Raw genomic sequence first — 55031 nt, forward strand, 5'->3', positions numbered from 1 at the left:
GCCGCGGCGTTGTCGCCGTCCACCGGCATGGTGTCGGGCGAGAGCGCGTCGAGCAGATCGTCCAGGCTGTGCGCGTCGGAGGTGAGCGGCGCCACCACGAAGGCCTCGCCGGCATAGGCCACCAGCGCGTTGAGGCCGTTGCGGTTGGCCTCGAACAGCGCGCGCGCCTTGTAGCGGGCGCGCTCCAGGCGGCTGGGCGCCTGGTCGCGCGCGAGCATGTGCTGGGACAGCGAAACCGCCACCACCTGCGCGGCGCGGTCCGCGTAGAGCGGCTGCTCGACGCGGCTCCAGGTCGGGCCGGCCAGCGCCAGCGTGGCGAGCGTCCAGCCGAGCCCGAGCAGCAGCGGCGGCGCGCGGCGGCCGCCGGCCGCGCCATGCAGCAGGTGCGGCAGCAGTTCGGCGTCGGCCAGCCGGGCCAGCGCGCGCCGCGTGGCGCCGCCCCGGCGCAGCAGCCAGCCCACCAGCAGCGGCAAGGCGAGCAGCGCCAGCAGCCACCACGGGCGCAGGAAGTGGAAGGCCTGCAGCGCGCTCATGCCGCCGGCTCCGCGCGCAGGCCGCGCCGCGGCCACAGCGCGGGCAGCATCAGCAGGAACGCCGCCAGCAGCGGCCAGCGGAACAGCTCGTGCCGCGGGCGCAGCTGCGGGCCCTGCTGCGGCATCGGTTCCAGCGCGTCGATGGTGCGGTAGGCCGCGGCCAGTTCCTCGGTATCGGTGGCGCGGAAGAAGCGTCCGCCGGTCTGCTGCGCGATCTCGGTCAGCATGTCCTCGTCCAGCTCGGCCGAGGGGTTCACCACGCGGCTGCCGAAGAAATCCGGCACGCGCATGCGGGTGGCGCCGATGCCGATGGTGTAGAGCCGCACGCCCGCCGCCTTCGCCGCCGCAGCGGCATCGCGCGGGGTGATGCTGCCGGCGTTGTTGACGCCGTCGGTAAGCAGCACCAGCACGCGCGCCGGCTCCGGCAGACCGGCCAGGCGCTTGACCGACACCGCGATGGCGTCGCCGATGGCCGTCTCGGTGCCGGCCAGGCCCACGGCGGCGCCCTTGAGCTGCGCGCTCACCGCGTCGAGGTCGTAGGTCAGCGGGGTGACCAGGAAGGCGCGACTGCCGAACAGCACCAGGCCGAGCTCGTCGCCGGCGCGGCGCGCGACGAAGTCGCCGGCGATCGCCTCCACCGCCTCGAAGCGGCTCACCGGCTGGCCGGCGAGCTGCATGTCCTCGGTGCGCATGCTGCCGGAGAGATCCAGCGCCAGCATCATCGCGCGGCCGCTGCGCTGTTCGGCCTGCGGCGGCCCCAGCCACTGCGGCCGCGCCGCCGCGCCGAGCAGGCACAGCCAGGCCAGCGACAACCACAGCCAGCGGCCGCGCGAGGCGCGACGCTCGACCTGCGCCAGTTGCAGGCCGGCATACGGCAGGTACAGCGCCTCGCCGGGCGCCGCGGGCGGCAGCCAGCGCCGCAGCAACCAGGGCAGCGGCAGCAGCACCCACAGCCAGGGCCAGGCGAACTCAGGCATGTGGCCCTCCCGCCATGGCGCGACGCACCGGCTTCAGGCGCAGCGCCGCCGCCAGCCACGCGCGCACCGCCGCCAGCATGGCCGCGCGGTCGAAACGCTGCGGCCGGTACAACGCCTGCTCCAGCAGGGCGAGCTGCTCCAGCGTGGCGGCATCGACCGGCACGCGCGCCAGCGCCTCGCGCCACGCCTCGCCGTGGGCGCGCACGGCCGACGGCGCGTAGCGCAGCACCATCCGGCGCAGCAGCTGGTGCAGCGAGGCGGCGAGCAGGCCGTCGTCGCCCTCGTGGCCGGCCGCGAGCGCATCCAGCTCGGCCAGCACGCGGGTGCGCAGCCGCCGCTGGCCGCGTGCACGCCGCCAGCGCCAAGCACCGACCAGGGCGAGGACGAGCAGCAGGGCCAGCAGCGCCCACCAGCCGGGCGCCGGCGGCCACCACGGTGGCGCCGGCGGCAGGTGGATGTCGCGCAGGAGCGGCCCCTGCGCCGCGGCGTGCGGATCGGCCAGGTTCATCGCAGCCCCCGCGCATCGAGCAGCGCGAGCACGTCATCCAGCGGGTCCGCCGCCGTGTCGAGGCGCCGCCAGCGCAGGCCCAGGCCCTGTGCGAGGTCGGCCAGGCGCTGCTGGCCGGCGCCCAGCGCCTGCCGGAAGCTTTCGCGCTGGCGATCGCCGTACAGCGCGACCTCGCGGCGCTGGCCGGCATGCTCCAGCGCATAACGGCCCGGCGGCGGCGGCGCCAGTTCCAGCGCATCGGCGACCACCAGCACGCCGAGGCGGGCATGGCGGCGCAGGCCGAGCAGGCGCCGGCGCGCCTCCGCATCGCAGCTCTGGCCGTCGCTGATCAGCAGCACCCGGCTGGCGCCGCGCGCCAGGTGGTCGGCGCGGGCCAGCGCCTCGGACAGCGGCTCGACGGCCACCGCGTCCGGCGCGGCCGCATCCCACTCCGCCAGCGCGCCGCAGACGGCGAGCGCGCCGCGCGGCCCCGCCTGCGGGCGCAGCAGCTGCCGCTGCGCGCCGAAAGCCATCGCGCCGATCCGCTCGCCCGCACGCAGCGCATACCAGGCGGCCAGCGCCGCCGCGCGCGCCGCCTGCACCGACTTGAAGCGCACCCGCGTGCCGAAGCGCATGCAGGGGTGCGTATCCACCAGCACCAGCAGCTGCGCCTCGCGCTCTTCCTGGAACAGCTTGGTGTGCAGCCGCCCGCTGCGCGCGGTGAGCCGCCAGTCGAGCCGGCGCACGTCGTCGCCGGGCTGGTAGGCTCGCGATTCGGCGTAATCCATGCCGCGGCCGTATAGACGGCTGGACTGCTGGCCGGCCCGCGCGGCGCGGCTTTCCACGCGCGCCGGCGCGGCCTTGCCGAGCCGCGCGCGCAGCGCGATCAGCTCGGCCAGCGAGACGCCGGTGCGGCCGTCGCCATCGATGCGCTCCTGCCTCACCAGCATCACGGCAGCGGCACGAGGTCCAGCAGGCGGTCGACGACCTGGTCGCTGCGCACGCCCTCGGCTTCCGCCTCGTAGCTCAGCAGCACGCGGTGGCGCAGCACCTCGTGCGCGATCGCGTGCACGTCCTCCGGCAGCGCGTAGTCGCGGCCGGCGAGCCACGCCTGCGCGCGGGCGCAGCGGTCGAGTGCGATGGTGGCGCGGGGGCTCGCGCCCCAGGCGATCCAGCGCTTGAGCTCGGGCCCGTAGCGGCCGGCGTCGCGGCTCGCCAGCACCAGCTGCGCGAGGTATTCCTCCAGCGCCGGCGCCACGTGCACCGCCAGCACCGCGTCGCGCGCGGCGAACACCTCGGCGGGCTTGAGCAGCGTGGGCGGCGGCGCGGAAGGATGCAGCGTGCGGCGCGCCTGCTCGCGGGCCAGGCGCAGGATGGAAAGCTCCGCCTCGGCGTCGGGATAGCCGATGGTCACGTGCATCAGGAAGCGGTCGAGCTGCGCCTCGGGCAGCGCGAAGGTGCCCTCCTGCTCGATCGGGTTCTGCGTCGCCATCACCAGGAACAGTTCGGGCAGCCGCCAGGTGCTGCGGCCCACCGTGATCTGCCGCTCCGCCATCGCCTCCAGCAGCGCCGACTGCACCTTGGCCGGCGCGCGGTTGATCTCGTCCGCCAGCACGATGTTGTGGAACAGCGGCCCGCGCTCGAACTCGAAGCTGCCCGATTGCGGCCGGAACACGTCGGTGCCGGTGAGGTCCGCCGGCAGCAGGTCCGGCGTGAACTGTACGCGATGGAAATCCGCCTCGATGCGCGCGGCCAGTGCCTTCACCGCGGTGGTCTTGGCCAGCCCCGGCGCCCCCTCCACCAGCAGGTGGCCGTCGGCCAGCAGCGCGACCAGCAGGCAGTCGATCAGCCGCGGCTGGCCGATGATCTCGCGCTGCAGTTCCTCACGCAGTTGCAGGAACGCCTGCTGCAGGCGGTTGGGCGAAACGCTGTCGGGCATGTCCATCGGGATTCCGGTACGAAACGTAAGGTCTGACCACGACCCTACCCGGAAGTTTAATCACATGCATCCGCAGCGCCGCCCTTCGCACGGCTCATGAAGACGGAAGGCGGCCGAGGCCGCCTTCCTGAGTGCACGATGGCGAAAGCCGTTATTGCAGCGTCTCGCTCAGGATGCGCGGCGTGACGAAGATCAGGAGCTCGGCCTTGTCGTTCTGGCGCGAGGTCTTGCGGAAGAGCACGCCGATACCGGGGATGTCGCCCAGACCGGGCACCTTGGTGATGGTGTTTTGCTTGGTGACCTCGTAGATGCCGCCGAGCACCACGGTCTGGCCATTGTCCACCAGCACCGAGGTATTGATCGAGCGGGTGTCGATGGTCGGCACCTGACCGCTACCCGGCACGGTGACGTAGCCAGCCAGCGCGTCCTTGGTCACGTTGATCTGCAGGTAGACGCGCCCGTCGGCGGTGATCGTCGGCGTCACCTTGAGCTCCAGCACCGCGTCCTTGAAGGCCACCGTGGCCGTGCCGCTGCCGGCGGAGCCGGTGGCGCTGTTCTGGTAGGTGACGTAGCCGATCTCCTGGCCCTGGCGGATCACCGCCTCCTGCTGGTTGGCCGTGATCACGCGCGGGCTGGACACTACCTCGCTGCGCCCCTCGGTCTGCGCCGCCGACAGCTCCAGGTCGACCAGGTAGTTCTTGCCCAGGATGGCCAGACCCAGCTGACCGGCCGGCGTCGTCGCGGGCAGGTTCACGTTGAAGGCGCCGTCACCGCTGGTCTGGTAGGTGACCGTGCCGGGCCGCGGCAGGGTGCTCGGCGTCTGCCCGTTGGCCACTTGCTGGTTGTAGTTGGCCACGTCGTAGGCGTACTGGCTCTGCACGTTGCTGGTGTTGATGCCCAGGCCCGCTGAGTTGGTCGCGGTGGGGCTGGTGCTGATGACGTTGCCGCCGGGCGTGGTGTGGGTGGCCTGCACGCCCCAGCGCACGCCCAGCTCGCGGGTGAAGTCATCGGTCGCCACCACGATGCGCGATTCGATCAGCACCTGCTGCACCGGCTTGTCGAGCACGGCGATCAGGTCACGCAGCTCCTTGATCTTCTGCGGCGTGTCGTTGATCAGCAGGGTGTTGGTGCGCTCGTCGAAGGACACGCTGCCGCGCTGGGAGAGGAAGCCGCGACTGTTGTTACTGCCACTACCACCGGAGCCGCCGCTGCCCTGCATGCTGCCCTGGGTGAGCAGCTTGGCGATGTCCTGCGCCTTGCCGTAGCTGATCGGCACGTAGTCGGTGACCAGCTCGGCGTTGTCCTCGGCCTTGAGCCGTGCGGTGGCCACGTTCTGCTCGTAGTCGGCCAGCTCCTTCTGCGGCGCGATCCAGATCACATTGCCGTTGCGGCGCTTGTCCAGGCTCTTGGCCCGCAGAACCACGTCGAGGGCCTGGTCCCAGGGCACGTTGACCAGGCGCAGGGTCACGCTGCCACCCACGGTGTCCGAGGCCACCAGGTTGAGCCCGGAGATGTCGGCCAGGAGCTGCAGCGCGGAGCGCACCGGGATGTCCTGGAAGTTGAAGGTGACGCGGTTACCCGAGTAGACCGGCTCCTGCCCGCGGGTCAGGCGCGGGTCGGTGAGCGCGGCCTTCTTGGGCGCCACCTCGACCACGTACTGGTCGGCGGTCTGGTAGGCGGAGGTCTCGACGTTGCCCTTGATCGCGATGTCCAGCGTCGCGCCGCTGCCGGTGGCGCGCGTGCTGATGGACTGCACCGGCGTGGCGAAGTCGAGCACGTCGAGGCGCTGCGCGAGGTTGGCCGGCAGGTTCACGTGGCTCAGGTTGACCAGCAGGTGATCGCTCTTGCGCTGCATGTCGGCGTTGGCGCCGGCGCCGTTGAAGCTCACCAGCACGCGACCCTCGCCGTTCGGGCCGCGGCGGAAGTCGATGTTGGAGACGGCCGGGCCGCTGATGGCCGTGGGCAGCGCCTTGGAGGGGTCGGTGTTCGACACCGTGGGCGCGGACTGCGACTCGGCACCGTTGCCCACTGTCAGCACCAGGCTGTTGCCGTCCACCCGGGTGCGGTAGGGCGACTCGCGCAGCAGCTCCACCACCACCCGCGTGCGCCCGCCCGCCGACACCGCCGAGACGCCGGCGGTGGAGCCGCTGCCGATGTCGATGTGGCGCGCCGCGGCGTTGTCGGTGTCGGGCAGGTCGACGGCGATGCGCGGCGGATTGCCGGTGGTGAAGATCTTCGGTTGCGGCACCGGTCCCTTGTCGAAGTTCAGGCGCAACTCGACGCGACCACCGGGCAGCTTGTCGTAGCCGATGTTCTTGAGCGTGGTGGCCGCCAGGGCGTCGCCCGCCCAGACCAGGCCGAAGATCAGCAGCCCGGCCGTCAGGCAGCGGCTCGCGCGACGCACATGGCCACGGACGGATTTCATTTGGTTGCTCATTGCGTCAGCCCCTGAATTCATTTCTCGCCGAGCGCGATGCTGGCGGAACGCTCCATCCAGCCACCGTTGCCGTTGGAAACCAGCTCGACCAGGTCGATGTGGTCATCGGCGATGGCGACGACGCGACCGTAGTTCTGCCCCATGTATTCGTTGCGATGAACGCGGTGGATCACGCTGCCGGGATCCTTGACCAGCACTTCCATGCCGCCGCCGGCACCCACGGTGCCCACCATCTTCAGGCTGTCCAGCGCGAACATCTCCAGCGGCTGCTTGGGACGGTTCTCGTCCGGGCGCGGGCCGCTGGCGTTGCTGGGCTGCAGCTCGGCCGTGCTGGGGCTGAACGGGTCGCGCTGTTCCTGATCCTTGTACTCGAACGTCTCGAAGGTCTTGATCACCGGCAGCGGGGGGATCGGCGCGCCCTTCTTGGCGTGCTCCTGGGCGACCCAGTCGCGCAAGTCGGAGGTGCCGCGGGTGCAGCCGCCCAGCAGAACGAGCGCCCCCAGCAGCAACAGCGCACGGCCGCGGCGGGCGGAGGTGGCAGCAAACTGGCTCATTTCGCCCTCCCCTTGGCGGCCGGCTTGCCGCCGGCGCCCGGCCCCTTGGCGTCCGCGCTTTCGTCGTCTTCCAGGTAGCGGTAGGTCTTCACCGTGCCCTGCAGCACCAGCTGCCCGTTGCCGACCGGCGCGCCCTTGGCGGCGTTGCCGGCGGCGAGCGGCGTCAGCGAGACGTCGTGCAGGGTGAGGATCACCACCCGCGGCAGCGACGCCACGCCGCTGATGAAGGTGCCGAACTGGTGGTAGGTGCCGACCATGCGCAGCTGGATCGGCCTCTCGGCGTAGAAGTCCTTGGCCGTCTCCGCGCCGGGCTGGAACAGCTCGGTCTCCAGGCCCGCCGACAGCGCCGTCTGCGAGATGTCCACCAACAGCTCCGGCATCTCGGTCTTGCTGGGCAGCTGGCGCAGCAGCTGGCGCAGCATGTCCTGCATCTCGTCGAGCTGCTGCTGCAAGGCGTTGAGATTGACCGCCTTGGCCTGCTTCTGGGAGAACTCCTGCTTGAGCTGGTCCTCCTTCCTGGCCAGGGTCTCCAGTTCGTCCTGCTGGTCGCTGACGTAGAGGTACCAGCCGAAGAACGCGATCACCACGAACACCAGCGCGGTGAAGAAGACCTTCACCGACTTCGGCCAGCCGCCGATATTGTTGCGGTCGAGGTTGCGCAGGTCGTCGAGGAACTTCATGGCTTGGCTCCCCCGGTCGGTGCCGCGGGCGTGGCGGGCGCGGCCTTGCCTGGCGCCGCCTGCATCGCGGCGGACGGCGCCGGCGCGGCGTGCTCGTCGGACTTGGGCCGGCTGAGCGCCACGTCCAGCCCGAAGGCGTAGGGCATGCGGCCGTCGCGGTGGGTGTTTTCGGTCTTGCGCAGGTCGGCGTGACCCATCCAGGGCGAGGCCTCGATGTTGCGCATGTACTCGGCCACGCTGGCGTTGGACTGCGCCACGCCGTCCAGCGACAGCGAATCGCCGTTCTGCTTGAGGCCGCCCAGGCGCGCGCTGGCGGGGATCGTCCTCACCAGCTCGTCGAACAGGTGGACCATCTGCGAGCGGTTGGCCTGCAGCTGCTCGATGATGTCCTTGCGGGCGAGCAGGCGCTGGCGCACCCGGTCGAGATCCTTGATCTTGTTGATCTTCTCGTCGAGCTGCTTGATCTCGCCCTGCAGGTAGGCGTTGCGCTCGTTCTGGTTGTCGATGCGCGCGTTCATCCAGAACACCCACAGCAGCAGGAACACCACCGCCGCCGCGAAGGCGGCGCCGAGCTGCATGAAGAATTCGCGCTCGCGCTGCTTGCGCCGCTCGGCGCGCCAGGGAAGCAGGTTGATGTGTGCCATCAGTCGAAGCTCCTCAGCGCAAGCCCGACCGCGATCATCAGCGCCGGCGCGTCCTGGGCGAGCGACTGCGCCTGCACCTTGGGCGACAGCGCCATGCGCGCGAGCGGGTTGGCCACCAGGCAGGAGATGCCCAGCTGCTCCTCCAGCATCGGCGCCAGCCCCTCGATCGAGGCGCAGCCGCCGGCCAGCACCACCTGGTCGACCTTGCTGTATTCGCTGCCGGCGAAGAAGAACTGCAGCAGGCGGCTGATCTGCTGCACCAGCGATTCCTTGAACGGCTCCAGCACCTCGGCCTCGTAGGACTCCGGCAGGCCGCCCTTGCGCTTGGCGCGGCCGGCCTCCTCGTAGGAGAGGCCGTAGCGGCGCATGATCTCGTCGGTGAGCTGCTTGCCGCCGAACACCTGCTCGCGCGAGTAGATGGTGCGCTGGCTGCGCAGCACCGACAGCGTGGTCATGGTGGCGCCGATGTCGAACACCGCCACCAGCGCGTCACGGCCCACGCTCAGCTGGTCGGCGAGCAGGCCGAAGGCGTTCTCCAGCGCGAAGGCCTCCACGTCCACCACCTTGGCGGCGAGGCCACCCAGGTCGAGCGCGGCCACCCGCATGTCCACGTTCTCGGTGCGCGAGGCGGCCAGCAGCACGTTGTTCATGTCGGGGTTGTCGCGCACCGGGCCGAGCACCTCGAAGTCGAGGCTGACCTCCTCGATCGGGTACGGGATGTACTGGTTGGCCTCGACCTGGATCTGGCCTTCGAGGTCATCCTCGGAGAGATCCGCCGACATCGGCACGATGCGGGTGATCACCGCCGAGCCGGCTACCGCCGCCGCGGCGTGCTTGAGCTTGGAGCCCGAGCGCGCCAGCGCGCGCCGGACCGCCTCGCCGACCGCCTCGACCTCGACGATGTTCTTCTCGACCACGGCGTTGGGGGGCAGCGGCTCGACGGCGTAGTGTTCCACGCGGTAGCGGCCACCGGCCTGGCTGAGCTGCAGCAGCTTGACGGCCGTCGAACTGATATCGACGCCGACCAGCGACGGCTTCTTGGGTGTGAAAAGCCCCACGATTTTCCCCCTTGCCCCTGTCGCCCGGAGCTGGTCCAGACCGATGCGCGGAGGCATTAGATCCAAAATTTAACGTAATAGCAACGGCCTACGCGGACTTGCTCGAGTGTTTCGCGTGATCCCCTGCACATTGCGGACCGGCATAGTGGCGGCTTTTTGCTCTGCTCGAGGCCGGCTCATGGCGCCCATGGTGCAACATCTATACTCTGGCGTGCTTTGACTTAAGTCTCGCTACCTTCATCGACATGCCAATTCTGAAGCGTCTGCTGCGCTGGGTACTGGTCCTGGCTTTCACCGGTTTGTTGCTCGCGGTGCTGGCCGTCGGCGTGGCCTACTGGCTGGTTGCGCCCCGCCTGCCGTCGGTGGCGGTGCTCAAGGACTACCACATGCAGGTGCCGCTCAAGGTGCTGAGCGCCGACGGCAAGCTGATCGCCAGCTTCGGCGAGACCCGGCGCATCCCGGTGGGCATTGCCCAGGTGCCCGACCGGCTCAAGCACGCGGTGCTGTCGGCGGAGGACGCGGACTTCTACCACCACCCCGGCGTGGACTGGCACGGCATCGCCCGCGCCGGCTGGCACGTGCTGATCTCCGGCGGCGACAAGGGGCCGGGCGGCTCCACCATCACCCAGCAGGTGGCGCGCAACGTCTTCCTGAGCCCCGAGAAGCTCTACTCGCGCAAGCTGATCGAGATCTTCATCGCCCTGCGCATGGAGAACGAGCTGAGCAAGGACCAGATCCTCGAGCTCTACCTCAACAAGATGTTCCTGGGCCACCGCGCCTACGGCGTGGCGGCGGCGGCGTCCTACTACTACGGCAAGACGCTGGACCAGCTGAGCGTGGCCGAGTCGGCCATGCTCGCCTCCACCTTCCAGCTGCCCTCGGTGGTCAACCCGCTCAACAACCCCAAGCGCGCGCTGGCGCGGCGCAACTGGGTGCTGGGCCAGATGCTGGGCAACCGCTACATCAGCCGCGACGAATACGACCAGGCGATCGCCGAGCCGAACAACGCCTACCCGCACGAGCCGCCGATCGAGCTGGACGCGCCCTACATCGCCGAGATGGTGCGCCTGCAGGCGCTGGACCGGCTCGGCAACGACGCGCTCACCGAAGGCTACGTGGTCAAGACCACCTTGCAGAGCGGCCGCCAGCAGGCCGCGGTGGAGGCCCTGCGCAAGGGCCTGGTGGAATACGACCACCGGCACGGCTGGCGCGGCCCCGAGGCGCACCAGGAGCTGGCCGCCGACGCCGGCCCCGAGGACTACAACCGCCTGCTCTCCAGCTACACCGACATCGCCGGCATGCAGCCCGCGCTGGTCACCGCCAGCGCCGCCGGCCAGGCCACGCTGTACCTGGCGGCCCGCGAGACCGTCACGCTCGACCACGCGGCCGTCGCCTGGGCCCGCCCGCACCTCGGCGACAGCCGCGTGGGCGCGGCGCCGAAGGCGGTCGATGCCGTGCTCAAGCGCGGCGACATCGTGCGCGTGGCGCGCAACGACAAGGGCGAATGGGCGCTGGCCCAGCTGCCGGCGGCCCAGTCCGCGCTGGTTTCGATCACCCCCGAGGACGGCGCCATCCAGGCCCTGGTCGGCGGCTTCAACTTCCAGCGCAGCAAGTTCAACCGCGCGGTGATGGCGGCGCGCCAGCCGGGTTCGAGCTTCAAGCCCTACATCTACTCCGCGGCGTTCGAGCGCGGCTTCACCCCGGCCTCGATCGTCAACGACGCGCCGCTGGCCCTGCCCGACCCGTCCAAGCCCGACGGCCTGTGGACGCCGTCCAACGACGACGACAAGTTCGACGGCCCGATCCGCCTGCGCGAGGCGCTGGTGCAGTCGAAGAACCTGGTCTCGGTGCGCCTGCTCGACGCCATCGGCGTGCGCTTCACCCGCGACTACCTCACCCGCTTCGGCTTCTCGCCCGACGCCCTGCCCGGCAACCTCTCGCTGGCCCTGGGCACCGCCTCGGTGTCGCCGCTCACCATGGCGCGCGGCTACGCCGTGTTCGCCAACGGCGGCTACCTGGTCACGCCCTACTTCATCACCGAGATCGACGACCGCAGCGGCAAGCCCGTCTACACCGCCAACCCGGCCCGCGCCTGCCGTACCTGCCAGGAACGCCTGCTCGACAACAGCCCGCCCGGCCCGCCGCCGGCCGACGCGCCCAAGCCGCCGGGCGCCACCGTGGCCGCCGCCAGCAGCGCGCCCGCGCCGGGCAGCAGCACGGCGAAGATCGGCGACGCCGTGCTGCCGGCCGACGCGCACGGCGAAGGCGCGCATCCGCCGGTGCTGGCGCCGCGCGTGATCGACGTGCGCAACGACTACCTGGTCACCTCGCTGATGAAGGACGTGATCCTGCGCGGCACCGGCTCCGCCGCGCGCGCGCTGGGCCGCGACGACCTGGCCGGCAAGACCGGCTCCACCAACGACCATCGCGACGCCTGGTTCGTCGGCTTCAACGGCGACCTCTCCACCGCGGTGTGGGTGGGCTTCGACGACTTCGGCTCGCTGGGCCGCGGCGAATTCGGCGCCAAGGCCGCCCTGCCGATCTGGATGGACTACATCACCCAGGCGCTCAAGGGCCAGCCCTCCAGCACGCTGCCTATGCCGCCGGGCATCAGCACGGTGCAGATCGACCGCGCCAGCGGCCTGCCCGCCTCCGCCGGCGACCCGAACGTCATCAACGAACTGTTCAAGGTCGAGGACGTGGACCGCCTGCGCACGCAGGCGACCCAGCAGCAGCAGGAAGATCCGCAGCAGCACGCCTACGACATCTTCTGATCCGGGCCATCGCGGCACGCCTGCGCGGCGCGGACGCAAGACATTGCGCCGCAGCGCGGGCTTGCCGTTCGCCGCCGGCGATGGTGTAGCCTAGGGATCAGGCAGGCCACGCAGGAGTCAGCTTATGGCGCGCGGCGAGCATCACCGCATCCATGCCCAGGACCGCATGCAGCGCAATCGCATGCGGGTCGCCCAGGAGGCGGCCCGACTGATGAGCGAGCACGGCATCCGCGACTTCCACCACGCCAAGATCAAGGCGTCCGAACGGCTCGGCATCCACGACGCGCAGGCCCTGCCGCGCAACCACGAGATCGAGCAGGCGCTGCGCGAGCACCAGCGCATCTTCCACGGCGAACGCCAGCCGCAGCTCTTGCAGGAGCGCCGCGAGGCGGCGGTGGAGGCGATGCGCTTCCTGCACCGCTTCGAGCCGCGCCTGGTCGGCGCCGTGCTCGAGGGCACCGCCGACGCGCACTCGGCCGTGTGCCTGCACGTGTTCAGCGACGATCCCGACGCGGTGACGCTGTTCCTCGGCGAGCACGGCGTGCCGGTGGAGACGCAGACGCGGCGGCTGCGCGTCAGCCGCGACGAGCAGGTCGAGTACCCGGTGCTGCTGTTCGCCGCCGACAACCTGCCCTTCGACCTCACCGTACTGCCCCGCGACGCGCTGCGCCAGGCACCACTCGACCGCATCGCCGAGCGGCCAATGCGCCGCGCCGCCCTGCCGGCGGTGGAGGAACTGCTGGCCGAGGGCGAGGAAAGCGACGACTTCGAGCGCATGCTCGCCACGGCCCTGCGCTGACGCGCCGCCAAAACGAAACGCCCGGCGCATGGCCGGGCGTTTCGTTGCGCGAGGCGGGCCGGATCAGCGCTTGCCGGCCGGCACGTAGTCCCGCACGGGCGAACCCACGTAGAGCTGGCGCGGACGACCGATGCGCGAGCCGGGCGTTTCGTGCTGCTCGATCCAGTGCGCGATCCAGCCGGCGGTGCGCGCGATGGCGAACATCACGGTGAACATCTCGGTGGGGATGCCCAGCGCCTTGTAGATGATGCCCGAGTAGAAGTCCACGTTCGGGTACAGCTTGCGCTCGACGAAGTACTCGTCCTTCAGCGCCGCCTCTTCCAGCTTCACCGCCACGTCGAGCAGCGGGTCGTTGACGCCGAGCTCGTTGAGCACCTTGTGCGTCATCTCGCGGATGATCTTCGCGCGCGGGTCGAAGTTCTTGTACACGCGGTGGCCGAAGCCCATCAGGCGGAAGCTGTCGTTCTTGTCCTTGGCGCGCCTGACCGCGCTCTCCACCTTGTCCGGCGTGCCGATCTCCTCGAGCATCTTCAGCACCGCCTCGTTGGCGCCGCCGTGTGCGGGCCCCCACAGCGCGGTGATGCCGGCGGCGATCGAGGCGTAGGGGTTGGCGCCGGTCGAGCCGACCAGCCGCACGGTGGAGGTGGAGGCGTTCTGCTCGTGGTCGGCGTGCAGGATGAACAGCAGGTCCAGCGCCTTGGCCGCCACGGGGCTCAGTTCCAGCGGCTCGCTCGGCACCTCGAACATCATGTGCAGGAAGCGGTTGACGTAGTCGAGGTTGTTGCGCGGATAGCGGAACGGCCAGCCGATCGAATAGCGGTAGCAGGCGGCGGCGATGGTCGGCATCTTGGCGATCAGGCGCACCGCGGCCATCTTGCGGTCGACCGGGTTATCCACGTCGATGTCGTCGTGGTAGAAGGCCGACAGCGAGGCCACCGAGGCGGCCAGCATGGCCATCGGGTGGGCGTCGTGGTGGAAGCCTTTGAAGAAGTCCTTCTGCGCCTCGTGCATCATCGTGTGATGCGCGATCTGGTGGTCGAAGTCCGCCAGTTCCTTCGGCGAGGGCAGCTCGCCGTTGAGCAACAGGTAGGCCACCTCGAGGAAGCTGGACTGCTCCGCCAGCTGCTCGATCGGATAGCCGCGGTAGAGCAGCACGCCCTGGTCGCCGTCGATGTAGGTGATCGCGCTCTTGGTGCTCGCGGTGCTGCCGTAGCCGGGGTCGAAGGTGAAGTGGCCGGTGTCCTTGTACAACGTGGCGATGTCGATGCACGCCGGCCCCAGCGTGGGCTCGAGCAGCGGCAGTTCGCTGCTGCGTTGGTTCGACTCATCGACCAGCTTGACGATCTTCGGCTCGGACACGGAAAACCTCCTAACGTAAGTCACCACCGGTGGTGACATCGGTATGGCACGCCGGCGGGGGAAAGGGCATCGCCCGTGGGGAAAGCGGGCGAGACAACTGCGACATTATCGCACACCCCCTGTCGCACATGCGCTAGCGGATGGTCGAAACGGAGCCGGAAACGGGCGCAAAAAAACGCGGGACAGGCCAGGGCCCGTCCCGCGTTTTCGAGATCATCCCATCACCCGGAGGCGACGGCGCAGATCACTTCTGCGCGTAGCGCCGGCGGAACTTGTCCACGCGACCGCCGGTGTCGATGGTCTTCTGCTTGCCGGTGTAGAACGGATGGGAATGGCTGGAGATATCCACCTTGACCAGTGGGTACTCGTTGCCGTCCTCCCACTTGACGGTTTCCTTGGAGGAGATCGTCGAACGCGTCAGGAACGCGAACTCCGACGACAGGTCCTGGAACACCACCTGGCGATAGTTCGGATGGATATCGGGCTTCATGACGGACTCAAAGCGGTAGGCGAAAGAGCGGCAGTATAGGCGACCCGGCAAGACACGGTCAACCAGTCGCCACCCTCGCAACGGACAACAGGCGGCTGGCCTTAGCGATGCAGGGACGCGCGTGCGCGCGACAAGCCCACGCAGCGGTGACGCCGTAACGCTGCGGGCGCGCTCCTGCACGAGTGACTCACCCGGCGCCCAGCGCGCGCCGCACCATCGCCGCGAAGCGCGGCTGGTCCAGTTCCAGCACCACGTTCGCGTTGGCCGGCTGGCCCAATCGGCCGGCCCAGTCCACCACGGTGGCGCCGCGGGTCAGGCGGCCGTCCAGCTCCACCGCCGCGTGCCGGCGCTCGCTGCGCAGGACCACGGCGGGGTCGATCGCCACCGCCATCGCCAGCGCGTCGGCGGCGATGATGCCGCGGCGGTCGCTGCGGCGGTTGTAGTCGCGCGCCACCCGGCCGACCTGCCCGTAGAACTGCGCGCGCCGGTCGCCGGTCGCGAGCCAGGCGTCGAACTCGTCCTCGTCGAAGGCATGGCGCAGGGTCAGTTCCCAATCGACCAGGTCGAAATCCGGGAAGGCCTCGAACACCACGTGCGCCGCCTCGGGGTCGAAGCCCACGTTGAACTCGGCCGGCACCTTGCCGGTGTTGCCGTGGCCGGTCACCGCCCCGCCCATCACCACCAGCCGCTTGACCCGCTGCGGCAGGGTCGGGTCCAAGCGCAGCGCCAGCGCCACGTTGGTGAGCGGCGCCAGCGCCACCAGGGTCAGCTCGCCGGGGCGTTCGCGGGTCAGGCGCAGCAGCGCGAGCGCGGCGTGCTCCGCCGCCGCCGCGGTGCGCGGCTCGTCGAAGCCGACGTCGCCCAGGCCGTCGTGGCCGTGCACGAAGGCGGCATCTTCTTCCGGCAGGCGCACCAGCGGAGTCGGGCAGCCGGCGAACACCGGCGTCGCCGCCCCGGCCAGGTCGACCAGGGTGCGTGCGTTGCGCACGGTGTGCTCGAGCCCGACGTTGCCGGCGGCGATGCTCAGGCCCGCCACGTCGGCATGCGCATAGGCCATCAGGATCGCCAGCGCGTCGTCCACGCCGGGGTCGGTGTCGATCAGGAGTTGCGGACGGATCATCGGGACGCTCGCTGGAGAATGGCCTAGCGTATAGCGGAAGCGAGAGTTTGGGATGCACCCGAGGCACGCGCGCGGGCGCGAGGAACGGGCATCGTGCCCCGTTCGCGGCGCCCGGCTTTCATGACGCGCCACCCCGTGCGCGCCGCCGGAGCCCCTCGCCCCTCACGCATGCACGTACCGCGCGGCGCCCCCGACCCAGCGCTCGATCAACCGCTCCGCCTCGCGCGGATGCCGCGCCAGCATCACCTCGCCCACCGCCTGCACCGCCGGCAGCAGCGCGGCGTCGCGGGCGAGGTCGGCGATGCGGAAGGCGAGCTGGCCGGTCTGGCGCGTGCCGAGCACTTCGCCGGGGCCGCGCAGTTCGAGATCCTTCTCGGCGATGCGGAAGCCGTCGTTGGTCTCGCGCATCACTTGCAGGCGCTCGCGCGCGAGCTGGCCGAGCGGCGGCTGGTAGAGCAGCACGCAGCTCGACGCCACCGCGCCCCGCCCTACCCGGCCGCGCAGCTGGTGCAGCTGGGCAAGGCCCAGGCGCTCGCTGTTCTCGATCACCATCAGGCTGGCGTTGGGCACGTCCACGCCCACCTCGATCACCGTGGTGGCGACCAGCACGGCCAGCTCGCCGGCCTTGAAGGCGTCCATTACCGCCTGCTTTTCCTTCGGCTTCATGCGTCCGTGCACCAGGCCCACGCGGCAGCCCACCAGCGCATGCGTGAGCTCGGCGAACGCCGCCTCCGCCGCCTGCGCGCGCAGCTGCTCGGATTCCTCGATCAGCGTGCAGACCCAATACGCCTGCCGCCCCTCGGCGCAGGCGGCATGGATGCGCTCGATCACTTCCGCGCGGCGGGCATTGGAGACGGCGATGGTCTGCACCGGCGTGCGGCCGGGCGGCAGTTCGTCGATGGCGGAGACGTCCAAGTCGGCATAGGCGCTCATCGCCAGCGTGCGCGGGATCGGCGTGGCGGTGAGCACCAGCTGGTGCGGCACGCGCTCGCCGTCGCGCCCCTTGTCGCGCAGGGTCAGGCGCTGCTGCACGCCGAAGCGGTGCTGCTCGTCGACGATCACCAGGCCCAGGCGGCCGAACGCCACGCCCTCCTGCATCAGCGCATGCGTGCCCACCGCGATCGGCGCGCCGCCCTCGGCCACGCGCTGCATCGCCGCGCGGCGCGCCTTGCCCTGCTGCTTGCCGGCCAGCCACTCCACCTCGACGCCGAGCGGCTGCAGCCAGTGGCGGAAGTTGCGCAGGTGCTGCTCGGCCAGGAGTTCCGTCGGCGCCATCAGCGCCACCTGGTAGCCCGCCTCCACCGCGGCCAGCGCCGCATGGCAGGCCACGGCCGTCTTGCCCGAGCCGACGTCGCCCTGCACCAGCCGCAGCATCGGCTTGGCCGCCGCCATGTCGGTAAGCACCTCGCGCGCCACGCGCTGCTGCGCGCCGGTGAGGCGGAACGGCAGGCCCTCCAGCCAGCGGCGGCGCAGGCCGCCGTCGCCTTCCAGCGAGGGCGCGCGGCGGCGGCGCACGGCGGCACGCAGGCGCTTGAGGCTCAGGTGCTGGGTGAGCAATTCCTCGAAGGCCAGCCGCTGCTGCGCGGGGTGACGGCCGAGCGCCAGCTCGGCCTGCCGCGCGTCGGGCGGCGGCCGGTGCACGTAGAGCAGCGCCTCGCGCAGCGAGGACAAGCCATGCCGCGCGCACAGCGCCGGCGCAATCAGTTCCAGTTCCGCCTCGGGCGGCAGCAGGGCGAGCGCCTTGGCGACCACGCCGGCGATGCGCTTCTGCCCCAGCCCCTCGGTAGTGGGGTAGACCGGCGTGAGCCGGTCCTCCAGCGCCACCGGCTCCTCGCCCTCCAGGCGCCGGTATTGCGGATGCACCATCTCCAGCCCCTGCGCCGCCTGCCGCACCTCGCCGTAGCAGAGCAGGCGCATGCCGGGCTGGAACTGCTCGGCCTGGGAGCGGCGGAAATGGAAGAAGCGCAGCAGCAGGGTCTGGTTCGGCCCGTCGCCCACCGCCACCTTGAGCTGCGGCCGGTAGCGGAAGCCGCGCTCGACCGCCTCGACGGTCGCCACCACCTGCGCCCGCTCGCCCGGGCGCAAGTCGGCGATCGCGCTGACCCGGGTGCGGTCCTCGTAGCGCAGCGGCAGGTGGAACCACAGGTCCTGCACGCGCTCCAGGCCCAGCCGCGCCAGCGCCTCGACCAGCGCGGGCCCGACGCCGGGCAGGCTGGCTACCGACCGGGCGCCAGGATCGGGGGGCGCAGCGGGTATGCGCGAATCAGGAACGGCCATGGCCACAGCCTAACGAAACGGCCTGCGGCACGGCGACCGCGCACCGGCTCGCACCGGCGCCGGGCCATGCCGCACGCGACGGTCAGGCGAGCACCATGGTCGCTTCGACTTCCACCTGCGCGCCCTTGGGCAGCGCCGAGACCTCGATGGTGGAGCGCGCGGGATACGGCGCCTCGAAGTACTCCGACATCACCTTGTTCACGGTGGCGAAGTTGCCCAGGTCGGTGACGAAGATGCCCACGCGCACGATCTGCGCCAGCGAACCTTCGGCAGCGAGCGCCACCGCGGCGAGGTTCTCGAACACCTGGCGCGCCTGCGCCTCCACGTCGCCCTCGATCAGCGCGCCGGTGGCGGGGTCGAGCGGGATCTGGCCGGAGAAATACACGGTGTTGCCGGCGCGCACGGCCTGCGAATACGGGCCGATCGCGGCCGGGGCCTGGTCGGTGTTGATGATGTGCTTGGACATGGAAGAAGCCTCGGTCTCGCGGAAAAGGCTTTAAGTGTAAAGGGGCGCAACATCGGGAGCGCGCCCTGCGCGCGAACGCCTCACGCAGCGGTCGCTGCCACGCTGGGCCGCGCGCCAGCACGCCCCTACATCGGATGCCGGTACGCGCCGCTCACCACGCCGGTGCGGCGCACGCGGCGGATCACTTCGGCCAGGTGCTTGCGGCTGCGCACCTCGATGGCGAACAGCAGCGTGGCGGCGGAGGCGTCGCGCTCGACGTATTCGACGTTCTCGATGTTGGAATCCGCCGCCGCGATCGCCGCGGCGATGGTGGCCAGCACGCCCGGGCGGTTGATCACCTCGATGCGCAGCTCGGCGCGGAAATCGCCCTGCACGCTGCGGTCCCACTCGATCGCCACGCGCCGTTCCGGCGACTTGCGCAGCTCGGCCACGTTCGGGCATTCCTCGCGGTGCACCACGATGCCCTTGCCGGGCGAGAGGTAGCCCACGATGTCGTCGCCCGGCAGCGGGTGACAGCAGTTGGCGAAGCTGAGCACGCCGCGCTCGGCGCCGGTGATGCGGATCTTCTCGCTCGCGTGCGGCGGCAGCGCCGGCTTGCCCTCGCCCTTGCGCACGCCGCGCGAGGCCAGCAGCTTGGCCGCCACCTGGTCGGGCATGCGGTTGCCGAGCGCGATGTCGGCCAGGAGTTCCTCCAGCCGGCGCAGCTTGGATTCTTCCAGGTAGCGGTCGAGCACCGCCGGCGGCACCATGTCGAGGCTGCTGCCCAGCGCGTCGAGCGCGCGGTCGAGCATGCGGTGGCCGAAGTCCACCGCGTCCTCGTGCTGCAGGTGCTTCAGGTACTGGCGGATCGCGGTGCGCGCCTTGCCGGTGACCACGAATTCCAGCCACGCCGGGTTCGGCACCGCCGAGGGCGCGGTGATGATCTCCACCAGCTGCCCCGATTCCAGCCGCGTGCGCAGCGGCACCAGCTTCTTGTCCACGCGCGCGGCCACCGCGTGGTCGCCCACGTCGGTGTGCACGGCATAGGCGAAGTCGAGCGCGGTGGCGTTGCGCGGCAGCGAGAGGATGTCGCCGCGCGGGGTGAACAGGTAGACCTCGTCCGGGAACAGGTCGATCTTGACGTTCTCGATGAACTCGGTCGAGGACGGCGTGTTGACCTGGCTGTCGGCCAACGCGGAGATCCACTCGCGCGCCCGCGCCTGGGCGCTGTTGGCCGGCGCGCTGTCGGTCTTGTAGGCCCAGTGGGCGGCCACGCCGCGCTCGGCCACCTCGTCCATTTCCTCGGTACGGATCTGCACCTCGATCGGCGCGCCGAACGGCCCCAGCAGCACGGTGTGCAGCGACTGGTAGCCGTTGGCCTTGGGAATGGCGATGAAGTCCTTGAAGCGCCGGTCCACCGGCTTGTACAGCGCGTGCGCCACGCCGAGCGCCATGTAGCAGCGCATGGCCGAACTCACCACCACGCGGAAGCCATAGACGTCCATCAGCTGGGCGAAGCTCTTGTGGTCGCCGCGCATCTTCGAATAGATGCTCCACGGCGACTTGATCCGCCCGATCACGCGGGCCGGCAGCTGCTCGGCCTCCAGCCGCGCCGCCAGGGCGGACTCGATCTTGGCCATCACCTCGCGGCGGTTGCCGAGCGCGGCGCGGATGCGCCCCTCGATCACGCGGTAGCGGTCCGGATGCAGGGCGCGGAAGCCCAGGTCCTGCAGCTCGGCCTTGAACTTGTTCATGCCCAGGCGCTGGGCGATGGGCGCGTAGATCTCCAGCGTCTCGCGCGCGATGCGGCGGCGCGAGGGGGCGTCCTTGGCACCCAGCGTGCGCATGTTGTGCAGGCGGTCGGCCAGCTTGATCAGGATCACGCGCAGGTCGCGCGCCATCGCCAGCAGCATCTTGCGGAAGCTCTCCGCGTCGGCTTCCTGACGGCTGGAGAACTGCATCTTGTCCAGCTTGGTGACGCCGTCGACCAGTTCGGCCACGGTCTCGCCGAACTCGCCGGCGAGCTCGGCGCGGCTGAGCTCGGTGTCTTCCAGCGTGTCGTGCAGGATCGCCGCGATGATGGTCTCGGCGTCCAGCCGCAGCTCGGCCAGGATGCCGGCCACCGCCACCGGATGGGTGATGTAGGGCTCGCCGCTCTTGCGCGCCTGCCCCGCATGCGCGCGCGCGCCCACCACGTAGGCGCGCAGGACGCGCTCGACCTGCCGCTCGGGCAGGTAGGCCACGCGGTCCTTCAGTTCCAGCACATAGGGAGGCAGCACGGCCGGGTCCGCCGGGGCGACGGCGGCCGTGGGCATGGGAATGCGTTGCCCGCTCAGGCGATCACCTCGCGCCGGGCCGGACGGGATGCCGCCTCGGGGCGGCAATGGGCGGCGCCGGACGTGCCGGCACGGCGACTGCGGGGTCTACAACAGCCGCCGGCGTCCATCAGTCGTCTCCGCCCTTGGAGAGGTCGTCGTCCACTTCGGCGGCGGCCCACTCCAGCGCCTCGCGCTCGGCGCGCTCGCGCTCCAGGCGGTCGATCTCGTCGATGGTCGCCTCGTCGATGCGGCGGTCGGCGATCTCGCGCAGGGCGAGCACGGTGGGCTTGTCGTTGTCGGGGTAGACCGCCGGATCGGCCCCCTTGGCGAGCTGGCGGGCACGCTTGGTCGCCATCAGCACCAGTTCGAATCGGTTGTCGACCACCTGGAGGCAGTCTTCCACGGTAATGCGGGCCATTTGGGAAATCCTTAAGCGATAAAGCGACTTATGGGGTTTGACAGTGTATCCAGCCGCCGCTTGGCTGGCAATGCGGCAGGCGCGTATCATGCACGGTTTGCCGTCGCCACCGGCAAGCCGGCAGGCGCAGAGCCTGTACACAATACAAAACCAAACGGTACAATTTTAGGACCCTCCCCAGTGTCCATCTCGATGACGTCCCTACCGTCCCGCTACTCCCTGCTCGGCCGAGGCTTGGCGCTGGCTGCCGTGATTCTGCTGGCCGGTTGCACCATCGCCAAGCCGCGCACCGACGACCCGCTGCAGAAGTTCAACCGCAAGGTGTACGCCTTCAACGACACCATGGACAAGGCGGTGATCCGCCCGGTGGCGGTGGGCTATCGCAAGGTGACCAACCCGCCGGTGCGCCGCGCGGTGAGCGACTTCTTCACCAACATCCGCATGCCGATCACGGTGGCCAACGACCTGCTGCAGGCGCGCCCCAAGCAGGCGCTGCAGGGCACCGGCCGCTTCCTGGTCAACCTCACGCTCGGCGTGGGCGGCTTCTTCGACCCGGCCAGCCAGCTCGGCATCCCGCTGCAGGAGACCGACTTCGGCATCACCCTGGCGCGCTGGGGCGTGCCCGAGGGCGACTTCCTGATGCTGCCCTTCGTCGGCCCCACCACCGTGCGCGACGTATGGCGCCTGCCGGTGGACAGCTACTTCTTCGATCCGTTGAGCTACTACGCGCGCAACCACGACTTCAAGTACGACCAGCAATACCTGCCCTCGCTGATCTACCTGGTGACGCTCCGCGCGCGCGCCATCGACGCCGAGAGCTTCCTGGCCTCCGCCTACGACCCCTATGTGTTCATCCGCGACGCCTACCGCCAGCGCCGGCTGTACCAGATCTACGACGGCAACCCGCCAGCCTCGGCGATCCAGCAGATGCAGGGGCTGGACAACCCCAACTTCGACCCCGACGAGTTGCTCGACGAGCAGCATCAGTGGGAGCACAAGCAGGAGCCCGCGTCGAAGCAGTAGGCATACGGTGCGAATACCGGAGGCGCCGCCGCGCATCCGGCACGAAAGGGGCCTCGCGGCCCCTTTTTCGTATCCGCCATCCGGCGAACCCGATGGTTACCGACGACTGCCCGGCCCGGGCTCAGCCAGCGCCGGCCAGCTCGTCCACCTCGCATACCTGCGCCAGCGCGCGCATGCCCGCCGGCACGTTGTCGAGCGTGAGCGCCCGCCCCTGCCGGGCCGACTGCGCCTGCGCCGCCAGCACGCAGGCCAGGCCGGCGCTGTCGCTGCGCACCACGCCGCCGAGGTCGAGCCGCCCGACCGGCGGCTGCGCGGCCAGCGCGTCCAGGATCGCCTGCAGCGCGGCCGCGGCGGTGGCGAAGGTCAGTTCGCCGCCCACCGCGAGCGTGCCGTCGACGCCGCGCTCCAGCGTGAAGCCGGCGTCGCTCATGGCGAGGCCTTGCTGTCCTTCTCCAGCGTCTCCAGCGCCTTCTCGCCCTGGTTCTCCAGGTTGGCGATCAGCTTCTCGATGCCCACCTTGCGGATTTCCGCATCCACCTGGTTGCGGTAGTTGGTGACGTAGGAGATGCCCTCGATGATCACGTCGTAGGCCTTCCAGTCGCCGCCGCGGCCCTTGCGGAAGGCGTAGTCCACGGCCACCGTCTTGCCGTCGTCGAGCACCACCTGGGTGCGCACCACGCTGCGCTTGTCGTTGAGGTCGCCGCTGAAGGGCAGCACCTTGACGCGGCCGCGGGTGTAGTTGAGCAGGCCTTCGGCGTAGCGATGGGTGAGCGAGTTGTAGAACGCCTTGGCGAAGCGCTCGCGCTGCTCGGGCGTGGCCTCGCGGGCGTGCTGGCCGAGCACCAGGATGGAGGCGTAGTCGATGTCGAAGTGCGGCAGGAACACATCGTCGATGGTCGCGATGAGCTTTTCCTGATCCTTGCGCAGCTCGTCGCGGTGGCCGGTGACGGTGGTGTCGAGCTGGTGCACGATCTCGTCGACCACCTGCACCGGGGTCGGCTGGGCGGACGCGGCCGGGGCGTCCTGGGCAAAGGCGGGGGCGGCGATCACGCCCGTGAAAGCGATCGCGGTGGCGAGTGCCAGACTGCGCAACATGGTCAACTCCTAGAGGGGATGGCCGGCGGCATCACTGCTTGCCGGCGGGGGATGCGTTCGACGGGGCGCCGTCGGCCTTCTTGTCGCCGGACGAGGAGCCGTTCACCAGGAATTTGCCGATCAGGTCTTCCAGCTGCATGGCCGACTGGGTCAGCACCAGCTCGTCGCCGTTCTTGAGCATGTCCGGCGAGCCGCCGGGCTGGATCGCAACGTACTGCGTGCCGATCAAACCGCTGGTGAACACCGCGGCGGCGGAATCGTCCGGAATCTGGCTGTAGCGCTTGTCGATCGCCAGGGTCACGTAGGCGTCCAGCTTGACCGGGTCGGCCTGCACCGATTGCACGCTGCCGATGGCCACGCCGGCCATCTTCACCGGCGCCCCCACCGAGAGCGCGCCGACGTTGGTGAAGCGCGCCTTCACCGTGTAGGTGCCGCCGAGGTTGTCGGCCGCGCCGCCGGCGCCGAAGAACTTGCCCAGCATCTCCTCCAGCTGCTGCGCCGGGCGCGTCAGCGCCAGCGAGCCGCCGTCGGCCACCGCCTTCTTGGAGCTGCCGAACTGGATGCCCACGTACTGGTCGCCGAGCAGGCCGCTGGTGAAGATGGTCGCCACCGAGTCGTCGGGGATGGCGTCGTAGTGCTGGTCGATGGCCAGCTTGACGTCGGCCACCTCCTTGCCCGGCTCCAGGGCGATCGACTTCACCTGGCCGATGCGCACGCCGGCCACCTTCACCGGCGCGCGCTCCTTGAGCTGGCCGATGTTGGCGAACTGCGCGTCCACCGTGTAAGTGGCGCCCAGGCGCACGTTGGCCACCGAGGTGGTCTGGGTGGCGAGGTAGGCCAGCGTGGCGAAGCCGAGCACGATGAACAGGCCGGTGCCGACGGCATAGGAACGTCTCTGGGTCACGGCACGATCCTCGGTGGAGTGCGAAGGGTCAGAAGAAAGGAAGGCATGGCGCTCACATCAGGAAGGCGGTGAGCATGAAATCCAACGCCAGGATGGCGATGGACGAGGCGACCACGGTGCGGGTGGTGGCATAGGCCACGCCCTCGCTGGTCGGCGGCGTGGTGTAGCCCTGGAACACCGCGATCAGCGACACCATCGCGCCGAACACCACGCTCTTCCACAGGATGCCGTCGACCACGTCGGTGCGCAGGTCCACCGCGGTGATCATGTTCGACCAGAAGGTGCCGTTGTCGACGCCCAGCCAGTGCACGCCGACCAGGTGGCTGCCCAGCAGGGTCGCGGCGCAGAACACGCAGGTCAGCAGCGGCATCGCGATCAGCCCGGCCAGGAAGCGCGGCGCGGCCACGTAGGCGAGCGGGTCCACCGCCATCATCTCCATCGCGGCGATCTGGTCGGTGGCACGCATCAGGCCGATCTCGGCGGTGATCGAGGTGCCGGCGCGGCCGGCGAACAGCAGCGCGGTGAGCACGGGGCCGAGCTCGCGGTAGACCGACAGCGCCACCACCTCGCCGGTGGCCGCGGTGCCGCCGAAGATCGACAGCACGTGATAGAGCTGCAGCGCCAGCACCATGCCCACGAACAGGCCGCAGACCATGATGATGGTGAGGCTGAGCGCGCCGATGAACCAGATCTGCCGCACCGTCTCGCGCGCATGCTGCAGACTGCGCGGGATGGCCTTGAGCACGGCCACCAGGAACAGGCCGCAGTCGCCGATCTGCGCCAGCGAGCGCAGCACGATGTTGTCGGGGCTCATGCGCCTCATGCGCCGCTCCGCGGGAAGCCCAGCGCCTGGGCGTAGTCGCCGGCCGGGTACTGGAACGGCACCGGGCCGTCGGCCTCGCCGCCGAAGAACTGCCGCGTCCACGGCGAGCCGTCCCCGGCGATGGTCCTGGGGTCGCCGTGCGCCACCACCTTGCCGTTGGCGATCAGGTAGATGTGGTCGGCCACCTGCTGGATCACCGCCAGCTCGTGCGCCACCAGCACGCTGGTGATGCCGAGCGTCTGGTTGAGCGTGCGGATCAGCTTGAGCACCTGGTTGAGCGCGATCGGGTCCAGGCCCACGAAGGGCTCGTCGTAGAGGATCAGCATCGGATCGAACACGATCGCCCGCGCCAGCGCCACGCGCCGCGCCATGCCACCGGAAAGCTCGTTCGGCATCAGCCCCGCCGCGCCGCGCAGCCCCACCGCCTGCAGCTTGGTCAGCACGATGTTGCGGATCAGCACCTCGGGCAGACTGGTGTGCTGGCGCAACGGGAAGGCCACGTTCTCGAACACGTCGAAATCGGTGAGCAGGGCGGAGTTCTGGAACAGGTAGCCGATGCGCTCGCGCAGCGCGAACAGCTGCTCGCGGTCGAGCGCGGGCACGCTGGCGCCGTCCACCCACACCTCGCCGGCGTCGCCGCGCATCTGCCCGGTGATGTGCTTGAGCAGGGTGGTCTTGCCGGTGCCGCTCGGGCCCATGATGGCGGTGATCTTGCCGCGCGGGATGTCCAGGTCCATCGCGTCGAAGATGGTCTTGCCGTTGAGCACCGTGGTCAGGCCGCGTACGCGCACCAGGGCGCGGTCGTCGGACGTGGCGCGGTCGGGTTCGGTCATGGGCGGCGGTCGGCTCGAAAGATGCACAAGTTACCGGAAGCGCCCCTGGCGTGCCATGCCGGCACGCGGCATCGGGCCGTCCGTTTGCCAACATGTGGTGTCGCTTTCATGATCCACAAGCCGACCACGGAAGATTTCCCATGCGCCCTGGATGCCGAGCATTACGTGATGGAGGTGCGCCTGCGCCGCGAGCGGGTGCCCTCCTTCGACCAGTACCCCTACTCGCTGCCGGCGCTGCGCGACTTCGAGCGGCTGGCGCTGCACCCGGCGGTGACCTTTCTGGTCGGCGAGAACGGCAGCGGCAAGTCCACCCTGCTGGAGGCGATCGCCACGGCCTGCGGCTTCAATCCGGAGGGCGGCAGCAAGAACTTCCGCTTCGCCACCTTCGCCTCGCATTCGCCGCTTTACGAGCAACTGCTGCTGGTCAAGACCCACCGCCGCCCCAGGGACGGCTTCTTCCTACGCGCGGAGAGTTTCTACAACGTGGCCACCGAGGTGGACGCCCTGGGCGTGGGCGACTCCTATGGCGGCCGCTCGCTGCACGCACAGTCGCACGGCGAGGCCTTCCTCTCGCTGATGACGCACCGCTTCCGCGGCGAGGCTTTCTACGTGCTGGACGAGCCGGAGGCGGCGCTGTCGCCGGCGCGGCAACTGGCGATGCTGGCCCGGCTGCACGAGCTGGTGAAGCGGCGCTCGCAGTTCATCGTCGCCACCCATTCACCGATCCTCTTGAGCTACCCCGACGCCTGGATCTACCAGATCGGCGAGCACGGGCCGGAACGTGTGCGCTACGAAGACACCGAGCACTACGCACTGACCCGCAGCTTCCTCAACAGCCCGCAGAGCTTCCTGCGCAACCTGCTCGACTAGGGCCCCGCGCCTCGGGCGCCCTACGGCGCCAGCAGTTCGGCGATGAGCGTCTCGTGCCGCTGGCACTGCAAGGCGCTGCGCCGGCGCACGGCGTGCACGATCGACTGCAGGTCGTCCAGCGCGCCCTCGAAGCGGTCGTTGACCACGATGTAGTCGAACTCGTGCGCGTGGGCGATCTCCTCGCGCGAGTTGTGCAGGCGGCGCTCGATCACCTCCGGCGCGTCCGAGCCGCGGCCGCGCAGGCGGCGCTCCAGCTCCAGCCGCGAGGGAGGCAGGATGAACACGCTCACGCAGTCGGGCTTGATCGTGCGGATCTGCCGCGCGCCCTGCCAGTCGATCTCCAGCAGCACGTCCTTGCCCTGTTCCAGCAGCCCCTGCACCGTGGTGCGCGAGGTGCCGTAGAGGTTGCCGTGCACCTCGGCGTGTTCGAGGAAAATGCCCTCGGCGATCTCGCGCTCGAACTCCGCGCGCTCGACGAAGTAGTAGTGCCGCCCGTAGCGCTCACCCGGCCGCGGCGGCCGCGTGGTGTGCGAGATCGACAGCGAGATCGCGGGCTCTCGTTCGAGCAGCGCATTGACCAGCGTGGACTTGCCCGCCCCGGAGGGCGCGGCGACCATGAACAAGGTGCCTTCAATGGCCATGCACGGCTCCTGGGCTGGCGCTCGGGCGTCCCCGCACACCGGCGGGGAACAAATGGAGAGGATTCATCGAGCAAGTATACCGGCAGGCCGGCTCGGCCTGCCCTGCCCGCGGCCCCGCGATCCTCCCGGGCGCCCCGGCAAGCCGGCGTTTTGCCCCGACGCCCTATCTCCGGCGCGCGTCGACCCGCATGCCCCGGGACCGTCGAAGCGGGCGACGGCTCATGCCGGCACCAGCACCCAGCCGCCGCCTTCGAGGCGCTCGCGGCGCAGCGGCAGCCCGTAGGCCGTGGACAGTACGGCCGGGTCCAGCACCTGCGCGGGCGGGCCGTGCCGCAGCACGCGCCCCTGCGCCAGCAGCGCCACCTCGTCGGCATAGCGCACGGCCAGGTCGAGGTCGTGCAGCACCGCGATCACGCCGAAGCCCTGCCGCGCCATGGCCTGCGCACGCCGCAGCACGAAATGCTGGTGCGCGATGTCCAGCCCGGCCTCCGGCTCGTCCAGCAGCAGCCAGGCCGGCGCGTCGCGCGCATCCCACACCTGCGCCAGCACGCGCGCCAGCTGCACGCGCTGCTTCTCGCCGCCCGAGAGCTGCGGGTAGGGACGCCCGCGCAAAGACCAGGCGTGCGCCGCGCGCAGGGCCGCATCGACGATCTCGCCATCGCGCCCGTCCTCGCGCGCGGCGCCGTGCGGGCTGCGCCCCAGCCGCACGACCTCCTCGACGCGGAACGCGAAGCCCAGCTGCACCTGCTGCGACAGCATGGCGCGGCGCCGCGCCAGCGCCTCGGGCGTCCAATTCGCCAGGGAGCGCCCATCCAGCGTGGCGCGGCCCTGCGTGGGCTGGCCCAGCCCCGCCAGCACCGCCAGCAGGCTGCTCTTGCCCGCGCCGTTGGGGCCTATCAGGACCAGCAGCCGTCCAGGCTGGGCCTTGAGGCTCGCGCCCTCCAGCACGCGCCGCCCGTCGCGCCACCAGTGCACGCCCTCGGCCGCCAGTTCGCCGTGCCGGTCCGCCGCCCGATGGAGCGCCATGTTCTTCATGCGCGCCCCTCGCCCAGGCGCGCGCGCAGCAGCAGCCACAGGAAGAACGGCCCGCCGAGCAGGGCCGTCAGCACGCCGATGGGCAGCTCCGCCGGCGCCGCCACGACGCGCGACAAGGTATCGGCCGCCACCAGCAGGGCGCCGCCGCCGAGTGCGGAGGCCGGCAGCAGCAGGCGGTGGTCCGGCCCCCACACCATGCGCAGCAGATGCGGCACGATCAGGCCGACGAAGCCGACCATGCCCGCGGCCGCCACCGCGGCCCCCACCATCAGCGCCACCAGGGCGATCAAGGTTCGCCGCAGGCGTTGCGGGCGGAAGCCGAGCAGGCTCGCCTCCTGCTCGCCAAGCAGCAGTGCATTGAGCGCGCGGGCCAGGCGCGGCAGCAGCAGCAGGGGCAGCAGCGTCGGCGGCGCGGCGATGGCCAGCCGCAGCCAGTCGCTGCCGCCCAGGCTGCCCAGCGACCAGAAGGTGATGTCGCGCAGCTGGGTCTCGCTGGCCAGGAAGATCAGCACGCCCACGGCCGCCCCCGCCATCGCATTGATCGCCACGCCGGCCAGCAGCAGCGTCGCCACGCCCGGCCGGCGGCGGCCGATGGCGTAGACCAGCAGGGTGGCCGCCAGCCCGCCGGCGAAGGCCGCCGCGGCCACGCCATAAGGCGCCACCGCCTCGGGCAGCCGGCCGATGACCAGGTGCCCCAGCATGATCACCGCCACCGCGCCCAGCGCCGCGCCGGCGGAGACGCCGATCAGGCCCGGATCGGCGAGCGGGTTGCGGAACAACCCCTGCATGGCGGCGCCCCCGCAGGCCAGCGCCGCGCCCACCAGCACCGCCATCAGCACGCGCGGCAGGCGCAGCATCAGCACCACGTGGTCGTCCGCGTCGAGCGGCGCACCGCCCAGCCAGTGCCCGAGGGCCTGCAGCACCCGGCCGGCCGGCAGCGCCATCGCGCCCGAGCTCAAGCCCCACAGCGCGGCGGCGGCCAGCAGGACGGCGAGCGCGCCCAGCGCCACCGGCCGGCGGCGGCTCACGGGCGAGGCGGCCACGACGATGCTGTTCACGGCGCCGCTCCCGCCAGCACGTGCTGCAGCGCCAGCGCCTGGGCGGCGCTGCGCGGGCCGAAGCCGAGCAGCGCCTGCCCGTCGACGAACAGGATGCGGCGCGCCTTGCCCGCCGGGGTCTGCGCGACGCCGGGCAGACCGAGCACGCCTTCGATGCCGCCGACGCCCTCGCTGCGCTCGCGCATCATGAGGATCACGTCCGGGGCCAGCGCGACCAGCGCCTCGGGCGACACCGGCTTGTAGCCACTGAAATCCACCGCCACGTTCCGCCCGCCCGCCAGGGCGATCATGCTGTCGGCCGCGGTCTGCCGGCCCGCGGCCAGCGGGCTGCCGGCGCCCATCGACAGCAGGAACAGGGTGCGCGGATGGCGCGGCATGGCCGCGACGCCGGCGGCCAGCGCGGCATAGTCACCGGCCACTTTCACGGCGAGCGCCCTGGCCTGCTCTTCGCGGCCCAGCAGCCGGCCGACGTCGCGGATCTTGGCCACCACGCCCTCCGGCGTGTGCGAATCCGCCAGCACCTCGATATGCGCCCCCGCGCTGCGGAGTTGCTCGATCACCGTCGCCGGCCCCGCATCGTGGGTGGCGATGATCAGCCCGGGATGCAGCGCCAGCACGCCTTCGGCGCTCAGCTGGCGCACGTAGCCCACGTTGGGCAGCGTCTTCGCCGCCGCCGGCCACTGGCTGGTGCTGTCCACGCCGACCAGCGCCTGGCCGGCATCCAGCGCGTAGACGGTTTCAGTGATGTCGCCGCCGAGCGCGACCACCCGCTCGGGCACCGCCGCGCCCGCCAGCCACGGCGTCCACCACAGCAGCGCGCCGGCCAGCCAGGCCCGCCAGCAGCGCGCGGGATCGCGCCGGACGGCCGCCGCCCTTCCCTTCCATGGCCCGGGTCTACGCATGGCCGTCCTCCTCGCGGGCGAGGCCCTCGACCAGCCGCCGCCACGCTTCCAGCTCCGGCAGGCCCGGCTTGCGCTTGCCGAACAGCTGCACGATCTGGCCGCCCTGGGCGTCGTAAAGCTCCAGCGAGGTCGCCGGCCCCTCGGGCGTGGGCTTGCGCACCACCCAGCTTTGCGCGATGTGGTCTTCCCGCAGGTGCAGGTCGAACTCCGCATCCAGCACGTTGAGCCACGGCCCCACCGTCTTGATGTTGTGCACCGGGCCGGTGTGGATCTGCACCACGCCGGGCGAGCCGACGAACACCATGATCGGCAGCCCGCTCGCCGCGGCGGCGGTGAGCACGGTGCGGATGGCGGTGTTGGCGACCGGTCGCGCGAACGGCTCGCCGACCAGGCGCAGCGCCTGCACGCGCGTCACCCGATGCCGGCGCAGCAGGGCGAAGAACTCGTGCGGACCATCGTTCATGGCCCGCCAGCCCGCGCGCAGGGCCTCGATGTCCACCTCCTCGTCGCGCAGCAGGCGCGGCAAGGGCTCGGGCACCGCGCACGTCTCGAACCGCGGCGACTGCCCCGCGGCGCGGTGCTTGTCGAGCAGGCGGCGCCATGCCTCGGGGTCGCTGTCGCCGGTGAGGTAGACCTTGTGCACGGCGCGGCCGTCGCCGTCGAAGAACTGCAGGCTTTGCAGCGTGCGGCCATGGGACAGCTCGCGCACCGCGAAGCCGTGCTTCCAATGCCGGAGGAACAGGCGCAGGTCGATCGCCTCGTCCAGCACCAGCCCCATGACCACGCCGACCTCGACGTGGGTGAAGCGGCCCCTCTTCTCGTGCACGCAGCTGTCGTTGCGCGTCAGCACCATCACCCTGCCCAGCGACGGCAGGGCGCGAATGAGTTCGGGCCAGCGGCCGTCGAGGCGCACCACGCCTTCGCCGCCGCAGCGGCTCGCCACCAGCTCGCCCTCGCTGACGCCGAGGCGCTCGGCCAGGTCGCGCGCGCGCAGGTTCGGTTCGCTCTCGCGCAGTTGCCGCCAGGCGTCGTGCAGCCGGGCGGACGGCGGGTTGTTGTTGTCGGCAATGGGGGTCGTTTCGTTCAACATGGCGTGCTCCTTTCACTCAGAAGGCGATCTTGGCGGCGACGCTGAGGCTGCGGCCGGGCATGCTCAGACGGTCGGCGGGGAGGCCGCCGGTGCCCGCATCGTTCACACCGTTGCCGGTGACGAGGTTGCCCAGCGCGCCGCTGTTGAGGTTTCCCCAGTCCCAGTACTTGCGGTCGGCGAGGTTGCTGAGGCCGGCATAAAGCTCGAGGCTGCCCAGCAGCCCGCTGTCGAAGGGCCCGTTCTTGAAGGGCATGAAGTGGGCGTAGAGATCGAGCGTGCCGTAGCCGGCGGGCCGGAAGCCGGGCACGGACAGCCGCGTGTGCCGGCGCACCGCGGTGCCCACCAGTTCCGCGCCCCACCGCCCGGCTTCATAGGCGACGCCCAGCACCAGCTTGGCCGGGTCCACCGTATTGAGCGGGGTGTAGCCGCGCGCGCCGGGCTGGATGAGCTTGCCGCTGGTGATCGACGCGCTGCCCTTCAGCACCCACCCTTCCAGGGCGTCGGCGAGATGGCCGAGCCGCAGCGCGCCGCTCGCCTCGGCCCCCTTGATCACCGCGCGCGGCGCATTGGCCGCCTGGAAGAACAGGTTCACCCGCGCGCCGGGGTTGCTCTGGTAGGCCCAGGCCGGCACCTGCGACGCCGGCAGCGCATAGCCCGACCAGATGAAGTCGCGGTAGCGGTTGTAGTACGCCGCGAGGTTGAACCAACCCGCATCGCCATGGCCGCGCAGGCCAAGCTCGATGCCCCGACTGGTCTCGGCCTTGAGCCTGTCGTTGGGCAGGAAGGCGATGTTGATGGCGGGGATCGGCGGATGCGGCCACGCCCCCGAGATCTCGCTGTACAGCGGCGGGCGGAAGCCCTGCGCGTAATTGGCATACGCGCTCAGCACCTCGTTGAAGCGCCAGATCACACCGAGCTTGGGCGAGGTGCGGGTCTTCTCATAATTTTTGCGCGCGAAGCCGGGGTTGTACTTCTGGTACAGCGCATCGGCATGGGGCCGGTAGACGTAGCGATCGACCCGCGCGCCGGGCATCACGGTGAGCCGGCCGCCGAGCAGGCCGATCTCGTCCTGGGCGAAGGCCGCGTAGCGGTCCGTATCGCCGCGCGGGAACAGGTGCAGGGGATAGTGGCCCGGCATCAGCGCCGGGCCGTTGCCGGTCGCGCCGGTGCGCTTGTTCTGGCCATAGCCGCCGAGCCATGACTCGGCGGTGGTGCGCGACAGCTCGACGCCATAGCTCAGCACCTGGCTGGCCGCGCCCTCCTCGCCCAGGCGCTTGACCGCCACCAGCTTGCCGCCGTAGACGCGCTCGCGCAGCGGCATGCTCTCGAAGAAGCGGCGCACGGTGGGCGTCTCCGTCTGCGTGTTGGTGGCGGTGCGGCTGTGCTGGGCGTAGACGTTCCACTCCAGCGAACTGGCCAGCGCCGCGTCCAGCCGCGGGTATTCCTGCGCGAAGCTGGCGCGCACCCGCGTGGCGCGGTCCTGCGAGCGGTAGTAGCCCGTGCCGGGCACGATGTTGGACAGGCCATTCGTGCGCGTGCGCGTCTGCGAGCCGTCCACCGTCACGCGGTCCAGGCGTCCGCTGCCGGCGGCATGCACGTACTTGGCGAGGAAGCTGTCCAGCCCGTAGCGCAGCGGATCGGGGCGCGTGCGCGCCGCGCCGGCGCCGCCGACATCGCCCTGGTTGCCCGTCTCGTGGCCCTCGCGGTGATCGAACACGAACAGGATGCCGTCGCGCGCATCGCCCCCGGCCAGCGTGGCGGTGGAGGAAAGGCTGCGGTCGACGCTGTCGTAGCGCTCCTTCAGCGAGACGTAGACGTCGCGGCCCTCGCGCAGGTAGTCGGCCGGGTCCTTGGTGCGCAGGCTCACCATGCCGCCGAGCGAATCGGACGGATAGACGGCCGAAGCCGGGCCGCGCACGATGTCGACCTGCCGGATGGTGTCCAGGTCGATGAAGTTGCGCCCGGCGCGGACGCTGCCGCCGCTCAGCCCCGCGCCGAACGAGGCCGGCATGCTCACGCCGTCGATTTCGATGCGCGTGCGGTTGCCGGACAGGCCGCGGATGTTGAAGCTGTCCAGCCCGAAGCGCCCCGCCGTGCCGATCACCGAGACGCCGGGCTCGTACTGCACCAGGTCGCGGAGGGTGCCGACCAGGTGCCGGTCCATCTGCTGCCGGTCGATCACCGAGACCGTGCCCGGGGTATTGAGCTGCACCGCGGGGCGCAGCGCGGTGACCTGCACGTGCGGCAGTTCGGTGGTGTTGGCCGCCGTGGCGGCGGGTGCGGCCGGCGGGGTTTCCGCCGCACGGGCCGGCCAGGCCAGGGCCGCACAGATCACCGCGGCCAGCGGGGTAAAGCGCAACATCGACATGAAGGTTTCCTTTGCCATGCGTGGGTACACGCGGCGTGCTGGCAAAGGAGGCGGGGGATGCGCCTGCGCTGGCGGCCGATTCCGGGAGAACGGTGAGGCGAGGAAGGTTTCGCGCTGGGCGAGCCGTCGCCTACAGATGAGAACTTATCTCATTTGCGCAAAAAGGCAAGAGCCTGCAAACCCCTGCGTTTCTTCGAGCCCGTCTCGTCACGATTTCAAACAGACGTCCAAATGAGCGGACGCTTGCGCACTTGCATGGTGCAAATCTTCTTGACATGCACCGCTCTTGGTGCATGCACGAGGGCTTTCACGCGGATTCCGCCCCGGGGATGCCGCGCCGGGATCGCATGGCGCGCGTGGCACACGTGTTGCAAAGCAACATGCCGGAGCCAAGGCAGGCGGTGAATACAACCGGCAAGCGTTGACCGCTTCGCCGTCTTCGGGCGGAGGAAAGTATGTCAGACAAGGCGACACGCATCGAATTGTTCCAGTGGCGAACGCCGCCCATGCGCGCGTTCCATCTCAGCTGGCTGGCGTTCTTCGTCTGCTTCTTCGCCTGGTTCGCCATGGCGCCGCTGATGCCGTTGGCGAAGGGCGAGTTCCACCTCGGCGCGGACCAGATCGCCAACATCAACATCGCCGCCGTCGCCGTCACCATCTTCGGACGTCTACTGATCGGCCCGCTGTGCGACAGCCTGGGGCCGCGCCGCACCTATGCCGGCCTGCTGCTGCTGGGGTCGCTGCCGGTGTTCGGCATGCTGCTGGTGCACGACTATGCGTCCCTCCTGCTCGTGCGCATGGCGATCGGCATCGTCGGCGCCGGCTTCGTGATCACGCAGTACCACACCTCGGTGATGTTCGCGCCCAACGTGGTGGGCACGGCCAACGCGACGGTGGCCGGCTGGGGCAACGCCGGCGGCGGCGTGGCGCAGGCCGTCATGCCCTGGGTGCTTGCGGGCCTGGTTGCCCTGGGCGTGGGCACCGGCCTGGGATGGCGGGCAGCCATGCTCGTCCCGGGCGCGCTGATGGTGATCGTGGGCGTGCTGTACTGGAAGTACACGCAGGATTGCCCGCAGGGCGATTACCGGGATCTGCGCCGGCGCGGCATCGCCGTGAGCAGCGGCAAGGGCGGCGGCTGGGGCGCATTCCGGCTGGCCGCGCGCAACTATCGCGTCTGGATGCTGTTCGTCACCTATGCCGGCTGCTTCGGCATCGAACTGTTCGTGCACGGCGTGGCGGCCGGCTACTACGTCGACCATTTCGGGCTGAACCTCGGTGCGGCGGGGCTGGCGGTCGGCGGCTTCGGGCTGCTCGCGCTGTTCGCCCGCGCGCTGGGCGGGCTGGCGTCCGATCGCCTGGCGCGCCGGCACGGCCTGCCGGCGCGCTCGCGCCTGCTGTGCGTCCTGATGCTGTGCGAAGGGCTGGGCCTGCTCTGGTTCTCCGGGGCGCAGGGCGCCGGCATTGCCGTAGCCGCCATGCTCGCCTTCGGCCTGTGCACGCACATGGCCTGCGGCGCCACCTACGCCCTGGTGCCGTTCATCGACCGCAAGGCACTGGGCGGGGTGGCGGGCATTGTCGGCGCGGGCGGCAACGTGGGGGCCGTGGCCGCCGGCTTCCTGCAGAAGGCCACCGGCTCGGTGCAGCACAGCTTCCTGTACCTGGGCGGTTTCGTGATCGCCGGGTCGCTGTGCGCGCTCGCGGTGCGCTTCGGCCATGAGCACACGGCCCGCGAAGAGCGGCTTTACCAAGAATCCTTGCAGCTGGACCGCGCCGATGGGCCGGCGCCTGCTGTGCTGGCAATCGACTGACTGGGTGCGAGGAGGCCATCGAGATGGCGCTGAAACTTGTCGTGATCGGCAACGGCATGGTGGGGCACAAGCTGCTGGAAGAACTGGCGGCGCTCCGGCTGCAAGAGCTGGAAATCACCGTGCTGTGCGAGGAAAGCCGCCCGGCCTACGACCGCGTGCACCTGTCGGCCTTCTTCGCGGGCAAGAGCGCGGAGGAGCTTTCGCTGGTGGCGCCTGGATTCTTCGAGCAGCCGGGCCTGCACCTGCGGCTCGCCACGCGCGCCGCGCGGATCGACCGCGCGCTCAAGCGGGTGACCACCGCCGACGGCGAGGTCATCCCCTACGACAAGCTGGTGCTGGCCACCGGCTCCAAACCCTTCGTGCCACCCATCCCCGGCCATGACCGCCCCGGCTGCCTGGTCTACCGCACGCTCGACGACCTGGGGGCGCTGACCCAATGGGGCGCGCGCTCCCGCCGCGGCGTGGTGGTGGGCGGCGGCCTGCTGGGGCTGGAATGCGCCAAGGCCCTGCGCGACATGGGGCTGGAAACCCACGTGGTGGAATTCGCGCCGCGCCTGATGGCGGTGCAGGTGGACGACATCGGCGGGCAGATGCTGCGGCGGGCCATCGAGGACCTCGGCCTCACCGTGCACACGGGCAAGAACACGCAGGCCATCGTCGACGGCGAGTCGGCGCGCCATCGCATGGCGTTCGCCGACGGCAGCCACCTGGAAACCGACCTCATCGTGTTCTCCGCCGGCATCCGCCCGCGCGACGAACTGGCGCACCAGAGCGAACTGGGCGTGGGCCAGCGCGGCGGCATCATGGTCGACAACTTCTGCCGCACGCGCGACCCCGACGTGTACGCCATCGGCGAGTGCGCGCAATGGGGTGGGAAAATCTTCGGCTTGGTGGCGCCGGGCTACGACATGGCGCGCGTGGTGGCGAACCACCTGCATGCCCTGCTCACCCGCACGCAGGCGCCGAGCCTGCCGGAGTTCGCCGGGGCCGACATGTCCACCAAGCTCAAGCTGATGGGCGTGGACGTGGCCAGCATCGGCGACGCCCACGGCGCGACGCCGGGCAGCCGCAGCTACCAGTTCAGCGACGAGCGACGGCAGGTCTACAAGAAACTGGTGGTGTCCGGGGACGGCAAGCGGCTCCTGGGCGGCGTGCTGGTGGGCGATGCCGCCGAATACGGCACGCTGCTGCAGATGATGCTCAACGGCCTGGAGCTGCCCGAAGCGCCCGAGTTCCTCATCCTCCCCTCCTCCGACGGCCAGGCCAAGACGGGGCTCTCCGTCGACGCGCTGCCGGCCTCCGCGCAGATCTGCTCGTGCAACAACGTGTCCAAGGGGCAGCTGTGCGAGGCCGTGGCGGCCGGCGCGACGTCCATCGGCGCGCTCAAGGCCGCCACGCGCGCGGGCACGACATGCGGCGGCTGCGTGCCGCTGGCCACCCAGATCATGAAGGCGGAAATGAAGCGCCAGGGCCTGGCGGTGAACAACCACCTCTGCGAGCACTTCGCCTATTCGCGCCAGGAGCTGTACCACCTGGTGCGCGTGGAGCGCGTCCGCCGCTTCGACGAATTGCTCCAGCGCCACGGCAACGGCCTGGGGTGCGACATCTGCAAGCCCACCGTGGCGAGCATCCTGGCCTCCTGCTGGAACGAGTTCGTGCTGCAGAAGGAACATGCCTCGCTGCAGGATTCCAACGACTACTTCCTCGCCAACATCCAGAAGGACGGCAGCTACTCGGTGGTGCCCCGCATGCCGGGTGGCGAGGTGACGCCCGAGGGCCTGATCGCCGTGGGCCAGGTCGCCAAGAAATACGGCCTCTACACCAAGATCACCGGCGGCCAGCGCGTGGACATGTTCGGCGCGCGGCTGGAACAGCTGCCGCTGATCTGGGAGGAACTGATCGCCGCCGGCTTCGAGTCGGGGCATGCCTACGGCAAGTCGCTGCGCACGGTGAAGTCCTGCGTGGGTTCCACCTGGTGCCGGTACGGCGTGCAGGATTCGGTCGGCACCGCGATCGACCTGGAGCACCGCTACAAGGGCCTGCGCTCGCCGCACAAGCTGAAGTTCGCCGTATCCGGCTGCGCCCGCGAGTGCGCCGAGGCGCAGGGCAAGGACGTGGGCGTGATCGCCACCGAGAAAGGCTGGAACCTGTACGTCTGCGGCAACGGCGGCATGAAGCCGCGCCACGCCGAACTGCTGGCGGGCGACCTGGATACCGCCACCCTGGTGCGCTACATCGACCGCTTCCTGATGTTCTACATCCGCACCGCCGACCGGCTCCAGCGCACCAGCGTCTGGCGCGACAACCTGGAAGGCGGCATGGACTACCTGCGCAGCGTGATCATCGACGACCGGCTGGGCCTCGCCGCCGAGCTGGAGGCGCAGATGAAGCGGGTGGTGGACACCTACGAGTGCGAGTGGAAGCGCGCCGTGACCGACCCGCAGACGCGCCGCCGCTTCCGCCACTTCGTCAACAGCGAGGCCGGCGACGACAACGTGGTCTTCGTGCCGGAGCGCGGGCAGGTGCGCCCGGCGACGGCGGAGGAGAAACGCAGCCGGCATGGACGCATACCGGTCAAGGTGCTGGCGGAGTGACGACGATGGGCGGGCACGACATGAACAGCGAGTGGATGGCCGTGTGCAAGCTCGGCGACATCGTTCCGGACACCGGCGTGTGCGCCCTGGTGGACGGCGAGCAGGTGGCCGTGTTCCGGGTCGGCGAAGGCGAGCTCTACGCCATCGCCAATGTAGACCCGCACTCGCAGGCGGCAGTATTGTCGCGTGGACTGGTGGGCAACCTGGGCGAGCGCGTCGTGGTGGCATCGCCGATCTACAAGCAGCATTTCGACCTGCGCAGCGGCGAATGCCTGGAATCGCCGGAGCACGCCGTGCGCACCTGGCAGGTTCGCCTGCAGGACGAGCACGTATGGGTCAGGCGCGACAGCCGATGAGCGAAAGGCGGCCACGGCTGGTTGTCATCGGCAACGGCATGGCCGGCATCCGCACGGTGGAGGAGCTGCTGCAGCTCGCGCCCGACCTGTACGACATCAGCGTGTTCGGCGCCGAACCCTACGGCAACTACAACCGCATCATGCTCTCACTGCTGCTGAGCGGCGAGAAGCGGGCGGACGAGATCATGCTCAACACGCCCGAGTGGTATGCCGCGCACGGCATCGCGCTGTACCCCGGCGACCCGGTGGTGGCGATCGACCGCGCGCGCCGGCGGGTGCGCTCGCGCGCCGGCGTCGAGCTCGCCTACGACCGGCTGCTGATCGCCACCGGCTCGCAGCCGGTGGTACTGCCGGTGCCGGGCAACGACCTGCCGGGCGTGGTCTGCTTCCGCGGCATCGACGACGTGGAACGCATGGTGGCGGCGGCCGGCACCTACCGCCGCGCCGCGGTGATCGGCGGCGGCCTCCTGGGCATCGAGGCGGCCAACGGGCTGTCCCGGCGCGGCATGCAGGTGTGCCTGATCCACCGCAGCCACGTGCTGCTCAACCAGCAGCTCAACGCCGACGCGGCCAGGCTGCTCGCCGGCAGCCTGCAGGCGCGCGGCCTCACGCTCCGGCTCGGCGCGCAGACGGTCTCGCTGTACGGCCGCGAGCGGGTGGAAGGCGTGGCGCTGGCCGACGGCAGCCGCATCGACGCCGACCTGGTGGTGATGGCCGTGGGCGTGCACCCCGACGCCGCGCTGGCGAAGGCGAGCGGCATCCACTGCGAGCGCGGCATCGTGGTCGACGACACCTTGCAGACCTACGACCCGCTCGTCTACGCGGTCGGCGAATGCGTGCAGCACCGCAAGGCGACCTTCGGCCTGGTGGCGCCGGCGTGGGAGCAGGCGCGGGTATGCGCGGCGCATCTGGCGCGCTTCGGGCACCGCCATTATCGCGCGGGGGAGAACGCCACCCGGCTCAAGGTCACCGGCATCGACCTGTACTCGGCCGGCGATTTCATCGGCGGCGCCGGCACCGAGGACCTGGTGCTGCGCGACCCGCGGCGCGGCATCTACAAGCGGCTGGTGCTCAAGGAGAACCGCCTCGTCGGCGCGGTGCTGTACGGCGACGCGAAGGACGGCGGCTGGTATTTCGAGCTGATCCAGAACGGCACCGACATCGCGCCGTGGCGCGACCGGCTGCTGTTCGGCCGCGGCTATTGCCAGGCATCGGCAGCCGGAGGCACCGGAGTCGCGGCATGAACGGCGCGCACGCCACCACCTGCCCATACTGCGGCGTCGGCTGCGGCGTGCTCGCCAGCGTCGGCGCCGATGGTGCGGTGGGCGTGACGGGCGACCCCGGGCACGGCTCCAACCTCGGCCGCCTGTGCGTGAAGGGCGCGGCGCTGGGCGAAACCCTGGACCTGCAAGGGCGCCTGCTCCAGCCGACGCTGCGCGAGCCCGGCGGCGCGCTGCGGCGGGTGGGCTGGGGCGAGGCGCTCGACCGCGTGGCCGGCGGCTTCCGGCGTATCCTCGACAACCACGGCCCCGATGCGGTGGCCTTCTACGTGTCCGGCCAGCTGCTGACCGAGGACTACTACGTCGTCAACAAGCTGGCCAAGGGCTACATCGGCACCGCCAACATCGACACCAATTCGCGCCTGTGCATGTCCTCGGCGGTGGCCGGGCACAAGCGCGCGTTCGGCGAGGACGTGGTGCCGGGCTGCTACGAGGACCTGGAGCAGGCCGAGCTCATCGTGCTGGCGGGCTCGAACACGGCGTGGTGCCACCCGGTCGTGTTCCAGCGCATGGTCAAGGCCAAGGAGCAAGGCGCGGGGCCGCGTATCGTGGTCATCGACCCGCGCTTCACCGCGACCTGCGAGTCGGCCGACCTGCACCTGCCGATCCGGCCGGGCACCGACGTCTGGCTGTTCAACGGGCTGCTGTCGTTTCTGTTCCGCCACGGCGCGATCGACGCCGCCTTCGTCGATGCGCACACGCAGGGGTTCGAGCAGGCGCTGGCGGCGGCCGAGGCCGAGGCCGGCGACCCGGCCGAGGTGGCGCGCCGCTGCGGCGTGCAGCTGGCCGACCTGCTGACGTTCTACCGCTGGTTCGCCCGCCACGGGAAAACCGTCAGCCTGTTCTCGCAGGGCGTGAACCAGTCCTCCAGCGGCACCGACAAGGTCAACAGCCTCATCAATTGCCACCTGCTCACCGGGCGCATCGGCAAGCCCGGCATGGGGCCGTTCTCGATCACCGGGCAGCCCAATGCCATGGGCGGCCGCGAGGTGGGCGGGCTGGCCAACATGCTGGCCGCGCACATGGACCTGCACGAGGCCGTGCACCGCGACATCGTGCAATCGTTCTGGGACTCGCCGCGCATCGCCTCCCGGCCGGGCCTCAAGGCGGTGGAGCTGTTCGATGCGGTGCTCGAGGGCCGGGTCAAGGCGCTGTGGATCATGGGCACCAACCCGGTGGTGAGCCTGCCCGACGCCGACCGCGCGAAACGCGCGCTGGCGGCCTGCGAACTGGTGGTCTGCTCCGACATCGTCGAGGCGACGGACACCAATGCCTTCGCCCACGTGCTGCTGCCCGCGCTCGGCTGGGGCGAGAAGAACGGCACCGTGACCAGCTCCGAGCGGCGCATCTCCCGCCAGCGGCCCTTCCTGCCCGCGCCGGGCGAGGCGCGGGCCGACTGGCGCATCGTCCGTGACGTCGCGCAGCGGCTGGGCTTCGGGCGCGGCTTCCAGTACGACGGGCCGCACGACATCTTCATCGAGCACGCACGGCTCACCGCCTTCCGCAATCACGCGCCGCGGGGCGATGGACTGCCGGCCGTGCCGCGGCAGCTCGACCTCGGCGCCCTCGCGGCGCTGAGCCGGCAGGACTACGACGCCCTCGCGCCGGTGCAGTGGCCGGTGACGGCGGACGGACGCGGCACGCCGCGGCTGTTCGCCGACGGACGCTTCGCCCACGGCGACGGCCGCGCGCGCTTCGTCGCCACGCCGGGGCGCGCGCCCGCGCACGCGCCCGACGCCGAGTATCCGCTGGTGCTCAACACCGGCCGCGTGCGCGACCAGTGGCACACCATGACCCGCACCGGCAAATCGCCCCGGCTGGCCGGGCACATCAGCGAGCCGTATCTCGACATGCACCCGCACGACGCGCTGCGCTTCGGCGTGCGCGAAGGCGAGCTGGCGCGGGTGCGCTCGCGCTGGGGGGCGATGGTCGCGCGGGTGCGCCATGGCGGCGGCATCCTCGCCGGCCACGTATTCGTGCCCATTCACTGGAACGACCAGTACGCCTCCGACGCGCGCGTCGGCGGGCTGGTCAACCCGGTGGTGGACCCCGTTTCCGGCGAGCCGGAGTTCAAGCACACGCCGGTGCGGGTGGAGCCGTTCCCGGTGCGCTGGTACGGCTTTGCGTTCGGGCGGCATCCGCTTCCGACGGCCAGGCCGCACCATTGGACGCTCATCCGCGGCGAGCACTTCCTGCGCTACGAGATCGCCCACCGCGACCGGCTGGCCGATTGCGGCACCTGGGCACGCGCCTGGCTCGGCGCCGGGGATCCCGACGCCGACTGGCTGGAATACGAAGACCGCAGCACCGGCGTCTACCGCGCCGCCTACGTGGTCGAGGACCGCATCGAGGCGTGCATCTTTCTCTCCGCCCGCCAGGACCTGCCGGCGCGCCAGTGGCTGGCCGGCCTTTTCGCCCAGGACCGGCTCGATGAAAGCGACCGCGCCAGCCTGCTGGCCGGCGAGCCGCCCGGCGCCGGCGCCGACACCGGGCCCATCGTGTGCTCGTGCTTCGGCGTGGGGCGCAACACCCTTTGCGCCGCGATCCGCGAGCAGGGGCTGGAAACGCCGGCGCAGATCACCGCCAGCCTGCGGGCAGGCGGCAACTGCGGCTCCTGCGTGCCGGAGCTGCGGCAACTGATCACCGAGGCGCACGCGGAAGCCGGCGCGTGACATGACAAGGCGACCACCGAGAGGCAGGCCATGAAGCTGTATCCACTCTTTGCCGATCTGAAGGGGCTGCCGGTGCTGGTGATCGGCGGCGGCACGGTCGCCGAGCGCAAGGTGGCCGCCCTGCTCGCCGCCGGCGCCCGGGTGCGGGTCGGCGCCCCGCAGTTGAATCCCGCCCTGGCCGGGCTCGCCGATGCGGGCACGGTGGCGTGGCTGGACGGCGGCTACCGGCCGGCCTGGCTCGACGGCGTGTGGCTGGCGATCGCCGCCACCGACGATCGCGCCCTCAATGCACGGGTCGCCGCCGACGCCGCCGAGCGTCGCCTGCTGGTGAACGTGGTCGACGACGCGGCCCTGTCGCGCTTCCACGTGCCCGCCGTGATCGACCGCTCGCCGCTGCTGGTGGCCATCTCCACCGCCGGCGCCGCGCCCGCGCTGGCGCGCCGCCTGCGCGAGACGCTGGAGCGCCTGCTGGACCACGCGCTGGGCGCGCTGGTGACGCTCGCCCAGCGGCACCGCCCCCGCATCGTGCACCGCTTTCCCGACCTGGCGGAACGCCGCGGCTTCTACGACTGGCTGTACGACGGCCCCGTGCTGTCGCTGCTCCGCCGCGCCCGGCCGGTCGAGGCCGAGCACGCCGTGCTGGATGCCCTGCGCACGCGCGACGCCGCGCCGGCCAAGGGCTCGGTGACGCTGGTCGGCGCCGGCCCCGGCGATCCCGGATTGCTGACACTGCAGGCGCTGCGCGCGCTCAACCAGGCCGACGTGATTCTCCACGACCAGCTGGTCGGCGCCGACGTGCTGGCGATGGCGCGGCGCGATGCCGAGTGCATCGACGTCGGCAAGCGCTGCGCCGGCCGCCATGTACCGCAGGACCACACCCATCGCCTCATGCTCGCGCATGCGCAAGCGGGCAAGCGCGTGGTGCGGCTGAAGGGCGGCGACCCGTTCGTGTTCGGCCGGGGCGGCGAGGAGATGGCCTTCCTGCGCCGGCACGGCATCGATTGCGAGATCGTGCCCGGCATCACCGCCGCCGTGGCGTGCGCCGCCTATGCCGGCATTCCGCTGACCCATCGCGACCATGCCCAGTCGGTCTGCCTGCTCACCGCGCACGGCAAGGACGCGGCCGATACGCTGGACTGGCACGCGCTGGCCAACCCCCGCCAGACCTTGGCCGTCTACATGGGCGTGGAGCGCATCGACATGCTGACCGCGCGGCTGCTCGAGCACGGCCGCCGCGCCGATACGCCCTTCGCCTTGATCGAGAACGGCACCCTGCCGCGGCAGCGCGTGATCGCCGGCCCCCTCCACGCCTTGCCGGCCCTGGCGCGGCGGCATAAGGTCGGCACGCCGGCGCTGGTGATCATCGGAGAGGTGGCCGCCATGGCGCACGATCATGCGTGGTTCGGCGAGCTGCTGTCCCACCGGCCGGAGGCGACGGCCGCGCGGGTCGCCTGCGCGGAACCGGCCTGAGCGTGGCCGGCGGGGCTTTCCTCAGCGGGAGTGATCCATGACGCCACCTGTCGAACCGAACCATGCCCTGGCGGGACGGTGCATCGCGGTGCCCGAGTCGCGCGAGCTGGACGTGTTCGCCGCGCTGCTGGAGCGGCGCGGGGCCGAGGTCTGGCGCTGCCCCCTGGTCGACATCCGCGACGCGCCCGACCCGGCACCGGTGCTCGCCTGGCTGCGCCGGTTCAACGCCGGCGACTGCGACGACCTCCTGCTGTTCACCGGCGAAGGGCTGCGCCGCCTGCTGGGCGCGCTCGACCGGCACGCCCCCGAAGAGCGGGCGCCTTTCCTTGAACGGCTCGGCCAGGTACGCATCGTGGCGCGCGGCCCCAAGCCCGGGCGCGTGCTGCGCGAACTGGGGCTGCGGCCCACGCTGGTGGCCGAACCGGCCACGACGCCGGGCATGATCGCACTGCTGCAGGGCCTGGACCTGCGCCACCGGCGCGTCGGCGTGCAGCTGTACGGCAGCGATCCCAACGCGCCACTGATGGCGTTTCTCGCCGAAGCAGGCGCCGAGGTCCTGCCGGTGGCACCTTACGTCTATGTCGACGACGCCACCGATGCCGATGTCTTTGCCCTGATCGAACGCATGCAGCAGGGCGGCATCGACGCCATCGCCTTCACCAGCCTGCAACAGGTGGAGCGCCTGTTCCGCGTCGCCGACGCACAGCAGCGGGGCGCCGCGTTGCGGGAAGCGCTGGCGCGCGTCGTGGTGGCTGCCGTCGGCCCCGTCGTGGCCGATGCGCTCGCGGCGCACGGCGTGCAGGCCCAGGTCACGCCGCCCGCGGGAAGCTACTACCTGAAGCCGCTCACCAAGGCGCTGACCGGGGCCCTGCTGCGCTGAGGGGTAGACTAGTCCGGCGTGCGGGAGCGCTGCGGTCCGGGCATGGCAACGAGGAGCGGCCGAAGAAGGCGTTGGGCGGGTTGATACCCGCCGCTTGCGCCGAGCGGTTAAGGAATTCGCTGCGCTGCTGAAGGCGGGGGCGTCGCCGTCTCCTGGCCTGACGGCCGCTCTTCACCAAGTCTCCACAATGCCTGGGCACAGCATGTCAATACGCCGTCGGCTTGCCTTGCTCGCGGCAGCGGTGACACGATAAAGATGTTGGGAATTGCCAAAGTGTTCCGACAATGGCGCCGGTTTTTTGCCGCGGAGCGCCATCGCGAAGACCGCGCCGTCCACGCCCCCAGGTTCCGCCGTCGCGCGAACCGGCCCTCTGCATGTCCGGCACGGCTCGTCCGTGTAGGGGCAAACAAGCACCCACGTCAACCGACCAACGACGCTGGACATCCCAATGCCGAACCCGGTTCACGATGTGCAGGGATCGCGACCGCCCCACCTCCTGGTGGTGGATGACGATGTCGAAATCTCGGGCCTGATCCGGCGCTACTTCACCGCGCAGGGCTTCCAGGTCAGCGCCGCCGACAGCGGAGCCGCCATGCGCGGCATCCTGGCTGCCGAAATCGTCGACCTCATCCTGCTCGACCTCGGCCTGCCCGGCGAGGACGGTTTCGACCTGGTGCGTCACCTGCACGAGGAATGGCAGGGGCCGGTCATCATCGTCACCGGCCGCGGCGACTCCGTCGATCGCGTGGTCGGCCTGGAACTGGGCGCCGACGACTATGTGACCAAGCCGTTCGATCTACGCGAACTGCTGGCACGCGCCCGCAGCGTGCTGCGGCGGGCGGCCTCCGCGCGCAGGACGGCCGAAGCGGGCCCGGCGGAGCCCGCGTTCCGCTTTGCGGGCTTCTGCCTGGACCCCGTCTCGCGCGTGCTGACGGAGCCACAGGGAGCCACGGTCCCGTTGACCAGCGGCGAGTATGAACTGCTGAGACTGTTTCTCGAGCGCCCCAACCGCGTGCTGACACGCGACGACATGATGATGCAGACGCATCGGCGCGACGCGGGCCCCTACGACCGGGCCATCGACGTACAGATCGGCCGCCTGCGCCGCAAGATCGAGCCCGACCCGGCCAATCCCACACTGATCAAGGCTGTCCGCGGCGTGGGCTACATGTTCACCGAGCGGGTACGGCGGGCATGAAGGTCAAGGCCGCACGCCATGACGACAATGCGGACCTGTTCCGGACCCTGTTCGACACGGCACCGGACGCGATGATCGTGGTGGACGGCGGCGGCCGCATCGTGCTGGCCAACCCGCAGGCGGAAACCCTGTTCGGCTACGACCCGCGCGGACTGCACGGCCTGCAGGTGGAAGCCCTGCTGCCGGAGAACGTACGCGTCGTCCACGCCACGCATCGCTCGAGCTACATGACGCGCCCGCGCGTGCGGCCCATGGGCGCGGGCTACGAGTTGACCGGCATCCGGCGCAACGGCGAACCGTTCCCGGTCGAGATCGGCTTGAGCCCCATCGCCACCACCCACGGCGGCACGCTCTACGCGGCCTCCATCCGCGACATCTCCGAGACCCAGCGCGCGAGACGGGCGCTCTCGCGTGCACGCTACGACACCTTTCTCGCCCAGGTCGGCCGGCTGATGCTGGAGTCGCCCCACTACGATGTCGCGATGGGCAGCATTCCCTCTCTGCTGGCCGCCGCACTGGGCACGGAAGCGGTCGCCATCCTGCTGCGTAATCCACGGTACCTGGGCTCGCACCTGCACGCCTCCAGCGGCCTGCCGCCAGACCTTCGCGAGAGCCTGCCCGAGGCTCTCGCGAAGGACGAGCTGATCGACCGGCTGACCGGCTACAGCACCGATGCGGCGACCTTGAAACAGGTACCCGTGGAGGCCTTCCCCGCGACCCGTGCCGCGATCGGCGACGCCGGATTTCAGGATGCGGCGCTGCTTCCCCTGCTCGACCGCTACGAGCCCACGGGCATCCTGATCGCCCTGTCGCGCGACGTCGGCAGCTTCGATCACGACCGGCTGCATTTCCTCCAGTCCGTGGCCAATATGTTGGCGGCGGTCCTGCAGCGCAGCCGCAGCGAGGAGCAGCTCGCCCACTCCCAACGCCTCGATGCGCTGGGCCAGCTCACCGGAGGCATCGCCCACGATTTCAACAACCAGCTCACCGTCATCTCGGGCAACCTGCAGATCCTCAATGCCGAGCTGGGCGACCGGCCCGAGGAGCGGGAAACGATGGACCATGCCCTGCGCGCGGTGGACCGTTGCACCGTGCTCACCCGCAAGCTGCTCGGTTTCGCGCGCAACCGCCGCTTGGTGACGCATGCGTTGCGGCCGGACCAGGTACTGACCGACCTCTGCGAAATGCTGGGGCGCACCCTGGGCGAGCGTATCGCCGTCACCCTCGACCGCCCCACCGGCCTTCCCTCCATTTACGCCGACCCGGGTGAACTGGACGCCGCGCTGGTCAACCTCGCGCTCAATGCGCGCGATGCCATGTCCAATGGCGGGCGACTGACCATTTCGGCACACCTTCGCCACGTCGACGACGAACATGCCGCCCAGGAGGAACTGGTGGCGGGCGACTACGTGGCCTTCGGCGTGGCGGATACCGGCACCGGCATGACGCATGAGGTGCTCACCCATGCGCTGGAGCCCTTCTTCACCACCAAAGAGGTCGGCCGTGGCAGCGGGCTCGGCCTGAGCATGGTCTACGGCTTCGTGAAGCAGTCCAGGGGACGCATGACGATCGACAGCCAGGTGGGCCACGGCACCTACGTGGAGCTATTGCTGCCTACGGTGCCCGCGGCGGCCGAGAAGCGCGCCGCATCCGGCAGGAAAGCACCGCGCAAGGGACACGAAACGGTGCTGGTGGTCGAGGACGAGGCGGAGGTGCGGCGCATCGCCGTGGCCTTCTTGCGCTCGCTGGGCTACACCACCTACGAAGCGGGCGACGCCAGGACAGCCCTCGACCTGCTGGCGAGGACACCCCACATCGAACTGCTCTTCTCGGACGTGATGCTCGGCGGCGGCATGACGGGGTTCGAGCTGGTGCGCGAGGCGAGTCGTCTGTATCCGAAGTTGCCCGCCCTGCTCACTTCGGGCTACGAGCGCTCGTCCATGGGCGTGGACGACCCCTCGTTCCGCCACTTCAGGCTGCTTCGTAAGCCGTATCGCCGCGAGCAGCTGGCCGCCGCAGTGAGGAAGTCGCTCGACCGTGGCCCATCGACTTGATCCGTGGCGCCCGTTCTGCGCCAGCCATGGGACGGCGCATGCGTTCGCCGCAGGCCAGGAAGCGCAGGGCCTCGCCGTCCAGCAGGCGCACTTCGCGGCGCTGTATGGCGATGTAGCCGAGCTCCTGCAGGCGCGACAGCGCACGGGTAACGGTCTCGTGCTGGATGCCGAGGAAGCTCGCCATGTCGTTGCGCCCCATGCGCAGGACGAAATGGCAGTCGCTGAACCCCAGGCGGGCATGGTCGCGCGCCATGTCCAGCAGGAATGCCGCCACTCGCTGCTCCGCGTTCAAGGTGCCGAGCGCGAGCATCCAGGAGCGGTGGCGGCGGATCTCCTCCGCCAAGGACGCCGTCAGCCGGGCCTGCAACGCCGGCAGCTGCAGGCAGGCAGCGATCACCGGCGGATAGGGCAGCTCCCAGATCTCGCAGTGCTCCAGTGCGATGGCGTCGCAGGCGCAATGGCTCAGGCCGATGGACTCGACACCGATCAGATCGCCGCGAATGCGGAAACTGGTGACCTGCTCGCGGCCGTCCTCGGCCAACTCGCAACTCTTGAGGGAGCCTGCATGCACCAGATACAGCGCGCGGAACGGCTGCCCCATCCGGTAGACATATTCCCCCGCGGCAAGCTTGCAGCGCACCACCGGCAGGTACTGGTGCAGTGTGTCGATGTCCAGCTCCAGCGGACTGGAGCAGTTGCCCCGTGCCCGGTCGAGTGGGGAGTCCGGTGTGTCGATGATGGTGTTCATGGCGCGTACCCGACGACAGGTGACCCTCGAGAGGAAGGACATTAGCGAGGAGGTGTCACAGGACGAGCACAGCTTCGCAACCGAATGTAACAGTCGGTAACAGGCGGACCTCCTTGCGCACGCACGGCCCCCTTTCGGTCCCGTGATGCGCAGCGCGAGGTCAATGGCGCAGAAAGACCGGCAGCCCCGCCCCGGCCAGCACTTCGCGCGTGGCCCCGCCCAGTATCCACTCGCTGAACCGGCTCCTGCCGTAGGCGCCCATGACAAGCAGGTTGGCCGACAGCTTTTCCGCCGCGGCCAGCAAGGCCACGCCCGCGTACTCGTCGTCGGCCGACAGCGGCACGCGCTCCGCCCTGACGCCGTGACGCTTGAGGTACAGGTCGATATCGAACGGCGGCTTCCAGGCCACGCCGTAGTACTCGCGCTGCGCCCCGGCCAGCAGCACCACGCGCCCGGCCCGCTGCAGCAGCGGCAGCGAAGCGTGGATCGCACGAACGGCCTCCGGCGCGCCGTTCCATGCAATGGCGATGCAGTCCAGGCGCAGCTCTCCGACGTCGCTGGCCGGTACCAGGATGCATGGCAGATCCGCCGCCAGCAGCAGGCTGGCCAGATCGGAGGGCGAGCCTTGGTGTGCGCTCTCACTGCGGTCGAGCACGAGCAAATCGTGCCAGACGCCCAGGTGTGCCAACACCCGGGCAGGCTCGCCCTCGGCCACCAGCCAGGCCGCCTGCTCGGCTCCCTGCGAGGTGGCCCACGACACGAAGGGCTCCTCGCGTTGCAGCGCCCTGGCCTCCAGGCTCCTGGTGTTCTCCAGCATCACGGCCAGCACCTCCGGCGCGAGGTCGATAGGCGCCCCGTAATTCAACGGCGACGGATAGGCGTAGACGCCGGTGACCGCGCCGCGCAGCAGCGCCGCCAGCCGCACGCCGTACTGGGTGGCACGCGTCCAGGGGTCGAAGTGCCGCACGTAAACGAGAATGTCCCGCATGGCCTGCCTCCCGGCCGGTTCCGCTCACGCGATGGCTGCATGCTAGGCGCGCGGAAGGTGTGCGGCTTGATCTTCGTCAACCGTACCCATGGCCACCGGGGGCGACGCCTCGACGTAGATGACATGGATCAAACCCCGCGTATCTCCTGCAGGCATAGTTGGCCCAAGGGTGCGTTCCAGGGCCCGTATGCCTGCCGCAAGCAGCGAACGACACGGGGCATGCCCATGAGCGTGAGTTCGATTTTCCCCAACATGCCGATGAACCCGCCGCGGCCGACCGCGATGGAGCCGCTGGCCGGTGCGGCGGCGCAGCCGGCGCTGGACATCGTGGCGCTCTGTCCCAGGTTCCCTGCCTGGGGACCAGCCGCCCGCTATGCGGCGGAACTCGCCATGGCACTCGGGGCAACGCTCACCGGCCTCTACATCGGCAAGCCGCTGTCCTCCGCCTCGCCGGCGGGCGTGCCGCCGGCGCTCGAACGCGAGTGGCTCGCCTACATGCACGATGAGGTGCGCGCGGCGGTAGTGGCGGGCAGCGGCTTTGTCCATTGGGCCAGCCGCTTCACCCCTTCGCCGCACTGGCAGGTCGCGCTCGGCGATCCCGCGGAGGCATTGCGCACGGTAGGCGACTGGAGCGACCTGCTCGTCCTGGAGCATGGCGAGCACACCCGGGGCGATCCGTCGGGACTGATCGCCAGCGCCGTGCTGTCGGGGTTGGCCTGCATTCTGGTACCCGAGGCCGCCTACGTGCCCGGGCGGCTCGAGCGCGTCGCCGTGGCCTGGGACGACACGGCACTCGCCACGCGCGCCCTGCACGCGGCATTGCCGCTGCTGCATCGTGCGAGCGAGGTCGTCCTGTTGTGCAGCGAGCGGTCGTGGGAAGTACCCGGATCGCTGCCGGAACGGCTCGCCTTCGACGCGCGCAAACACCTCGTGGAGCGAGGCATCGTTTTTGCCGTCGAGCCGGTCGGGCAGGGTGGTGATGCCATCCTCGCCGCGGCATCCCGGCACCGCGCCGACCTGCTGGTGATGGGCGCGAACGGCAAGCATCGCTTCAACGTGCGCTACCTCGACCCCGACACCGACTACGTACTGCACCATGCCGGGCTGCCCCTGTTTCTCAAGCACTGAGTCTGCGCGGGAACGCTTGATGTGCGTCAAGACGCGATGGCCGGCGAAGCGCAAGCTGCGCATGAAGACGGCGGTCGCGGCGCGGTAGTTCCCCCGCGGACGCCATCGCGCCCGCCACCCAACGCCGGAGTGCACCCATGACCATTCCCACCAACATCACGTTCCAGGGCGTGCCGCCGTCCGACGCGCTGTGTGCCGACATCCACAACCACGTGCGGAAGCTGGAACACGTGGCCGGCGACGCCTTGCTCTGCCGCGTGGTCGTGCGCATGGCCGAGCACAGCCACCGGCAGGGCAACCGCTACAGCGTGCATGCGCGACTGCTGCTGTCCGGGCACGAAGTCGAGGCGGGCCTGATGTCGGAGTCCGACCAGCAGCACGAGGATCCCTACATCGCCGTGGCGAACACGTTCGAGGCGCTGCGCCGGCGCACCGAGGACTACGTGCGCCGGCGCCGAGAGCACCTCAAGGCCTACGAAAACAGGCAGGCCGGGCTGTGAGCCGGCGGCGCCCGGCTCGTCGTCGCGGGATCGCATGCCATGGCCGACGAACGCTATCCCGGGCCGAAACGGCAGCGTCATGCCTTCTGGCTGGCGATGATCGCCCTCGCGGCGGTGATGGCGCTGGAGACCCTGGTGGTCACCCGCCTGACGGATAGCGTCCCGTACAGCGAGTTCGTCGCGGCGCTCAAGGCTGGCGACATCGCCGGCGTCGTGGTGTCCGACCTGGCCAAAGCCACCGACATCGCGCTGCGCCAGGGGCAGGTGGAGCGCCGCTACGAGCGGCTGATCCTGATCGCGCCGCCGCGCTTCCTGGGTGCGCTGCACGGCCAGCTCGACCACGCGCTGCGGGGCTGCATCGCCGGGGGAAATCAGGCGGGACCTCGTCAATGCCGCCGCCAGCGAGATCCGCGCGCACCTGCCGCCACGCCTGCCGCGGCAATGAGCGCCACCAATGTCGAGATCACCGCCGTCTTCGACGAGATCGCGGACTGGCTGGAGATCGACGAGGCCAACCCGTTCCGCATCCGCGCCTACCGCAATGCGGCGCGTACCGTTTCGGCGTGGCCGGACCCGCTGGCCGAATGGCTGCGCACGCAGCGCCCGCTGTCCGAACTGCCCGGCATCGGCGGGGACCTGGCGGCGAAGATCGAGGAAATCCTCCGCAGCGGCTCATGCTCGCTGCTGCGGCAACTGCGGCGCGGCCATCCGCGGGGCCTGACCGAGCTGCTGAAGATCCCGGGCATCGGCGCGCGCCGCGCGGAGCGCCTGTACCGCGAACTGGGCATCACCTCCCCGCGGCGGCTGCTGCGGGCCGCGCGCGCAGGGCGCATCCATGCGCTGCGCGGCTTCGGCGTGCAGAGCGAGCGCAGCCTGCTGGAAGCCGCCACCGGCTACCTCGGCAGCGAGCGGCGCTGGAAGCTGGCCGTGGCGGCCCAGCATGCGGAGGCGCTGGCGGCCCACCTGCGGGCGGCCACCGCAGCCACGGTGGAGGTCGCAGGCAGCTACCGGCGCCGTCGCGAGACCGTGGGCGACCTGGACATCCTGGTGGCCGCGCCGGCGCGTGCCGGCGTGACCGAACGCTTCCTGGCCTACCCGGAGGTCGGGCGCGTGCTCGCGCACGGCGTCACCCGCTCGGCCATGACACTGCGCAGCGGCCTGCAGGTGGATCTGCGCGTGGTGCCGCCGCAGAGCTTCGGCGCCGCCCTGCTCTACTTCACCGGCTCCAAGGCGCACAACCTGGTGCTGCGCCGGCTGGCCCAGCGACGTGGACTCAAGATCAACGAATACGGCGTCTTCCAGGGCAAGCGCCGCGTCGCCGGCGACACCGAGCAGTCGGTCTACGCCACGCTCGGGCTGCCCTGGATTCCCCCGGAGCTGCGCGAGGACCGCGGCGAGTTCGAGGCGGCCCGCGAAGGCCGTCTGCCCCGGCTGATCGAACTCGGCGACCTGCGCGGCGACCTGCACGCCCATACCGATGCCACCGACGGCCACGCCGACCTGGCCACCATGGCGGCGGCGGCCCGGGCCGCCGGGCTCGCCTACATGGCGATCACCGACCACTCGCGGCATCTCGGCGTCGGCCACGGCCTCGACGCGGTGCGGCTGGCCCGGCAGATCGAAGCCATCGACCGCTTCAATGAACAGGGCCACGGCATCGCGGTGCTCAAGGGCATCGAGGTGGACATCCTGGAGGACGGCCGCCTCGACCTGCCCGATGCGGTGCTGGCACGCCTGGACCTGGTGGTGGCCGCCATCCACAGCCACTTCGACCTCCCGCGGGAACGCCAGACCGAGCGCATCCTGCGGGCGATGGACCGCCCCTGCTTCAGCATCCTGGCGCACCCGACCGGCCGCCTGATCGGCGAGCGCGAGGGCTACCAGGTGGATCTCGAGCGCGCGATGCGCCATGCGGCCGCGCGCGGCTGTTTCCTCGAACTGGACGCCCATCCCGACCGCCTCGACCTCGACGACGTGCATTGCCGCATGGCCAAGGAACTGGGCGTTCCGCTCGCGATCTCCAGCGACGCCCACGACACCGGCGGCTTCGCCGCGCTGCGGTTCGGCATCGGGCAGGCGCGGCGCGGGTGGATCGAGCCGCAGGACGCCATCAACACCTTGCCGCTGGAACAGCTGCGCCGGCGGCTGGCGCCGACGATGCAGCGCCCCGCCCGCGCGCCCTGAGCGCACGGAATAGCCCGCGGCGGGCCCCGCCCCACAACGGGCGCCGCCGCGGGCCTCCGCCCCCCACTCAACTGACGGCGATCTTGCGCGTGCTGCCGTCGTGCTTCTTCGGCAGCGTCAACGCCAGCACGCCGTTCTCGTAGTGCGCGTCCGCCTTGGCGCTGTCCAGCTCGGCCGGCAGGGTGAACGAGCGGTAGACCTTGCCGTAGTAGCGCTCGGTGAAGATCTCTTTGCCCTTGTTCTTCTCGCTGGCCTCGCGCTTGACCTCGCCGCTGATGCTGACCTGGTTGCCTTCCACCGAGACCTCGATGTCGCGCTTGTCGATGCCAGGCAGATCGGCCATGACGTGGAAGGCCTTGTCGTCCTCGCTTACGTCGATGCGCAGGTCCGGCGTAGCCTCCAGCTCGCGCCACGGCCGCATGCCGAAGCCGCGGAACAGGTCGTCGAAGGGATCGAGCCGGCTCAGTGCCTTGAAGGGGCTCAGGTTGGTCTGCGTTGCCATGAACGTTTCCTCCGCATTGGTGCGGGCCAGATCGCTCGGAAGCCGTGCGCCATCGCCGCGCCGCCGGCATGGAACGCAAGGGAGCCTAGCGCCCCTGGCGGGCGCGCCCTTGATCTAGATCAAGCTTCCGCATGCGTCGTCCGTGGCGGCGCCAGGGCCGGGGCCGGTTTACGCAGATCAACACGCAGCCGCCAGCCTTGCTGCCACCATGGGCGGCACCGACACCGCCACGCGTGCGTCGCAGGCCGGCTGGCCCTTCATGGCCCCAATGAAACGAAGCCGTCCGGTCGCAGGAGCCTGCTCGTCGCCTTGCTCGCGCCGTTCGCCAATCCACTGGTGGCGATCGAAGGGTCGCCAAGATCCGCCCGAAAGCGTTCATTTGAGCTGCAACACTTTGAACTAAAAAGAACAATCCAAGAGAGCGAATATGACAATGAAATAGTCTTTCTTCTGCGGGCGTCATCCAGCCCTCCACACTGTCAGGTGGCTCGAGTGGGCGCATCCTTCGGCGTGAAGTGCCCGAGCCACAGAAAAAAACCGCCGAATATTCGGCGGTCAGATCTGGGGAGGTTGGTCCGCCCTGCCATCGGCAAGAGCGGACTTATTGTTGGAATAATTTTCGATCAGAAGTCGTAACGGGCCGTCAGACGCACCGAACGCGGATCGCTGTAGTTCAGCACGCGCCCGTACTGCTGGTCGACCGTCGACCGGTTGGTGG

The 55031-nt window shown here is 70.4% G+C and carries 47 protein-coding genes; 16 read left to right on the plus strand and 31 right to left on the minus strand.

The window, feature by feature from the left end:
* The 10 genes from ACH65_RS10080 to ACH65_RS10125 form a co-directional block, all read right to left on the minus strand.
* Positions 1 to 533: VWA domain-containing protein (locus ACH65_RS10080; protein WP_153242552.1), on the minus strand; the 533-nt coding region annotated here is incomplete at its 3' end.
* Positions 530 to 1510: a VWA domain-containing protein gene (locus ACH65_RS10085; protein ID WP_049622464.1), complete on the minus strand. Its 981-nt coding sequence runs from the start codon at positions 1508 to 1510 to the stop codon at positions 530 to 532. The genes ACH65_RS10085 and ACH65_RS10080, both read right to left, overlap by 4 nt.
* Positions 1503 to 2018: a DUF4381 family protein gene (locus tag ACH65_RS10090; RefSeq protein ID WP_049622465.1), complete on the minus strand. Its 516-nt coding sequence runs from the start codon at positions 2016 to 2018 to the stop codon at positions 1503 to 1505. Before ACH65_RS10090 ends, ACH65_RS10085 begins: the two co-directional genes overlap by 8 nt.
* Positions 2015 to 2947, minus strand: a complete 933-nt coding sequence (locus ACH65_RS10095; protein WP_049622466.1) for a DUF58 domain-containing protein — start codon at positions 2945 to 2947, stop codon at positions 2015 to 2017. The genes ACH65_RS10090 and ACH65_RS10095 overlap by 4 nt, the downstream gene beginning before the upstream one ends.
* Positions 2947 to 3942, minus strand: coding sequence for an AAA family ATPase (locus ACH65_RS10100; RefSeq protein ID WP_049622467.1), 996 nt, complete (start codon positions 3940 to 3942; stop codon positions 2947 to 2949). Before ACH65_RS10100 ends, ACH65_RS10095 begins: the two co-directional genes overlap by 1 nt.
* 145 nt (positions 3943 to 4087) lie before the next feature.
* On the minus strand, positions 4088 to 6361 hold the full coding sequence (locus ACH65_RS10105) for a type IV pilus secretin PilQ (RefSeq protein WP_053096228.1): 2274 nt from the start codon (positions 6359 to 6361) through the stop codon (positions 4088 to 4090).
* 29 nt (positions 6362 to 6390) lie between these two features.
* On the minus strand, positions 6391 to 6927 hold the full coding sequence (locus tag ACH65_RS10110; protein WP_049622469.1) for a pilus assembly protein PilP: 537 nt from the start codon (positions 6925 to 6927) through the stop codon (positions 6391 to 6393).
* Entirely contained in the window at positions 6924 to 7607 is a 684-nt protein-coding gene (locus ACH65_RS10115) for a type IV pilus inner membrane component PilO (RefSeq protein ID WP_049622470.1), read from the minus strand. The genes ACH65_RS10110 and ACH65_RS10115 overlap by 4 nt, the downstream gene beginning before the upstream one ends.
* Positions 7604 to 8251 carry a PilN domain-containing protein gene (locus ACH65_RS10120; RefSeq protein ID WP_049622471.1) on the minus strand — a complete coding sequence of 216 codons (648 nt, stop codon included), beginning with the start codon at positions 8249 to 8251 and terminating at the stop codon, positions 7604 to 7606. The genes ACH65_RS10115 and ACH65_RS10120 overlap by 4 nt, the downstream gene beginning before the upstream one ends.
* A complete protein-coding gene (locus ACH65_RS10125; RefSeq protein ID WP_049622472.1) occupies positions 8251 to 9309 on the minus strand; it encodes a pilus assembly protein PilM in 1059 nt (352 codons plus the stop codon). Before ACH65_RS10125 ends, ACH65_RS10120 begins: the two co-directional genes overlap by 1 nt.
* A gap of 245 nt (positions 9310 to 9554) precedes the next feature.
* On the opposite strand from ACH65_RS10125, the gene ACH65_RS10130 reads away from it, so the two are divergent.
* On the plus strand, positions 9555 to 12083 hold the full coding sequence (locus ACH65_RS10130) for a penicillin-binding protein 1A (protein ID WP_049622473.1): 2529 nt from the start codon (positions 9555 to 9557) through the stop codon (positions 12081 to 12083).
* 124 nt (positions 12084 to 12207) lie between these two features.
* Positions 12208 to 12882 (plus strand): hypothetical protein, encoded by a 675-nt coding sequence (locus ACH65_RS10135; protein ID WP_049622474.1) that lies wholly within the window; start codon positions 12208 to 12210, stop codon positions 12880 to 12882.
* 63 nt (positions 12883 to 12945) lie between these two features.
* Here ACH65_RS10135 and ACH65_RS10140 read toward each other — a convergent pair whose 3' ends face one another.
* The 7 genes from ACH65_RS10140 to rpoZ all read right to left on the minus strand — a co-directional run bounded on the left by ACH65_RS10140 (position 12946) and on the right by rpoZ (position 21309).
* The gene (locus ACH65_RS10140) at positions 12946 to 14241 is read right to left on the minus strand and encodes a citrate synthase (protein ID WP_049622475.1); all 1296 of its coding nucleotides are present in this window, start codon (positions 14239 to 14241) and stop codon (positions 12946 to 12948) included.
* 244 nt (positions 14242 to 14485) lie between these two features.
* Entirely contained in the window at positions 14486 to 14731 is a 246-nt protein-coding gene (locus ACH65_RS10145; protein ID WP_049622476.1) for a type B 50S ribosomal protein L31, read from the minus strand.
* Between the two features lie 187 nt (positions 14732 to 14918).
* Positions 14919 to 15851, minus strand: a complete 933-nt coding sequence (locus ACH65_RS10150) for a nucleoside hydrolase (protein ID WP_049622477.1) — start codon at positions 15849 to 15851, stop codon at positions 14919 to 14921.
* Positions 15852 to 16013: 162 nt separating this feature from the next.
* Positions 16014 to 18128: an ATP-dependent DNA helicase RecG gene (gene recG / locus ACH65_RS10155; RefSeq protein WP_049622478.1), complete on the minus strand. Its 2115-nt coding sequence runs from the start codon at positions 18126 to 18128 to the stop codon at positions 16014 to 16016.
* Positions 18129 to 18210: 82 nt separating this feature from the next.
* Positions 18211 to 18594: a RidA family protein gene (locus tag ACH65_RS10160; protein WP_049622479.1), complete on the minus strand. Its 384-nt coding sequence runs from the start codon at positions 18592 to 18594 to the stop codon at positions 18211 to 18213.
* Between the two features lie 125 nt (positions 18595 to 18719).
* Positions 18720 to 20888 (minus strand): RelA/SpoT family protein, encoded by a 2169-nt coding sequence (locus tag ACH65_RS10165; RefSeq protein WP_049622480.1) that lies wholly within the window; start codon positions 20886 to 20888, stop codon positions 18720 to 18722.
* A 130-nt stretch (positions 20889 to 21018) separates the two neighbouring features.
* Positions 21019 to 21309, minus strand: coding sequence for a DNA-directed RNA polymerase subunit omega (rpoZ, locus tag ACH65_RS10170; RefSeq protein WP_049622481.1), 291 nt, complete (start codon positions 21307 to 21309; stop codon positions 21019 to 21021).
* Positions 21310 to 21501: 192 nt separating this feature from the next.
* Here rpoZ and ACH65_RS10175 point away from each other — a divergent pair, with 192 nt between their 5' ends.
* Positions 21502 to 22332 (plus strand): MlaA family lipoprotein, encoded by an 831-nt coding sequence (locus ACH65_RS10175; RefSeq protein ID WP_049622503.1) that lies wholly within the window; start codon positions 21502 to 21504, stop codon positions 22330 to 22332.
* Positions 22333 to 22453: 121 nt separating this feature from the next.
* On the opposite strand, the gene ACH65_RS10180 is transcribed toward ACH65_RS10175, so the two are convergent.
* Genes ACH65_RS10180 through ACH65_RS10200 form a run of 5 tightly spaced genes read right to left on the minus strand, consistent with a single transcriptional unit; the run spans position 22454 to position 25987 of the window.
* The gene (locus ACH65_RS10180) at positions 22454 to 22762 is read right to left on the minus strand and encodes an STAS domain-containing protein (RefSeq protein WP_049622482.1); all 309 of its coding nucleotides are present in this window, start codon (positions 22760 to 22762) and stop codon (positions 22454 to 22456) included.
* Positions 22759 to 23427, minus strand: coding sequence for an MlaC/ttg2D family ABC transporter substrate-binding protein (locus ACH65_RS10185; protein ID WP_049622483.1), 669 nt, complete (start codon positions 23425 to 23427; stop codon positions 22759 to 22761). The genes ACH65_RS10180 and ACH65_RS10185 overlap by 4 nt, the downstream gene beginning before the upstream one ends.
* Before the next feature lie 31 nt (positions 23428 to 23458).
* Complete coding sequence (mlaD, locus tag ACH65_RS10190) at positions 23459 to 24331, minus strand: outer membrane lipid asymmetry maintenance protein MlaD (RefSeq protein ID WP_049622484.1); 873 nt, start codon at positions 24329 to 24331, stop codon at positions 23459 to 23461.
* A 52-nt stretch (positions 24332 to 24383) separates the two neighbouring features.
* A complete protein-coding gene (mlaE, locus tag ACH65_RS10195; protein WP_049622485.1) occupies positions 24384 to 25154 on the minus strand; it encodes a lipid asymmetry maintenance ABC transporter permease subunit MlaE in 771 nt (256 codons plus the stop codon).
* Positions 25151 to 25987 carry an ABC transporter ATP-binding protein gene (locus tag ACH65_RS10200; RefSeq protein ID WP_049622486.1) on the minus strand — a complete coding sequence of 279 codons (837 nt, stop codon included), beginning with the start codon at positions 25985 to 25987 and terminating at the stop codon, positions 25151 to 25153. Before ACH65_RS10200 ends, mlaE begins: the two co-directional genes overlap by 4 nt.
* A gap of 108 nt (positions 25988 to 26095) precedes the next feature.
* Between ACH65_RS10200 and ACH65_RS10205 the strand changes: the two genes are divergently transcribed.
* Positions 26096 to 26857, plus strand: a complete 762-nt coding sequence (locus ACH65_RS10205) for an AAA family ATPase (RefSeq protein ID WP_049622487.1) — start codon at positions 26096 to 26098, stop codon at positions 26855 to 26857.
* A 20-nt stretch (positions 26858 to 26877) separates the two neighbouring features.
* Here ACH65_RS10205 and gmk read toward each other — a convergent pair whose 3' ends face one another.
* From gmk to ACH65_RS10235, 6 genes are all read right to left on the minus strand, one after another.
* Positions 26878 to 27498: a guanylate kinase gene (gene gmk, locus ACH65_RS10210; RefSeq protein WP_049622488.1), complete on the minus strand. Its 621-nt coding sequence runs from the start codon at positions 27496 to 27498 to the stop codon at positions 26878 to 26880.
* Between the two features lie 219 nt (positions 27499 to 27717).
* A complete protein-coding gene (locus tag ACH65_RS10215) occupies positions 27718 to 28533 on the minus strand; it encodes a heme ABC transporter ATP-binding protein (RefSeq protein WP_153242553.1) in 816 nt (271 codons plus the stop codon).
* Positions 28530 to 29591 carry a FecCD family ABC transporter permease gene (locus ACH65_RS10220; RefSeq protein WP_237561489.1) on the minus strand — a complete coding sequence of 354 codons (1062 nt, stop codon included), beginning with the start codon at positions 29589 to 29591 and terminating at the stop codon, positions 28530 to 28532. Before ACH65_RS10220 ends, ACH65_RS10215 begins: the two co-directional genes overlap by 4 nt.
* Positions 29588 to 30493 carry a heme/hemin ABC transporter substrate-binding protein gene (locus tag ACH65_RS10225; protein ID WP_082190247.1) on the minus strand — a complete coding sequence of 302 codons (906 nt, stop codon included), beginning with the start codon at positions 30491 to 30493 and terminating at the stop codon, positions 29588 to 29590. The genes ACH65_RS10220 and ACH65_RS10225 overlap by 4 nt, the downstream gene beginning before the upstream one ends.
* Positions 30486 to 31583 (minus strand): hemin-degrading factor, encoded by a 1098-nt coding sequence (locus tag ACH65_RS10230; RefSeq protein ID WP_049622489.1) that lies wholly within the window; start codon positions 31581 to 31583, stop codon positions 30486 to 30488. Before ACH65_RS10230 ends, ACH65_RS10225 begins: the two co-directional genes overlap by 8 nt.
* A 16-nt stretch (positions 31584 to 31599) precedes the next feature.
* The gene (locus ACH65_RS10235; RefSeq protein WP_049622490.1) at positions 31600 to 33951 is read right to left on the minus strand and encodes a TonB-dependent hemoglobin/transferrin/lactoferrin family receptor; all 2352 of its coding nucleotides are present in this window, start codon (positions 33949 to 33951) and stop codon (positions 31600 to 31602) included.
* Positions 33952 to 34457: 506 nt separating this feature from the next.
* On the opposite strand from ACH65_RS10235, the gene ACH65_RS10240 reads away from it, so the two are divergent.
* From ACH65_RS10240 to ACH65_RS10280, 9 genes are all read left to right on the plus strand, one after another.
* A complete protein-coding gene (locus ACH65_RS10240) occupies positions 34458 to 35759 on the plus strand; it encodes an MFS transporter (RefSeq protein WP_237561490.1) in 1302 nt (433 codons plus the stop codon).
* 23 nt (positions 35760 to 35782) lie between these two features.
* The gene (nirB, locus tag ACH65_RS10245) at positions 35783 to 38353 is read left to right on the plus strand and encodes a nitrite reductase large subunit NirB (protein WP_202594184.1); all 2571 of its coding nucleotides are present in this window, start codon (positions 35783 to 35785) and stop codon (positions 38351 to 38353) included.
* A 5-nt stretch (positions 38354 to 38358) separates the two neighbouring features.
* Positions 38359 to 38709: a nitrite reductase small subunit NirD gene (nirD, locus tag ACH65_RS10250; RefSeq protein ID WP_049622492.1), complete on the plus strand. Its 351-nt coding sequence runs from the start codon at positions 38359 to 38361 to the stop codon at positions 38707 to 38709.
* Positions 38706 to 39953, plus strand: a complete 1248-nt coding sequence (locus ACH65_RS10255) for an NAD(P)/FAD-dependent oxidoreductase (RefSeq protein WP_082190249.1) — start codon at positions 38706 to 38708, stop codon at positions 39951 to 39953. Before nirD ends, ACH65_RS10255 begins: the two co-directional genes overlap by 4 nt.
* A complete protein-coding gene (locus ACH65_RS10260; RefSeq protein WP_049622493.1) occupies positions 39950 to 42661 on the plus strand; it encodes a nitrate reductase in 2712 nt (903 codons plus the stop codon). The genes ACH65_RS10255 and ACH65_RS10260 overlap by 4 nt, the downstream gene beginning before the upstream one ends.
* 30 nt (positions 42662 to 42691) lie before the next feature.
* Positions 42692 to 44131, plus strand: a complete 1440-nt coding sequence (cysG, locus tag ACH65_RS10265; RefSeq protein WP_049622494.1) for a siroheme synthase CysG — start codon at positions 42692 to 42694, stop codon at positions 44129 to 44131.
* Positions 44132 to 44168: 37 nt separating this feature from the next.
* A complete protein-coding gene (locus ACH65_RS10270; RefSeq protein ID WP_049622495.1) occupies positions 44169 to 45011 on the plus strand; it encodes a uroporphyrinogen-III synthase in 843 nt (280 codons plus the stop codon).
* Positions 45012 to 45459: 448 nt separating this feature from the next.
* Positions 45460 to 46209 carry a response regulator gene (locus ACH65_RS10275; RefSeq protein WP_049622496.1) on the plus strand — a complete coding sequence of 250 codons (750 nt, stop codon included), beginning with the start codon at positions 45460 to 45462 and terminating at the stop codon, positions 46207 to 46209.
* Positions 46206 to 48263 (plus strand): PAS domain S-box protein, encoded by a 2058-nt coding sequence (locus tag ACH65_RS10280; protein ID WP_049622497.1) that lies wholly within the window; start codon positions 46206 to 46208, stop codon positions 48261 to 48263. The genes ACH65_RS10275 and ACH65_RS10280 overlap by 4 nt, the downstream gene beginning before the upstream one ends.
* On the opposite strand, the gene ACH65_RS10285 is transcribed toward ACH65_RS10280, so the two are convergent.
* Together ACH65_RS10285 and ACH65_RS10290 are read right to left on the minus strand one after the other, a co-directional pair.
* Positions 48181 to 49011 (minus strand): Crp/Fnr family transcriptional regulator, encoded by an 831-nt coding sequence (locus ACH65_RS10285; protein ID WP_049622498.1) that lies wholly within the window; start codon positions 49009 to 49011, stop codon positions 48181 to 48183. The two genes, ACH65_RS10280 and ACH65_RS10285, sit on opposite strands and share 83 nt — an antisense overlap.
* 160 nt (positions 49012 to 49171) lie before the next feature.
* Positions 49172 to 49999: a universal stress protein gene (locus tag ACH65_RS10290; protein WP_049622499.1), complete on the minus strand. Its 828-nt coding sequence runs from the start codon at positions 49997 to 49999 to the stop codon at positions 49172 to 49174.
* 225 nt (positions 50000 to 50224) lie between these two features.
* Between ACH65_RS10290 and ACH65_RS10295 the strand changes: the two genes are divergently transcribed.
* The 3 genes from ACH65_RS10295 to polX all read left to right on the plus strand — a co-directional run bounded on the left by ACH65_RS10295 (position 50225) and on the right by polX (position 53811).
* Positions 50225 to 51127: a universal stress protein gene (locus tag ACH65_RS10295; RefSeq protein ID WP_161805609.1), complete on the plus strand. Its 903-nt coding sequence runs from the start codon at positions 50225 to 50227 to the stop codon at positions 51125 to 51127.
* 137 nt (positions 51128 to 51264) lie between these two features.
* The gene (locus ACH65_RS10300; RefSeq protein ID WP_049622501.1) at positions 51265 to 51627 is read left to right on the plus strand and encodes an HPF/RaiA family ribosome-associated protein; all 363 of its coding nucleotides are present in this window, start codon (positions 51265 to 51267) and stop codon (positions 51625 to 51627) included.
* Positions 51628 to 51666: 39 nt separating this feature from the next.
* Positions 51667 to 53811 carry a DNA polymerase/3'-5' exonuclease PolX gene (gene polX, locus ACH65_RS10305; RefSeq protein WP_082190252.1) on the plus strand — a complete coding sequence of 715 codons (2145 nt, stop codon included), beginning with the start codon at positions 51667 to 51669 and terminating at the stop codon, positions 53809 to 53811.
* A gap of 67 nt (positions 53812 to 53878) precedes the next feature.
* On the opposite strand, the gene ACH65_RS10310 is transcribed toward polX, so the two are convergent.
* Complete coding sequence (locus tag ACH65_RS10310) at positions 53879 to 54313, minus strand: Hsp20/alpha crystallin family protein (protein WP_049622502.1); 435 nt, start codon at positions 54311 to 54313, stop codon at positions 53879 to 53881.
* Between the last annotated feature and the right edge of the window lie 718 nt (positions 54314 to 55031).

The sequence above is a fragment of the Frateuria defendens genome, from assembly GCF_001182895.1.
In the GTDB taxonomy this organism is placed as follows: domain Bacteria; phylum Pseudomonadota; class Gammaproteobacteria; order Xanthomonadales; family Rhodanobacteraceae; genus Frateuria_B; species Frateuria_B defendens.

Bases quoted from the DNA above. Each gene is read 5' to 3' on its own strand.
- ACH65_RS10085 (WP_049622464.1), bottom strand. From the start codon at position 1,510: ATGCCTGAGTTCGCCTGGCCCTGGCTGTGGGTGCTGCTGCCGCTGCCC.
- ACH65_RS10090 (WP_049622465.1), bottom strand. From the start codon at position 2,018: ATGAACCTGGCCGATCCGCACGCCGCGGCGCAGGGGCCGCTCCTGCGC.
- ACH65_RS10095 (WP_049622466.1), bottom strand. From the start codon at position 2,947: ATGCTGGTGAGGCAGGAGCGCATCGATGGCGACGGCCGCACCGGCGTC.
- ACH65_RS10100 (WP_049622467.1), bottom strand. From the start codon at position 3,942: ATGGACATGCCCGACAGCGTTTCGCCCAACCGCCTGCAGCAGGCGTTC.
- ACH65_RS10105 (WP_053096228.1), bottom strand. From the start codon at position 6,361: ATGAAATCCGTCCGTGGCCATGTGCGTCGCGCGAGCCGCTGCCTGACG.
- ACH65_RS10110 (WP_049622469.1), bottom strand. From the start codon at position 6,927: ATGAGCCAGTTTGCTGCCACCTCCGCCCGCCGCGGCCGTGCGCTGTTG.
- ACH65_RS10115 (WP_049622470.1), bottom strand. From the start codon at position 7,607: ATGAAGTTCCTCGACGACCTGCGCAACCTCGACCGCAACAATATCGGC.
- ACH65_RS10120 (WP_049622471.1), bottom strand. From the start codon at position 8,251: ATGGCACACATCAACCTGCTTCCCTGGCGCGCCGAGCGGCGCAAGCAG.
- ACH65_RS10130 (WP_049622473.1), top strand. From the start codon at position 9,555: ATGCCAATTCTGAAGCGTCTGCTGCGCTGGGTACTGGTCCTGGCTTTC.
- ACH65_RS10135 (WP_049622474.1), top strand. From the start codon at position 12,208: ATGGCGCGCGGCGAGCATCACCGCATCCATGCCCAGGACCGCATGCAG.
- ACH65_RS10145 (WP_049622476.1), bottom strand. From the start codon at position 14,731: ATGAAGCCCGATATCCATCCGAACTATCGCCAGGTGGTGTTCCAGGAC.
- ACH65_RS10150 (WP_049622477.1), bottom strand. From the start codon at position 15,851: ATGATCCGTCCGCAACTCCTGATCGACACCGACCCCGGCGTGGACGAC.
- recG (WP_049622478.1), bottom strand. From the start codon at position 18,128: ATGGCCGTTCCTGATTCGCGCATACCCGCTGCGCCCCCCGATCCTGGC.
- ACH65_RS10160 (WP_049622479.1), bottom strand. From the start codon at position 18,594: ATGTCCAAGCACATCATCAACACCGACCAGGCCCCGGCCGCGATCGGC.
- ACH65_RS10165 (WP_049622480.1), bottom strand. From the start codon at position 20,888: ATGCCCACGGCCGCCGTCGCCCCGGCGGACCCGGCCGTGCTGCCTCCC.
- rpoZ (WP_049622481.1), bottom strand. From the start codon at position 21,309: ATGGCCCGCATTACCGTGGAAGACTGCCTCCAGGTGGTCGACAACCGA.
- ACH65_RS10175 (WP_049622503.1), top strand. From the start codon at position 21,502: ATGACGTCCCTACCGTCCCGCTACTCCCTGCTCGGCCGAGGCTTGGCG.
- ACH65_RS10180 (WP_049622482.1), bottom strand. From the start codon at position 22,762: ATGAGCGACGCCGGCTTCACGCTGGAGCGCGGCGTCGACGGCACGCTC.
- ACH65_RS10185 (WP_049622483.1), bottom strand. From the start codon at position 23,427: ATGTTGCGCAGTCTGGCACTCGCCACCGCGATCGCTTTCACGGGCGTG.
- mlaE (WP_049622485.1), bottom strand. From the start codon at position 25,154: ATGAGGCGCATGAGCCCCGACAACATCGTGCTGCGCTCGCTGGCGCAG.
- ACH65_RS10200 (WP_049622486.1), bottom strand. From the start codon at position 25,987: ATGACCGAACCCGACCGCGCCACGTCCGACGACCGCGCCCTGGTGCGC.
- ACH65_RS10205 (WP_049622487.1), top strand. From the start codon at position 26,096: ATGATCCACAAGCCGACCACGGAAGATTTCCCATGCGCCCTGGATGCC.
- gmk (WP_049622488.1), bottom strand. From the start codon at position 27,498: ATGGCCATTGAAGGCACCTTGTTCATGGTCGCCGCGCCCTCCGGGGCG.
- ACH65_RS10215 (WP_153242553.1), bottom strand. From the start codon at position 28,533: ATGAAGAACATGGCGCTCCATCGGGCGGCGGACCGGCACGGCGAACTG.
- ACH65_RS10225 (WP_082190247.1), bottom strand. From the start codon at position 30,493: ATGCGTAGACCCGGGCCATGGAAGGGAAGGGCGGCGGCCGTCCGGCGC.
- ACH65_RS10230 (WP_049622489.1), bottom strand. From the start codon at position 31,583: ATGTTGAACGAAACGACCCCCATTGCCGACAACAACAACCCGCCGTCC.
- ACH65_RS10235 (WP_049622490.1), bottom strand. From the start codon at position 33,951: ATGTCGATGTTGCGCTTTACCCCGCTGGCCGCGGTGATCTGTGCGGCC.
- ACH65_RS10240 (WP_237561490.1), top strand. From the start codon at position 34,458: ATGCGCGCGTTCCATCTCAGCTGGCTGGCGTTCTTCGTCTGCTTCTTC.
- nirB (WP_202594184.1), top strand. From the start codon at position 35,783: ATGGCGCTGAAACTTGTCGTGATCGGCAACGGCATGGTGGGGCACAAG.
- nirD (WP_049622492.1), top strand. From the start codon at position 38,359: ATGGGCGGGCACGACATGAACAGCGAGTGGATGGCCGTGTGCAAGCTC.
- ACH65_RS10255 (WP_082190249.1), top strand. From the start codon at position 38,706: ATGAGCGAAAGGCGGCCACGGCTGGTTGTCATCGGCAACGGCATGGCC.
- ACH65_RS10260 (WP_049622493.1), top strand. From the start codon at position 39,950: ATGAACGGCGCGCACGCCACCACCTGCCCATACTGCGGCGTCGGCTGC.
- cysG (WP_049622494.1), top strand. From the start codon at position 42,692: ATGAAGCTGTATCCACTCTTTGCCGATCTGAAGGGGCTGCCGGTGCTG.
- ACH65_RS10270 (WP_049622495.1), top strand. From the start codon at position 44,169: ATGACGCCACCTGTCGAACCGAACCATGCCCTGGCGGGACGGTGCATC.
- ACH65_RS10275 (WP_049622496.1), top strand. From the start codon at position 45,460: ATGCCGAACCCGGTTCACGATGTGCAGGGATCGCGACCGCCCCACCTC.
- ACH65_RS10280 (WP_049622497.1), top strand. From the start codon at position 46,206: ATGAAGGTCAAGGCCGCACGCCATGACGACAATGCGGACCTGTTCCGG.
- ACH65_RS10285 (WP_049622498.1), bottom strand. From the start codon at position 49,011: ATGAACACCATCATCGACACACCGGACTCCCCACTCGACCGGGCACGG.
- ACH65_RS10290 (WP_049622499.1), bottom strand. From the start codon at position 49,999: ATGCGGGACATTCTCGTTTACGTGCGGCACTTCGACCCCTGGACGCGT.
- ACH65_RS10295 (WP_161805609.1), top strand. From the start codon at position 50,225: ATGAGCGTGAGTTCGATTTTCCCCAACATGCCGATGAACCCGCCGCGG.
- ACH65_RS10300 (WP_049622501.1), top strand. From the start codon at position 51,265: ATGACCATTCCCACCAACATCACGTTCCAGGGCGTGCCGCCGTCCGAC.
- polX (WP_082190252.1), top strand. From the start codon at position 51,667: ATGGCCGACGAACGCTATCCCGGGCCGAAACGGCAGCGTCATGCCTTC.
- ACH65_RS10310 (WP_049622502.1), bottom strand. From the start codon at position 54,313: ATGGCAACGCAGACCAACCTGAGCCCCTTCAAGGCACTGAGCCGGCTC.